This is a genomic window from Streptomyces sp. NPDC001980, assembly GCF_040296885.1.
In the GTDB taxonomy this organism is placed as follows: Bacteria; Actinomycetota; Actinomycetes; order Streptomycetales; family Streptomycetaceae; genus Streptomyces.
In genome coordinates, this window is the sequence record NZ_JBEOYD010000002.1 from 113149 (window position 1) to 170531 (window position 57383).

The 57383-nt window shown below is 70.3% G+C and carries 51 protein-coding genes (2 of these 51 only partly in view); 37 read left to right on the top strand and 14 right to left on the bottom strand.

Translation table 11 applies throughout. From position 1 onward, the window contains the following. From ABT137_RS02915 to ABT137_RS02925, 3 genes are all read left to right on the top strand, one after another. A protein-coding gene (locus ABT137_RS02915) for an alpha-ketoacid dehydrogenase subunit alpha/beta (protein WP_351701418.1) crosses the window boundary here: on the top strand, window positions 1-985 show its 3' portion. 1013 nt of this gene lie to the left of the window's left edge; only the last 985 of its 1998 coding nucleotides appear in the window; the start codon falls outside the window, past its left edge; its stop codon occupies window positions 983-985. Between the two features lie 85 nt (window positions 986-1070). Further along, window positions 1071-1769 (top strand): TetR/AcrR family transcriptional regulator, encoded by a 699-nt coding sequence (locus ABT137_RS02920; protein ID WP_351701421.1) that lies wholly within the window; start codon window positions 1071-1073, stop codon window positions 1767-1769. A 147-nt stretch (window positions 1770-1916) separates the two neighbouring features. Further along, window positions 1917-2945 carry an NAD(P)/FAD-dependent oxidoreductase gene (locus ABT137_RS02925; protein WP_351701424.1) on the top strand — a complete coding sequence of 343 codons (1029 nt, stop codon included), beginning with the start codon at window positions 1917-1919 and terminating at the stop codon, window positions 2943-2945. 162 nt (window positions 2946-3107) lie between these two features. On the opposite strand, the gene ABT137_RS02930 is transcribed toward ABT137_RS02925, so the two are convergent. Then, on the bottom strand, window positions 3108-4769 hold the full coding sequence (locus ABT137_RS02930) for a flavin-containing monooxygenase (RefSeq protein ID WP_351701427.1): 1662 nt from the start codon (window positions 4767-4769) through the stop codon (window positions 3108-3110). A gap of 289 nt (window positions 4770-5058) precedes the next feature. Between ABT137_RS02930 and ABT137_RS02935 the strand changes: the two genes are divergently transcribed. The 5 genes from ABT137_RS02935 to ABT137_RS02955 all read left to right on the top strand — a co-directional run bounded on the left by ABT137_RS02935 (window position 5059) and on the right by ABT137_RS02955 (window position 8865). Next, the gene (locus tag ABT137_RS02935; protein WP_351701429.1) at window positions 5059-5451 is read left to right on the top strand and encodes a carboxymuconolactone decarboxylase family protein; all 393 of its coding nucleotides are present in this window, start codon (window positions 5059-5061) and stop codon (window positions 5449-5451) included. Between the two features lie 115 nt (window positions 5452-5566). Then, complete coding sequence (locus ABT137_RS02940) at window positions 5567-6307, top strand: SDR family NAD(P)-dependent oxidoreductase (protein ID WP_351701432.1); 741 nt, start codon at window positions 5567-5569, stop codon at window positions 6305-6307. 117 nt (window positions 6308-6424) lie between these two features. Further along, window positions 6425-7612 carry an NAD(P)/FAD-dependent oxidoreductase gene (locus tag ABT137_RS02945; RefSeq protein WP_351701435.1) on the top strand — a complete coding sequence of 396 codons (1188 nt, stop codon included), beginning with the start codon at window positions 6425-6427 and terminating at the stop codon, window positions 7610-7612. 19 nt (window positions 7613-7631) lie between these two features. Further along, entirely contained in the window at window positions 7632-7826 is a 195-nt protein-coding gene (locus ABT137_RS02950) for a ferredoxin (RefSeq protein WP_089103724.1), read from the top strand. 97 nt (window positions 7827-7923) lie between these two features. Beyond that, the gene (locus ABT137_RS02955) at window positions 7924-8865 is read left to right on the top strand and encodes an SDR family NAD(P)-dependent oxidoreductase (protein ID WP_351701438.1); all 942 of its coding nucleotides are present in this window, start codon (window positions 7924-7926) and stop codon (window positions 8863-8865) included. A gap of 43 nt (window positions 8866-8908) precedes the next feature. On the opposite strand, the gene ABT137_RS02960 is transcribed toward ABT137_RS02955, so the two are convergent. Next, complete coding sequence (locus ABT137_RS02960) at window positions 8909-10078, bottom strand: acyl-CoA dehydrogenase family protein (protein WP_502984470.1); 1170 nt, start codon at window positions 10076-10078, stop codon at window positions 8909-8911. A 75-nt stretch (window positions 10079-10153) separates the two neighbouring features. Here ABT137_RS02960 and ABT137_RS02965 point away from each other — a divergent pair, with 75 nt between their 5' ends. The 4 genes from ABT137_RS02965 (at window position 10154) to ABT137_RS02980 (ending at window position 15349) form a co-directional block, all read left to right on the top strand. After that, window positions 10154-11263: a CaiB/BaiF CoA transferase family protein gene (locus ABT137_RS02965; protein WP_351701444.1), complete on the top strand. Its 1110-nt coding sequence runs from the start codon at window positions 10154-10156 to the stop codon at window positions 11261-11263. Window positions 11264-11323: 60 nt separating this feature from the next. Then, window positions 11324-12472: a thiolase family protein gene (locus ABT137_RS02970; RefSeq protein ID WP_351701446.1), complete on the top strand. Its 1149-nt coding sequence runs from the start codon at window positions 11324-11326 to the stop codon at window positions 12470-12472. Window positions 12473-12506: 34 nt separating this feature from the next. Continuing rightward, window positions 12507-14174, top strand: coding sequence for an AMP-binding protein (locus ABT137_RS02975; protein WP_351701449.1), 1668 nt, complete (start codon window positions 12507-12509; stop codon window positions 14172-14174). Between the two features lie 119 nt (window positions 14175-14293). Continuing rightward, complete coding sequence (locus ABT137_RS02980; RefSeq protein WP_351701452.1) at window positions 14294-15349, top strand: LLM class F420-dependent oxidoreductase; 1056 nt, start codon at window positions 14294-14296, stop codon at window positions 15347-15349. Here the strand turns inward: ABT137_RS02980 and ABT137_RS02985 are convergent. Then, a complete protein-coding gene (locus tag ABT137_RS02985; protein WP_351701455.1) occupies window positions 15330-16430 on the bottom strand; it encodes an acyl-CoA dehydrogenase family protein in 1101 nt (366 codons plus the stop codon). The genes ABT137_RS02980 and ABT137_RS02985 overlap by 20 nt on opposite strands. Before the next feature lie 131 nt (window positions 16431-16561). Here ABT137_RS02985 and ABT137_RS02990 point away from each other — a divergent pair, with 131 nt between their 5' ends. Continuing rightward, window positions 16562-17365, top strand: coding sequence for an enoyl-CoA hydratase/isomerase family protein (locus ABT137_RS02990; RefSeq protein WP_351701458.1), 804 nt, complete (start codon window positions 16562-16564; stop codon window positions 17363-17365). A gap of 46 nt (window positions 17366-17411) precedes the next feature. Here ABT137_RS02990 and ABT137_RS02995 read toward each other — a convergent pair whose 3' ends face one another. Both ABT137_RS02995 and ABT137_RS03000 read right to left on the bottom strand, forming a co-directional pair. Then, window positions 17412-18656, bottom strand: coding sequence for an FAS1-like dehydratase domain-containing protein (locus ABT137_RS02995; RefSeq protein WP_502984464.1), 1245 nt, complete (start codon window positions 18654-18656; stop codon window positions 17412-17414). 51 nt (window positions 18657-18707) lie between these two features. Then, complete coding sequence (locus ABT137_RS03000) at window positions 18708-20249, bottom strand: class I adenylate-forming enzyme family protein (protein ID WP_351701463.1); 1542 nt, start codon at window positions 20247-20249, stop codon at window positions 18708-18710. Between the two features lie 174 nt (window positions 20250-20423). On the opposite strand from ABT137_RS03000, the gene ABT137_RS03005 reads away from it, so the two are divergent. Next, on the top strand, window positions 20424-21191 hold the full coding sequence (locus ABT137_RS03005) for an SDR family NAD(P)-dependent oxidoreductase (RefSeq protein WP_351701466.1): 768 nt from the start codon (window positions 20424-20426) through the stop codon (window positions 21189-21191). Beyond that, entirely contained in the window at window positions 21188-21958 is a 771-nt protein-coding gene (locus ABT137_RS03010) for a crotonase/enoyl-CoA hydratase family protein (RefSeq protein WP_351701469.1), read from the top strand. Before ABT137_RS03005 ends, ABT137_RS03010 begins: the two co-directional genes overlap by 4 nt. Before the next feature lie 345 nt (window positions 21959-22303). On the opposite strand, the gene ABT137_RS03015 is transcribed toward ABT137_RS03010, so the two are convergent. The 6 genes from ABT137_RS03015 to ABT137_RS03040 form a co-directional block, all read right to left on the bottom strand. Continuing rightward, window positions 22304-23062, bottom strand: coding sequence for an enoyl-CoA hydratase/isomerase family protein (locus ABT137_RS03015; protein ID WP_351701472.1), 759 nt, complete (start codon window positions 23060-23062; stop codon window positions 22304-22306). Between the two features lie 108 nt (window positions 23063-23170). Beyond that, on the bottom strand, window positions 23171-24004 hold the full coding sequence (locus tag ABT137_RS03020) for a mycofactocin-coupled SDR family oxidoreductase (protein ID WP_351701475.1): 834 nt from the start codon (window positions 24002-24004) through the stop codon (window positions 23171-23173). Window positions 24005-24467: 463 nt separating this feature from the next. Next, window positions 24468-25397 (bottom strand): cyclase family protein, encoded by a 930-nt coding sequence (locus ABT137_RS03025; protein ID WP_502984465.1) that lies wholly within the window; start codon window positions 25395-25397, stop codon window positions 24468-24470. Window positions 25398-25460: 63 nt separating this feature from the next. Next, window positions 25461-26651, bottom strand: coding sequence for an acyl-CoA dehydrogenase family protein (locus ABT137_RS03030; protein ID WP_351701478.1), 1191 nt, complete (start codon window positions 26649-26651; stop codon window positions 25461-25463). A 28-nt stretch (window positions 26652-26679) separates the two neighbouring features. Then, window positions 26680-27867, bottom strand: coding sequence for an acyl-CoA dehydrogenase family protein (locus ABT137_RS03035; protein WP_351701480.1), 1188 nt, complete (start codon window positions 27865-27867; stop codon window positions 26680-26682). Beyond that, window positions 27864-28991 carry an acyl-CoA dehydrogenase family protein gene (locus ABT137_RS03040; protein ID WP_351701483.1) on the bottom strand — a complete coding sequence of 376 codons (1128 nt, stop codon included), beginning with the start codon at window positions 28989-28991 and terminating at the stop codon, window positions 27864-27866. The genes ABT137_RS03035 and ABT137_RS03040 overlap by 4 nt, the downstream gene beginning before the upstream one ends. 195 nt (window positions 28992-29186) lie before the next feature. Here ABT137_RS03040 and ABT137_RS03045 point away from each other — a divergent pair, with 195 nt between their 5' ends. The 7 genes from ABT137_RS03045 (at window position 29187) to trxA (ending at window position 37845) form a co-directional block, all read left to right on the top strand. After that, a complete protein-coding gene (locus tag ABT137_RS03045) occupies window positions 29187-29978 on the top strand; it encodes a FadR/GntR family transcriptional regulator (RefSeq protein WP_351701486.1) in 792 nt (263 codons plus the stop codon). A gap of 519 nt (window positions 29979-30497) precedes the next feature. Next, the gene (locus tag ABT137_RS03050; protein WP_351701489.1) at window positions 30498-31235 is read left to right on the top strand and encodes a hypothetical protein; all 738 of its coding nucleotides are present in this window, start codon (window positions 30498-30500) and stop codon (window positions 31233-31235) included. Window positions 31236-31409: 174 nt separating this feature from the next. Continuing rightward, entirely contained in the window at window positions 31410-33347 is a 1938-nt protein-coding gene (locus ABT137_RS03055) for a flavin-containing monooxygenase (RefSeq protein WP_351701492.1), read from the top strand. Window positions 33348-33367: 20 nt separating this feature from the next. Beyond that, window positions 33368-34303, top strand: a complete 936-nt coding sequence (locus tag ABT137_RS03060) for a zinc-dependent alcohol dehydrogenase (RefSeq protein WP_351701495.1) — start codon at window positions 33368-33370, stop codon at window positions 34301-34303. Between the two features lie 74 nt (window positions 34304-34377). After that, window positions 34378-35763: an MFS transporter gene (locus ABT137_RS03065; protein WP_351701498.1), complete on the top strand. Its 1386-nt coding sequence runs from the start codon at window positions 34378-34380 to the stop codon at window positions 35761-35763. Between the two features lie 17 nt (window positions 35764-35780). Beyond that, window positions 35781-37484 (top strand): UGSC family (seleno)protein, encoded by a 1704-nt coding sequence (locus tag ABT137_RS03070; RefSeq protein WP_351701501.1) that lies wholly within the window; start codon window positions 35781-35783, stop codon window positions 37482-37484. 34 nt (window positions 37485-37518) lie between these two features. Further along, complete coding sequence (gene trxA / locus ABT137_RS03075; protein WP_351701504.1) at window positions 37519-37845, top strand: thioredoxin; 327 nt, start codon at window positions 37519-37521, stop codon at window positions 37843-37845. A 99-nt stretch (window positions 37846-37944) separates the two neighbouring features. Here trxA and ABT137_RS03080 read toward each other — a convergent pair whose 3' ends face one another. Beyond that, window positions 37945-38724, bottom strand: a complete 780-nt coding sequence (locus ABT137_RS03080) for an SDR family NAD(P)-dependent oxidoreductase (protein WP_351701507.1) — start codon at window positions 38722-38724, stop codon at window positions 37945-37947. Window positions 38725-38958: 234 nt separating this feature from the next. Between ABT137_RS03080 and ABT137_RS03085 the strand changes: the two genes are divergently transcribed. The 10 genes from ABT137_RS03085 to ABT137_RS03130 all read left to right on the top strand — a co-directional run bounded on the left by ABT137_RS03085 (window position 38959) and on the right by ABT137_RS03130 (window position 48406). Then, entirely contained in the window at window positions 38959-39978 is a 1020-nt protein-coding gene (locus ABT137_RS03085; RefSeq protein ID WP_351701510.1) for a GDSL-type esterase/lipase family protein, read from the top strand. Window positions 39979-40120: 142 nt separating this feature from the next. Continuing rightward, entirely contained in the window at window positions 40121-40912 is a 792-nt protein-coding gene (locus ABT137_RS03090; RefSeq protein ID WP_351701513.1) for an SDR family NAD(P)-dependent oxidoreductase, read from the top strand. A 9-nt stretch (window positions 40913-40921) separates the two neighbouring features. Continuing rightward, a complete protein-coding gene (locus ABT137_RS03095; RefSeq protein WP_351701516.1) occupies window positions 40922-41692 on the top strand; it encodes an SDR family NAD(P)-dependent oxidoreductase in 771 nt (256 codons plus the stop codon). A 182-nt stretch (window positions 41693-41874) separates the two neighbouring features. Continuing rightward, window positions 41875-42705, top strand: coding sequence for an IclR family transcriptional regulator (locus tag ABT137_RS03100; RefSeq protein WP_351701519.1), 831 nt, complete (start codon window positions 41875-41877; stop codon window positions 42703-42705). Window positions 42706-42837: 132 nt separating this feature from the next. Then, the gene (locus ABT137_RS03105) at window positions 42838-43638 is read left to right on the top strand and encodes a 2-keto-4-pentenoate hydratase (protein WP_351702342.1); all 801 of its coding nucleotides are present in this window, start codon (window positions 42838-42840) and stop codon (window positions 43636-43638) included. After that, window positions 43638-44579, top strand: a complete 942-nt coding sequence (locus ABT137_RS03110; RefSeq protein WP_351701522.1) for an acetaldehyde dehydrogenase (acetylating) — start codon at window positions 43638-43640, stop codon at window positions 44577-44579. Before ABT137_RS03105 ends, ABT137_RS03110 begins: the two co-directional genes overlap by 1 nt. Then, window positions 44576-45586: a 4-hydroxy-2-oxovalerate aldolase gene (dmpG, locus tag ABT137_RS03115; RefSeq protein WP_351701525.1), complete on the top strand. Its 1011-nt coding sequence runs from the start codon at window positions 44576-44578 to the stop codon at window positions 45584-45586. The genes ABT137_RS03110 and dmpG overlap by 4 nt, the downstream gene beginning before the upstream one ends. Window positions 45587-45750: 164 nt before the next feature. After that, window positions 45751-46638 carry an alpha/beta fold hydrolase gene (locus tag ABT137_RS03120; RefSeq protein ID WP_351701528.1) on the top strand — a complete coding sequence of 296 codons (888 nt, stop codon included), beginning with the start codon at window positions 45751-45753 and terminating at the stop codon, window positions 46636-46638. Beyond that, complete coding sequence (locus ABT137_RS03125; RefSeq protein ID WP_351701531.1) at window positions 46628-47809, top strand: acyl-CoA dehydrogenase family protein; 1182 nt, start codon at window positions 46628-46630, stop codon at window positions 47807-47809. The genes ABT137_RS03120 and ABT137_RS03125 overlap by 11 nt, the downstream gene beginning before the upstream one ends. Window positions 47810-47842: 33 nt before the next feature. After that, window positions 47843-48406: a flavin reductase family protein gene (locus tag ABT137_RS03130; protein WP_351701534.1), complete on the top strand. Its 564-nt coding sequence runs from the start codon at window positions 47843-47845 to the stop codon at window positions 48404-48406. 83 nt (window positions 48407-48489) lie between these two features. Here ABT137_RS03130 and ABT137_RS03135 read toward each other — a convergent pair whose 3' ends face one another. Both ABT137_RS03135 and ABT137_RS03140 read right to left on the bottom strand, forming a co-directional pair. Beyond that, on the bottom strand, window positions 48490-48753 hold the full coding sequence (locus tag ABT137_RS03135) for a NifU family protein (protein WP_089103754.1): 264 nt from the start codon (window positions 48751-48753) through the stop codon (window positions 48490-48492). Window positions 48754-48808: 55 nt separating this feature from the next. Beyond that, window positions 48809-49825 carry an LLM class flavin-dependent oxidoreductase gene (locus tag ABT137_RS03140; protein WP_351701537.1) on the bottom strand — a complete coding sequence of 339 codons (1017 nt, stop codon included), beginning with the start codon at window positions 49823-49825 and terminating at the stop codon, window positions 48809-48811. Between the two features lie 157 nt (window positions 49826-49982). Between ABT137_RS03140 and ABT137_RS03145 the strand changes: the two genes are divergently transcribed. The 5 genes from ABT137_RS03145 to ABT137_RS03165 all read left to right on the top strand — a co-directional run. After that, a complete protein-coding gene (locus ABT137_RS03145; protein WP_351701540.1) occupies window positions 49983-51842 on the top strand; it encodes a flavin-containing monooxygenase in 1860 nt (619 codons plus the stop codon). Further along, window positions 51839-52684 (top strand): mycofactocin-coupled SDR family oxidoreductase, encoded by an 846-nt coding sequence (locus tag ABT137_RS03150; RefSeq protein WP_351701543.1) that lies wholly within the window; start codon window positions 51839-51841, stop codon window positions 52682-52684. The genes ABT137_RS03145 and ABT137_RS03150 overlap by 4 nt, the downstream gene beginning before the upstream one ends. A 285-nt stretch (window positions 52685-52969) precedes the next feature. Then, a complete protein-coding gene (locus tag ABT137_RS03155) occupies window positions 52970-54574 on the top strand; it encodes an FAD-dependent oxidoreductase (RefSeq protein ID WP_351701546.1) in 1605 nt (534 codons plus the stop codon). A 276-nt stretch (window positions 54575-54850) separates the two neighbouring features. Beyond that, on the top strand, window positions 54851-56092 hold the full coding sequence (locus tag ABT137_RS03160) for a cytochrome P450 (RefSeq protein WP_351701549.1): 1242 nt from the start codon (window positions 54851-54853) through the stop codon (window positions 56090-56092). A 266-nt stretch (window positions 56093-56358) separates the two neighbouring features. After that, on the top strand, window positions 56359-57383 hold the 5' portion of the coding sequence (locus ABT137_RS03165) for an MFS transporter (RefSeq protein WP_351701552.1). 472 nt of this gene lie beyond the right edge of the window; only the first 1025 of its 1497 coding nucleotides appear in the window; the start codon lies at window positions 56359-56361; its stop codon lies off the right edge, out of view.

Sequence of the window (57383 nt, forward strand, 5' to 3'; positions counted from 1 at the left end):
CCTGACCGAGGCCGAGATCTTCCGTTCGATGGACGCCGTACGGCTCGCCCTGGAGCACGAACTCGCCGCGGATCCCGCGGTGTTCGTGGCCGGGATCGACGTCGGCGCCGGCGGCAACGTCTTCGGGCTCACCCGGGGTCTGGCGCAGGCGTTCCCCGGCAGGGTGCGCGACACCCCGATCAGCGAGAGCGCGATCCTCGGTACGGCGGTGGGTGCGGCCATGGCCGGGATGAAGCCGGTCGTGGAGATCATGTACATGGACTTCATCGGCGTCTGCCTCGACATGCTGCTCAACCAGGCGGCGAAGCTGCGCTTCATGACCGGCGGCCGTGCTTCCATGCCGCTCGTCGTCCGCACCCAGTTCGGCGCCGGCCGCTCCTCGGGCAGCCAGCACTCGCAGAGCCTGGAGGCGCTGCTCGCGCACATCCCCGGACTGACCGTGGTGATGCCTTCCAACCCCGCCGACACCTACGGGATGTTGAGGGCCGCGATCCAGGACCCCAACCCGGTCGTCTTCGTCGAGAACCGGCTCCAGTACGGCCTCAAGGGACCACGGCCTCCGGCCGATCACCTGATCCCGCTGGGCCGGGCAAAGGTGGTACGCGAGGGCACCGACATCACGCTCGTCTCCTGGTCCCGGATGGTTCAGGACTGTCTCGCCGCCGCCGAGGTGCTCAGCGGCGAGGGCGTCAGCGTCGAGGTCGTCGACCTGCGCACGGTGGCCCCGCTCGACCGTCAGACCGTTCTCACCTCCCTCGCCAAGACGAACCGTCTGGTGATCGCCCACGAGGCGGTGCGGGACTTCGGGGTCGGCGCCGAACTGGCCGCGCTCGCCGTCGACGAGGGCTTCTGGCATCTGGACGCACCGGTCACACGCGTGGCGCCGCCCCCGGTGCCCGCGCCGTACGCGCCCTCCCTGGAGCGTGCGTGGCTGCCCTCACCGGACACGATCGCCGAGACCCTGCGCCGGATCGCCGCGGTCTGAACCGCAATGGACCGAGTGATCCAAAGCCCTTTCTCACCTGACCCGTCCCTCGGTTTTCTGTTCGCGGTCCCTAGAATGCTGAATCATGGCAAGACCACCAGGGCACGGAGCAGGCTACGAGACCAAGCGTCAGGAGATCATCGACAAGGCGGCCGCGCTGTTCGCCGAGAAGGGGTACGCCGCCACCGGTATCGCAGAGGTGGGCGACGTCGCGGGGCTGGCCAGGGGTGCGCTCTACTACTACATCGGCTCGAAGGAGCATCTGCTCGTCGAGATCCAGGACCGGGTGATGCGTCCCATGCTCGCCGGCGTGCACCGGATCGCCGCCCTGGACGAGGATCCGGTGCTACGGCTCCGGCTGCTGTCCCAGACGCTGCTGGAGAACATCCTGGCCCGGCTGGACCATGTCAGGGTCTACGAACACGACTACCGGAACCTGCGCGGGGACAACCGCACCCGCCTGCTGAGCCAGCGCCGCGAATTCGAGAGTGTCGTCGAGCGGTTGCTCGTCGCCGCGATGGACGACGGATCGTTCCGCAAGGTCGATTCCAGGCTGGCCACCCTGCAGTTCCTGAACATGCACAACCACACCTACCAGTGGATCAAGCCGGGTCGTGAGTGGGACGCCCGGCGCTTGTCCCGGGAGTACTGCGCGACGCTCTTTGCCGGATTCGCCGGTCCAGGGCGCCGGTTCGACGACATCGAGGACCAGGTGAGCGACTTCCTCGCCAAGCGGGAGACCGCCGCCCCCGTCCCGATTCCGCGTTCCCCCGGCAAGGCGTGACACGGGGCCCGTCACCCGTGTTCCGGGCGTTGCCTACCTCTGTCCGCGCCGATAGTGTGACAAGGATTTAATTCACCGACCGATCGGTCTAACCTCTTGTGTCCTGCTTGGCGGTGGGCGACCGCTCAGCACGAGGAGGGATGTTGAGTGGACTGGCGAACCGAGGCCGACGTGTTGATCGTGGGTGCCGGTACTACAGGCCTTTACCAGCTCTACCGTGCCAGAGCCGAGGGCTTTTCCGCGGTACTGCTCGAAGCGGGCCTCGGCGTCGGCGGGATCTGGTATTGGAACAACTCCTTCGAGGCGCGCTTCGAGGCGGAGAGCAGTGTCCGCGGACACCTCTTCTCGGCAGAGCTGGGAGCCGCGTGGCAGCGGCCCGAGGAAGGCGCCGGCCAGCCGGTCATCGAGGGCTACCTCAACCATCTGGTCGACCGTCAGGACCTGCGCCCGCACATCCGGTTGGGCGCCACGGTGGGTTCGGCCGTCTACGACGATCCGACGGGGACCTGGTCGGTGCTGACCGGTGACGCCGTCGAGTACCGGGCACGCTTCCTGGTCGCCGCCACCGGAGCCCTCCCGGCACCCGGCCGTCCCTGTACGGGCGGCCGTCAGCAGGCCGGGGCCGGACACCGCAACGGCCGGGACGCCGGGCGCGGGCACCGGGGCGCGCGTCAGGAGCTGTCCGCCTCGCACGTCCCGGAGAGCCGCTCGTCCGCGTTCAGCGACAGCGGTGTGTGCGCGGGGGGCCTCATCGTGGCCGGGGACGACGCGTTCAGCGGCGGCACGCTGAAGCGGCTCGGGGTGCGCGGCCGGGACGGCCTCAGGCTGGCCGGCTACTGGGCGGACGGCCCGCGGAGCTATCTCGGTGTCATGACCGCGGGTTTCCCGAACTTCTTCTTCCCCGGCGGCCCGCACTGCGTCCCCGACAACCCTCGTCACCCCGGCGATCAGGTGGACTTCATCACCGGTGCCCTCGTGCGGGCCCGCGATCACGGGCGGGATGTCGTCGAGGTGGGGCTCGCGGCCGAGGAGGAGTGGACGGACCTGATGGCCGGGGCGCCGTTCTCGTGGCGGCCGCACCCGTTGCCGGGATCGCCGCTGGGAGGGCCGGCCGGCGAGACCATGGGCGACGCGTACGGGGCGTTCATCTTCTCCGAAGCCGGGCGGGCCGCCTGATGCGGGACCTTCGCGTTGCCGCGCGCACGGTGGCGTGAGCGGCGGGATCCGGCCGACGGACCCGCACGCTCATACGCACGCGCACGGTCGCACGCACGCGCACGCCGGTGCCCCGGGAACCGTTTCCCGGGGCACCGGCGTGATCGTGGTGGAGAGCAGGTGTCACGCGTCTGCCGCGAGGCCCGCCTTCGACAGGTCGAAGGTGTTGAAGTCGTTCTCCCGGACCTCCTGGATCAGCTCCTGGAGCTTCCACCGCCCGGTGGGGTTCAGCAGCTGGCTGACCGCCTTGCCGGGGATGTTGGCGCCGTAGAAGTAGCTGGCCTTCTGGAAGATCGACATGTTGTCGCTGTTGTTCATGAGGTCGGTCCACTCCTGCTCCGCGGCGGCCTTGACCTCGATCACGTCGTAGCCCTGCTTGTACGCGTGCAGCAGGGCCTCGTGCGCGAACTCCACCTGGTCGCCGGCGTAGCGCGGGTTGTTGCCGAGGGCGCCGTGCGGGCCGCCGGGGAAGAAGAAGTTGGGGAACCCGGCCGCGGCGATCCCCAGGTAGGTGCGCGGGCCGTTCGCCCAGTGCTCCTCCAGTGCCAGACCCTGCCTGCCGCGCACCCCCAGGCGGTTGAGCGCGCCGGTACCGAAGTCGTAGCCCGTGCCCCAGATGACGATGTCGACCTCACGCAGGCCCGTCGAGGTCTCGATGCCCGTCTCGGTGAACCGGACGATGGGCTCCTCGGGAAGGGAGACGAGCGAGACGGTCGGCTTGTTGTACGCCTCGAAGTAGCCGGTGCCGAACGGAGGGCGCCGGGCGCCGTAGCCGCCGTCGGTCGGGATCAGCTTCTCCGCTGTCGCGGGGTCCTTCACGATGCCGCGGATCTTGCCGGCCATGAAGTCGCACCACTCGGCGTTCACGGTGGGATTGAACGTCATGTCGCGGTAGTGCTCGGTCAGCTTCGTGAAGCCGGGGCTGTTCCAGACCTTCTCGTAGAACTCCTGGCGCTCCTCGGGGCTGACGTCCGCGCCCATGACCGGGTTCATGGCGTGCAGGAACCCGCTGGGGGAGGTGTTGAGGGTGTCCCGGATCCGCTCGTAGTCCGCCTTGAGCCCGGCCTGCTCCTCGGCCGTGATCGGCCTGTTGTTGAGCGGTGTGACCCAGTCCGCCTTCATCTGGAAGATGGTCAGGGAGGCCACCTCGTCGGCGATGGCCGGCACGATCTGGACGCCGCTGGAGCCGGTCCCGATGAGCGCCACCCGCTTGCCGGTGAAGTCGATCGGCTTCTTGGGCCAGCGGCTGGTGTGGTGCTGTTCGCCCTTGAAGTCCTCCCGGCCCGCGATGCCGGGGATGAAGGGGACCGAGAGGTTCCCGGTGGCCGCGACGAGGAACCGCGTCCGGACCGTCGTGCCGTTCTCCGCCGTCACCGTCCAGGTGCCGGACGGCTCGTCGAAGACGGCCGAGGTCACCTTGGTGTTGACGGCGATGTCGCGCCGCAGGTCGAACCGGTCGACCACGTGGTTGAAGTACCGCTCGATCTCCGGCTGTCCGGCGTACTGCTCCGACCACTCCCACTCCTCCCACAACTCCTTGGAGAAGAGGTAGCCGTAGGTGTAGCTCTCGGAGTCGAACCGTGCCTCGGGATAGCGATTCCAGTACCACACACCGCCGACGCCGCTGCCGGCCTCCAGCAGCTTCGCCGAGAGGCCCGCCTCGCGAGCCCGGTACAGCTGGTAGATGCCGGTGACACCCGCGCCGATGACCACGACGTCCAGCAGGTCGGCCGGATCGGCCTGACCTCCGGGTGCCGCGGCCGTCGTCTTCGTCGTCTTGCTCATCTGCCCTCCACAGTGCACAGGGGGCTGCTCCGCCCGCGTGAGCCCGAGTTTGTTATATCGACCGATCGATCGAAGATTGAGGTGAGAGTAGAGCAGGGCCCTGGCTCGATCAATGGCCATGCCGTGGGGAGATGCCTGCGGGGCGGTGGTCGACCCTCTGAATGTCCGCCGCGAACACCTTCGCGGCCTGGCGACAGGTGATTCCTGTCCTGGTCGTTGATTATACCGACCGATTGGACTAACTTTCAGGACGCGGGGAGGACACAATGTCGTGCCAACAGGAGTGCCCATGACGGCCGAGAATGTCGAAGAGCCGACCGACCTGCGCGGTGCCGGGCTCAAGGCCATGCGAGACGCGCTGCCCGGGGTGTTCCCCGACGGGGACATCGACCTGCGGGACGGGCGCCTCGGCGAGGAACTGGTCGAGATCGGCCTGACCAGCGTGTGGGGATCCCTGTGGGCCCGTGAGGGGCTCAGTCCGCGTGACCGCAGCCTGGTCACCCTGGGAATCCTCATCGCGCTCGGCGCGGAGACCGAACTGCGGACCCACTTCCGGATCGGTGTCACCAACGGTCTGACCCGGGACGAGATCGCCGAAGTCATCTACCACGCCAGTGGTTACGCGGGTTTCCCGGCCGCGACGGCGGCCCGGAGCGCCGCGCGGGAGGTACTCCCCGACTGACAGGGGGGCGGTGCTCCATGGGGCGCCGGACGCATGCACGGAGTGCACAGCCGGCCGGGCGGCGGGGTCTGTCGGAGGCCCGTCGCGCGGTGTCACACGAGCGAGGAGCAGGGGTATGTCATTGCAGGGAAAGGTCGCCGTCGTCACCGGCGGCGCCCGGGGTATCGGCCGGGCGGTCGCGACGGTGCTGGCGGCGCAGGGTGCGAAGGTCGCGGTGTGGGATCTGGATCTCGGCGGGGCCGAGAAAACCGTCACCGCGATCCAGGAGGCGGGCGGAACCGCGATAGCCGTAGGAGGTGATGCGGCCGAGGTCGCCGCCGTGGCCGCGGCGGCCGGCCGGACCCGGACGGAGCTGGGGCCCGTCACGATCCTCGTCAACAACGCGGGGATCACGGCCTACCAGCCGTTCGTCAACATCACTGAGGACGCCTGGGACCGCATGATCGGCATCAATCTCAAGGGGCCGTTCCTGGTCACCAAGGAGCTGGTGCCCGACATGCTGGAAGCGGGATGGGGGCGCGTCATCAACATCTCGTCCTCGTCCGCGCAGACCGGTGCCCCGGCCATGGCGCACTACGCGGCGTCCAAGGGCGGGGTCATCGGCCTCACCCGGGCGCTGGCCATCGAGTACGCGGACAAGGGCATCACCGTCAACCACGTGCCCCCGGGCTTCATCGACACCCCCCTGGTGCGCCAGGGGCCGATCGACGTGGACGCGGTCGCGCAGACGATGCCGATGAAGCGGGCCGGTCGGCCCGAGGACGTCGCCTACGCGGTTGCCTATCTGGCCTCCGAGGAAGCGGGCTACGTCACGGGACAGACCCTCAGCACCAACGGCGGACGCTATCTCGCGTGACATCCCCCTCCCGCTTTCTTATGTAGACCGCTTGGTCTATTTTTAGAGAACGTATGAAGCAACATCGGAGTCAGCTATGAGGTTCGAGCACGGTGTCCAGGCTGCCGGGGTGAGTACATGACCCCGCCCGGACGGATCCTGGTGGTGGGCGCGTCGGCGTCCGGGCTCACCACGGTGGAGTCGCTGCGACGCAAGGGATACACCGGCGAGATCGCCGTGATCGGCGACGAGCCGCACGCGCCGTACGACCGGCCGCCCCTGTCCAAGCAGGTCCTCTCCGGCGCGTGGGAACCGCAGCGGGCGACGCTGCGCACGGAGGAGATCCTTTCCGGCCTCGCCGCCGACTTCGTCCTCGGCGACGAGGCGGTCGCGCTGGACCCGGCGGCCCGGACCGTGCGCACCGCGTCCGGACGGGAGCTGGCCGCGGACGCGGTCGTCCTCGCCACCGGCGTCCGGCCTCGAACGCTGCCCGGTCAGGACGGCCTGGCGGGTGTTTACGTGCTGCGCGGGCTCGACGACGCACTCGCCCTGAAGGCGGAGCTGCGCCCCGGCGCGCGGCTGGTCGTGGTCGGCGAGGGCGTGCTCGGATCGGAGATCGCGGCCACCGCGCGCACGCTGGGGCTGGAGGTCACCCTCACCGGTCCGCTGTCCGCGCCGATGGCCCTGCAAGTGGGCCCGATGGTGGCCGGTCTGCTGGCGGAACTCCATCAGGAGCACGGCGTACGACTGCGGTTGGGGGCCGGGGTCGCGGGGCTGAGCGGCCGGGACGGGCGGGTCACCGGGGTGGAACTGAGCACCGGGGAGACCCTTGCGGCGGACGTGGTCGTCGTCGCCATCGGGGCGTCGCCGGCGACCGACTGGCTGGCCGACAGCGGTCTGACCCTGGACAACGGCGTCGTGTGCGACTCCCGCTGCCGTGCGGCGGACGGGATCTACGCGGTCGGTGACGTGGCCCGGTTCCACCATGAGGGTTATGGCCGCCTGATGCGCCTGGAGAACCGTACGAACGCCACGGAGCAGGCCGCGGCCGTCGCCGGCGTCGTTCTGGGCGAGGACCGGCCGTATGCGCCCGTGCCCTACTTCTGGACCGACCAGTTCGAGGCGAAGCTCCAGGTCCACGGGCTGCTGCCCGCGGACGCCGACGTGGAGGTCGTCGAAGGCGATGTGGCGGCCCGCCGGTTCGTACTCCGGTACTCCGGCGAGGGCGCGGTGACCGGGGTGCTGGGCTGGAACATGCCCAAGCAGACGCGCCTGCACCGCCAGGAGGTCGTCGACGCCCTGCACACCCCTGTCTCCACCCCCTGACACGAATGGGAGAGGTTTCATGAAGGTCCTCATCGACGAGGAGAAGTGCGTCGCCGCCGGACAGTGCGTGAACGCTTCTCCGGACGTCTTCGACCAGCGTGAAGAGGACGGCATCGTCGTCCTGCTGAACGAGAACCCGTCGGCGGAGCTGGCGGACGACGTCCGTAACGCGGCCGCGGTGTGCCCCGCACTCGCCATCCGCATAGCGGAGTAGCCGGCCGTGGCGGCCCGGGAGACCCGGGAGACCCGGAAGATCCGGGAGACCCGGACGACAGGCACGGTGGGACAGCGCAGTACGACAGGAGTCACCCATGAGTGAGTTCAGCTTCGAAGAAAGAGTGGCCGTCGTCACCGGCGCGGGGCGGGGTATCGGGCGTGCCCATGCCCGTCTGCTGGCCGAACGCGGAGCGAAGGTCGTCGTCAACGACCTCGGTGGATCGATGGCGGGCGAGGGGGCCGACGCCGGTCCGGCGCAGCAGGTGGCCGACGCGATCGTCGCGGCGGGCGGCCAGGCCGTCGCGGACACCAACGACGTCTCCACCGAGGCGGGCGGCAAGGCGATCATCGACTCCGCGCTGGACGCCTTCGGCCGTATCGACATCGTCATCAACAACGCCGGCATCATCAGGTGGGCCGGTCTGCCCGAGGTCGACCTCGACAACCTCGAACGCCATCTCGCCGTTCACCTGCTCGGCTCGTTCAACACCATGAAGGCCGCCTGGCCGCACTTCGTCGAGCAGGGGTACGGCCGCGTCGTGCTGACGACGTCGGCCGGTCTGTTCGGCCTCGACAACAACCTGTCGTACGCGGCGGCCAAGGGCGGCGTGGTCGGTCTGGCCCGCAGCGCACGGCTGGCCGGCGAACCGCACGGCATCAAGGTGAACGTGGTCGCCCCGGCCGCCCTGACCCGTATGGGCGGCATCGAGGACGAGGCCGCGGCCGAGGCCGCCGCCCAGCAGGCGGGCATGCCCTCGGAGGCGGTGTCGCCGATCGTCGCCTATCTCGCCCACGAGGCCTGCCCGGTCAACGGCGAGATCTACGCGGCGGGGGCCAGCCGCTTCGCGCGCTTCTTCATCGGGTCCACGCCCGGCTACGTGCACGAGGACGGTCCGGCCACGATCGAGGACGTCGTGAAGAACTGGGACGTGATCAACGACGAGAAGGACTACTACGTGCCCGGGGACCTGATGGCGTGGACCGGCGCCTTCCTCGGGCACCAGTTCAGCGAGAAGCCGGGCGGCGCGTCCTCGTAGGCGCCCGCCCGACCGGCGGCGGACGCGGGCCGCGGCATCCGGCTCAGGCGTCCCCGCCGGGCTTCGGTCCGGCCAGGTCACGGCCGATGATCTCCTTCATGATCTCGGTCGTGCCGCCGACGAGTGTCTGCACCCGTGCGTCGGCGTACGCCCGTGAGATCCGGTACTCGTCCATGTAGCCGTAACCGCCGTGCAGTTGGAGGCAGGCGGCGACCACCCGGTTCTGGAGTTCCGTGGCCCACCACTTGGCCTTGGCCCCGGTCACGGCGTCGGGTGTCCCCTCGTTGAGGTCGAGGATGCGGCGCTCCAGATAGCCGCGGGTCACCTCGACCTCGGTGGTCAGCTCGGCCAGCCGGAACCGGGTGTTCTGGAAGTCGACGAGCCGCCGCCCGAACACCTGGCGCTCCCGCGTGTACGCCACCGTCCAGCGCACGGCCGCCTCCGCCGCCACCATCGCCCGCCAGGCGATCGAGAGCCGCTCCAGAGGGAGTTGGGCGGTGAGCCGGCCGAAGCCCGCTCCCTCCTCGCCCAGCAGGGCCTCCGGGGGCAGCCGCAGGTCGTCGAAGTACAGCTCGGCGGTGTCCTGGGCGTGCAGGCCCAACTTCTTCAGCTTGCGCCCCCGTTGGAATCCCTGCGCCGCGGACGGTACGAGGAACAGGGAGAGCCGGGAGCGGCCGGCCGCCTCCCCGGTGCGGGCGGCCACGATCACCAGGTCGGAGCTGGAACCGCTGGTGATGAACGTCTTGGCACCGTTGAGGATCCAGTCCGTCCCCTCGCGTCGCGCGGTGCTGCGTATCCCGCGCAGATCGCTGCCGCCGCCCGGCTCGGTCATGGCGATGGAGGCGACCGCCTCGCCCGCCGCCATGCCGGGCAGCCACCTCTCCCGCTGCTCGTCGGTCCCGAACCTGACCAGGTACGAGGCGACGATGTCCTCGTTGATCGAGAAGCCGGACGCCAGGGCGGCCGCCCCGACCTCGGCCAGCTCCTCCTGGATCACGCAGCGGAAACGGTAGTCGTCGGCACCCGCACCGCCGAACCGCTCGGGTATGCGCAGTCCCAGCACACCCGCGGCGGCCGCCGCCTTCCAGACGGAGCGGTCGATGAGGCGCGCCTCCTCCCACTCCTCCAGATGCGGCGTCACCGAGCGCTCGACCAGGCTGCGTACGGTCCGGCGGAACGCGGTGTGGTCGTCCTCGTAGAAGCTGTACGGCATCGTCCGCTCCCAGGTCATTATCTAAAATCGTTAACTGATATACCCTATGGCGCGGGAGTCATCATAGGAGGACCGATGTCAGCGGTTCCACCCCTCGGTGATCTGCGGGTCCTGGAGTTCCTGGGCCTGGGGCCCGGACCGTTCGCGGGCATGCTGCTCGCCGATCTGGGGGCCGATGTACTGGCCGTCACCAGGCCGCGCACCGCCAGGCCCGCGCTGGCGGAGAACCGGCCCGTCGTCGAACTCGACGTCAAGTCGGCCGAGGGCCGCCAGGAGGCGCTGCGGCTCGCCGAGCGGTGCGACGTCCTGATCGAGGGCTTCCGCCCCGGCGTCATGGAGCGGCTGGGACTGGGGCCGGAAGAAGTGCGAAAAGCCAACCCGCGGCTGGTCTATGCGCGCATGACCGGCTGGGGACAGCACGGCCCGCTGGCACCGACGGCGGGCCACGACATCAACTACATAGCGATCACAGGTGCGTTGCACCATGCCGCCCGGCACGGCGAGGTACCCGTCCCGACCGCCAACCTGCTGGGAGACTTCGGCGCGGGCGGCATGTATCTGGTGATGTCCGTCCTGGCGGCCCTGCACGAGCGCGGCCGTACGGGATCGGGGCAGGTGCTCGACGTGGCCATCGTCGACGGCACGACCTACCTCACGACCATGCTGCACGAGTACCGGTCCAGGGGCACATGGTCGGACGTCGCCGGTACCAACAGGCTGGACACCGGGGCGCCTTACTACGACGTCTACCCGTGCGCCGACGGCGGGCACGTCGCGATCGGTGCCCTGGAGGCGCCGTTCTTCGCGGCACTCGTGGAGCTGCTCGGCCTCGATCCCGCCTGGACCGACATTCGCGAGGACCCGGGCAACTGGCCCGAGCTGCGCCGGGAGATCGCGCGGGCCGTACGGCTGCGCACCCGGGACGAATGGGCGGCGGCGGCCGAGAAGACGGACGCCTGCCTGAGCCCCGTGCTGAATCTGGCGGAGGCCGCCGGACATCCGCACCTGCGCGCCAGACACGCGCTGGTGCCCGCGCCGGACGGCCGGACGGGATGGCGGCCGACGCTGGGCGGCCGGCGGTTCGCGGGTGCGTCGTCGTCGGCGTCGTCGGCGTCGTCGGTGGAGGACACGCTCGCACGGTGGCGGGCGGACGAGTCCGGGGGTGACCCGGCCCCGGCGCGCTGACGGGCCCGGCGCACCCGGCCGGGTCGACACGCGGAACCTGCGATGTGGGAGCGAGGAGAGATGACGGCACGTCAGGCAGTGATCGTGGACGCGGTGCGCACTCCCATCGGGAAGCGCAACGGGGCGCTCCGCGAGGTGCATCCCGTCGACCTCTCGGCGGTGGTCCTGCGCGCGCTCGTGGAGCGCAACGAGGTTCCGCCGGAGTACATCGACGACGTGATGTGGGGGTGCGTCACCCAGCTGGGCGACCAGTCCAGCAACATCGCCCGGTTCACCACCCTCGCGGCCGGCTGGCCCGAGAGCATTCCGGGCGTCACCTTCAACCGGGCCTGCGGCTCCAGCCAGCAGGCCGTCGAATCGGCGGTGCACGCCGTTGTCGCGGGCGCCTACGACTGGGTGATCGCGGGAGGCGTCGAGTCCATGTCGCGCGTCCCGCTCGGAGCCGCCCGGCAGACCGGCCTGCCCTACGGGCGGACCGTGCTGGACCGCTACCGGACGGACCGTCTGGAACAGGGCACCGGGGCCGAGATGATCGCCCGCAAGTGGGGACTCGACCGGCACCGGCTCGACGAGTACGCCTCGCGTTCGCACGCACTGGCCGCCGCCGCCATCGACGCGGAGGTCTTCGACGGGCAGCTGGTCACCGTCCCCGCGGCACCGGAGTTGCAGCAGGACGAGGGGCTGCGCCGGGGCACGTCCCCCCAAACCCTGGCGAGGCTCAAGCCGTCGTTCCAGGAGGACGGGGTCATCCACGCGGGCAACGCCTCCCAGATCTCCGACGGGGCCGCCGCGCTGCTCATCACGACGGCCGAGCTGGCCCGCCGTCACGGACTGCGCGCGCTGGCGACGATCCGCGCGGGCGCGGTCGTCGGGGACGACCCCGTGATGATGCTGACGGCGCCCATCCCCGCCACCCACAAGGTGCTGCAGCGGGCCGGCCTGTCGATCGGGGACATCGGTGCCTTCGAGGTCAACGAGGCCTTCGCGCCGGTACCGCTCGCCTGGCAGAGCGAGGTGAAAGCCGATCCCGACCGGGTCAACCCGCTCGGCGGGGCCATCGCCGTAGGACATCCGCTCGGTGCGTCCGGTGCCGTCCTCGCCACCCGGCTGCTGCACCACATGCGCCGCCACGGCATCCGGTTCGGCCTCCAGACCATGTGCGAGGGCGGCGGCACCGCCAACGCCACCGTCTTCGAACTGGCCGACTGACATGACCGCAACGCGCACACCGGAGGAGACGGCAGTGAGCGTGACACCCGAGCAGCGGCGGCAGGATGTGGCCGCGCTGCGGGAGCGCTGGTACCGGGAGGGTCATTACTCCTCGCGCACCATGGCCGATGCCCTGGAGGACGCCGGCCGCCGGGTGCCCGGGACGCGGTTCGTGTTCGCCTCGGAGACGGAGACGACCACGGTCACCCTGGCGGACGTGCTCGCGCTGGGCAGGCGCGCGGCGGCCGGGCTGCGCCGGCTCGGGGTGCGGCCCGGCGACGTGGTCGCCGTACAGGTCCCCAACCGGCTGGAGCTGGTGGTGTCGTACTTCGGCACCTGGCTGGCCGGCGCGGTCGTCCTGCCCATCACCCACATCTACGACTCCGCCGAGGTCGGTGTCATCCTGCGCGACGCCCGGGCGAAGGTGCTCGTCCTGCCCGACGCGTGGCGCTCCATCGACTTCGTCGACCGCCTGGGCCGCCTGGACGCGGGGCCCACCCTCGAACACGTCGTCATGATCGGCGACCGGGTGGCACCGGACGCGGTCTCCTGGGGCACCCTGCTCGCCGCGTCGGAGGAGGCGTCGGTGCCTGTGGATGTCGTCGCCGCCGACGTGGCCGCCGACGACGTGTGCGCGGTGATCTACACCTCGGGGACGACCGGTACGCCCAAGGGCGTGCAGCACACCCACAACACCCTGCTGCACGAGCTGCGCAAGGGCGACCTGATGAACGAGGCCGGGCCGGACGACACCCGCCTCATCCCCTGGCCCTCCGGCCATGTCGCGGGACTGCTGGCCGCGTGCAGCGGGATCGTCGGGGGCACCGACACGTTGCACATGGACCGCTGGAACGAACGCCGGGCCGTCGAACTCGTCGAGGAGTTCCGGTGCACCATCACCAGCGGCACACCCCTGCACGTGGAGGCGCTGCTGAGGGCGGCCGAGGAGCACGGCCGGGACATCTCCAGCCTGCGGTTCGTCCAGATCGGTGCCGCCAACGTCCCGCCCGCGCTGGTCGCCAGGGCCGACGACGCGGGCATCGTGGTGGCCCGCGCCTACGGCAGCACCGAGCACCCGCGGTGTGCGACCTCACCGCTGGACGCCTCGGCGCGCCATCGGTCCATGACGGACGGCCTCGTGCGCTTCGGCGACGAGGTGCGGATCGTCGACGACACACTGCGTCCGCTGCCGGTGGGGGAGGCGGGTGAGGTCGTGACCCGCGGTCCCAGCCAGTTCGTCGGCTACCGCAACCGCGCGTACGACGCAGCGGCGTTCCTGCCCGGCGGCTGGTTCCGCACCGGGGACGTGGGACGGCTCGACGAGGACGGCCACCTGACCATCACCGACCGCATCAAGGACATCATCATCCGAGGCGGGGAGAACATCGCCTCCAAGGAGGTCGAGGACATCCTCACCACCCATCCGCGGGTCCGGCACGCCGCCGTGGTCGCGGAACCCGACCCGCGGTACGGCGAGCGGGTGGCCGCCTTCGTGGTCCTCGACAGCGGCACACTCGACGTCGAGGAGGTGCGCGAGCTGTTCGCCCGGCATCGGGTGGCACCGCAGAAGGCGCCCGAGCGCATCGTGGTCGTCGCCGATCTCCCGCGGGCCCCGTCGGGGAAGGTCCGCAAGTTCGAGCTGCGCGACCGGCTGCGGGGGGCGGGGGCCACCGAGCAGTCCGCCGAGGAGGCCCGTGCCTGACCGCCCCCTGCACCCCGTGCGGACCGCCCCGACCCCGTGCCTGATCGCCCCGTAACCCGTGCCGCCGTGATCCGGCGCTGGTCCTGGCCCCGGCCCCGGCGGAACAAGAGAGGCTTCTCATGGACGTGGGACTGCTGATGAGTTACTCGGGTGGCTTCGCCGAAGCCGCCCGGCGGCTGGGCGACTTCGAGGCGGCCGGAGTCGACTCGGTGCTGCTGCCCGAGGCGTACACCTTCGACTCGGTGAGCCAGCTCGGCCACCTCGCCGCCCGCACCGAGCGGATGCGCCTCGCGACCAGCATCCTCAACGTGTACTCACGCACCCCCGCGCTGCTCGCGATGACCGCGGCCGGACTCGACTTCGTGTCGGAAGGACGGTTCGAACTGGGCATCGGCGCCTCCGGCCCCCAGGTGGTCGAGGGGTTCCACGGGCTGCCCCACACATCCCCGCTGCCCCGGATCCGCGAGGTGATCGAGATCTGCCGTACCGTCTGGCGGCGCGAGCCCCTGCGGCACGAGGGCCGAGTCTTCCAGCTGCCGCTGACCGCCGAGCGCGGGGGTACGGGCCGGGGTGGCCGCGCCCTGAAACTCATCAACCATCCCGTCCGGCCGGACATCCCGATCGTCCTGGCGGCGCTGGGACCGAAGAGCGTGGAACTGGCGGCGGAGCTGTGCGAGGGGTGGCAGCCCACGTTGTACGTTCCGGAGGCTGCCAAGGAGGTCTTCGGTCCCTCTCTGGAGGCCGGGCGCGCCCGGCGCCTGGCCGGGCTGCCGCCGCTCAGGGTCGTCGCCGACGTCAAGGTCCTCGTCAGCGACGACGCGGAGGAACTCGCGGCCGGACGGCAGCGGGTCCGCGAATACATCGCCCTGTACGTCGGCGGTATGGGAGCCCGGGGCCGGAACTTCTACAACGCCCTCGTCGCGCGGTACGGCTTCGAAGGGCCGGCGGCGGTGATCGAGGAGCTGTACCAGAGCGGCCGCAAGGACGAGGCCGCCGCCGCGGTCCCCGGCGAACTGGTCGACGCGGTGGCCCTGGTGGGACCGCGCGGGCTGGTCGCGGAGCGGGTGGCGGCCTTCCGCGACAGCGGGGTCATGGGGCTGAACGCCTCGCCGATCGCGCTCACTCACGATCGGCGGGTCGAGGACATGGAGCTGCTCAAGCGGCTTGCCGGGTGACCGTCGAGCGTTTCAGGTGGGCGAGCACCCGCTGGTGATGGTGGGCGGCGGTGCCGTGGACCAGGGAGTCGACCGTCGCCCGCCGCAGATACAGGTGCAGGTCGTGTTCCCAGGTGAAGCCGATGCCGCCGTGGGACTGCAGGGCCTCCCCGGCGACATCGGGGAGGCGTTCGCTGGCGAAGGCCTTGGCCACGGCGGCCGCCATGGTGGTGTCGTCGCGGCCCGCGTCGAAGGCCATGGCCGCGTAGTAGGTGGCGGCCCGCAGGCCCCGCAGGGTGATCAGCATGTCGGCCGCCTTGTGCTTGACGGCCTGGAAGCTGCCCAGCGGACGGCCGAACTGCTCGCGCACGGTGACGTGGCCGACCGTCATCTCCAGCAGCCGTTGTCCCACGCCCAGCGCGTCCGCGGCGGTGAGGATCGCCATCGCGTCCACCCACCGGTTCGCGTCGTCGGGGCGGTCGGACAGCACCTGTGCGTCTGCCACGGTCACGTCGTCGAACACGACGTCGTACCAGGAACGCGTCAGGTCCAGGGTGATGCGCCGCTCCGTACGGGCGGCGGACGTCTGGACGAGGAGGACGTACGGTTCGTCCCCGGTTACCGTCACCAGCAGCCAGTCGGTACAGGCGGCGGCGTGCACGGCCGCGGCCCGGCCCGACAGGACGAGGTCCTGCCCCTCCCGGCGTGCGGTGAGGGAACCGTGGTGCACGAACCCCGCCTTCAGCCGCCCTTCGCCGAGTTCCGTCGCGGCCTGCGCGGCGAGGTCGCTCGGGTCGGGACCCCAGGCGGCGGACATGGAGGCCAGGGCCGTCTCCACGAACGGTCCCGGTGCCGCGGCCCGTCCCAGTTCCTCGGCCACCAGGCAGAGCTCCACCAGCCCCTGCCCCGCGCCGCCTTGGGCTTCAGGGGTCGCGAGGCCCGTCCAGCCCATGCGTGCGCCCCTGCTCCACAGCTTCTCGTCGACGTCCAGTCCCGCATCCAGGACCGACCGGACGAGATGCGGAGGGCAGTACGAGGTGAGCAGATCCCGCGACGCCTCGCGCAACGCGGCCTGCTCCTCGGAGAGTTCGAAGTCCACCATCGACCGGCCCTTCCATGGTCGTACCGATTACGGATCGCTAGCCTCTCATTGAGTGTAATGATTGAGCTATCTGAGGTGCCAGCTTCCGGAAGATCCCGAGGCCGCGAACCCGGCGGGCGAGAGGAACGATGATGTCGGACCAGGAGTTCAGCGCCGGTGGGCGCGCGTACGAGACCGTGCTGTTCGAGGTGACCGAACACGTCGCCACGGTCACCCTCAACCGTCCGCACAAGCTCAACGCGTTCAACCAGACCATGGTCGACGAGTTCCGGGACATCTGGGAGCGCGTGCGCACCGAGGACACCGTCCACGCGGTGGTCCTGCGGGCCGCCGGCGAACGCGCCTTCTGCACGGGCACCGACGTCGACGACCGGATCCATCTCGCCGGGAACGTCTGGAGCCAGGAGGACCCGGGGCGGGGGCTGAGCCCCAAACAGAACAGGGTGTGGAAGCCGGTCGTCGCCGCCGTGCACGGCATGGTCGCCGGCGGTGCCTTCTACTGGCTCAACGACTGCGACATCGTGATCAGCGCGGACGACGCCACCTTCTTCGACCCGCATGTGAGTTACGGCATGACATCGGCCCTGGAGCCCATCGGGCTGGCCCGGCGCATCCCCTTGGGCGAGGCCCTGCGCTGGGCACTGCTCGGGCTGGACGAGCGGATGTCGGCCGCGCGGGCACGCGAGATCGGCCTGGTGTCCGAGCTGGTGCCCTACCCGGAACTGTGGGGCCGGGCCGACGAACTGGCGCGCACCATCGCGGCCAAGCCGCCCGCGGCCGTGCAGGGAACCGTCCGGGCGATCTGGGAGACGCACGGCCTGGACCGCGAGGCGGCCCAGGCACTCGGCTGGCACTACACGACGATCGGCAATCCCCTCGGCAAGCCGCAGGTCTCGCGCGAGACCTTCGTCCAGCCCAAGTGGACGCTGCGCTGACCCGCGCCCGCGCCTGCGCTCGCGCCCGCGCCTGCGCTCGCGCCTGTCAGCCGGCGAATCGCGCGATCTCCGCGTCCAGCAGGTCGCCGAGGGTGTCCGCCGGCGGATCCGGCAGGCGCACCGGGGTCTGACGGGTCGGCAGCAGAACGACGGCCCGTCCCGGTGTCGAGACCTCCCCACGCTGGTTGTGGCAGGCCACCTCGATGTGCACCTCGTTGCCGACGTCGGTCCGCATCTTGTCCACCACGACTCCGCGCACCCATGTGGTGTCCCCGACGTAGTTGAACCTGCGGTGCTCGCAGCGGAGTCTGAACAGCCAGCCGTCGTCGCCCATCCAGTCCGTGAGCGCGTGCGTCAGCCAGGTCTCGCGCATGCCGCCGTAGTCGTAGCTCATGGGGATGCCCAGCTCCCGTGCGCGTTCCGGCTCCCAGTGCAGCCGCTGCACGGTGTCCGGGATGTTCCGGGCGTTGGGCGGGTACAGGCCGGGGGCTTTGCGCCGCACCCGCCGGGCGACCGCGAAGGCCCCCGGCGGCGTCAGCTGCATGCCCCACCCCACATGCCAGACGACCACGTCGGTCACGGTGAGCGGCCCCTTGACCCGGGGCTGGAGCTCGTCGCCGACGTGGACGTCCTCGAAATAGCGGGTGTTCGCGCCGCGCCGCTCCTCGGCGTCGTAGGAGGCGTCGATCTCGGCGAGTTGCTCGGCGGTGTAGGGGGGAAACTCCAGGTCTTCCTTCCCGTCGGCCCGGTTCCTGCTGGTGTGCCGTTCGGTGTGGATCCAGGTGCCGCGCTGGAGGGCGACTATCTGGCCCGCGCCGTCGGCGAACAGGAAGTCGTTGGTGACATGGGCGGCTCTGCCCCCGAAGGAGCTCGGCTTGACCTGGACGCCGACCTGGGCCCGCAGGCAGGAACAGCGGTCGCCGAGGCGGAGCGGCCGGTAGTACTCGAACTCCATGACCGCCTGGTAGGCGCCGAGCCCGGCGAACGGGTCGCCCTTGAGGATCGCCTTGGCCCGGTCGTCCGGTTCGACGGCGTTCTCGCCCATGGTGTAGAGGAAGTTCGGCGGTGCGATCGTGCCCTTCCACCGGGTGGCCGGGCCGTGTGCGGGGTCGCACCACAGAGGATTGTCGTCGCCGTAACCGAGCGCGAAGTGACGGATTCCGTCGGTGCTCACCTCCAGGTTGTGCGGTGGCAGGCGGCGCTGGGGGACGCCGATGCGGCGGCGTGAGCGCTCCACGGCATCGTCGGTGAGGAGGCCGTAGTCCGGCCGGTCCGTCAACGTGGTCACCATCTCTCCTTGCTTCGTGGGCGGGCGGCTGCCCGGCGAGCGGATGGACCGGGCCTAGCTACCGTCGGCGGTGAAGAGTTCCTGGAGCCGGGGCCGGTCGACCTTGAGCGAGGGGGTCCGCGGCAGCTGGTCCAGAATCCGCAGATCCACCGGCATCTGATAGCGCGTCAGTCGTCTCGCCAGATGATCGAGCAGGTCCTGCCTGCTGGCCTGTCCGCACAACGTGACTGCCACGACCGGCACTTCACCCAGACGTTCGTCCGGCAGCCCGACGGCGGTGGCGTCACTCACGGCCGGATGCTGGTGCAGCGCGTCCTCGATCACACTCGGCGGAATCTTGAAGCCGCCCCGGTTGATCGCGTCGTCCGCGCGGCCGTGGATGAAGAGGAAGCCGTCCTCATCCAGCGAGGCCAGGTCGTTCGTGCGCAGCCATCTCCCGTCGGCGACGGGCAGTTGGGGACCGCGGACCTCCAGGAGTCCGATGCCGCCCGATGTCTGCACGTCCTGTGTCGTACGGTCGACCACACGCAGTTCGATGCCGCGGTGCGCGCGGCCCACGCTGCCGCGCTTCGTCCCCGCCCACCGGCGGTGGTCGGCGAGCGACCAGCCCGCGATGGCGCCGGCGAACTCGGTGGCGCCGTAGGTGGTGAGGACCGGCACGCCGTATCGCGCCTCGAACTCCTCGGCCAGTTCGGGCGGCAGGGGTGCCGTGCCGGAGCCGATCGCCCGCACACTGCTGAAGGTGTCGGCGGGGAGTTCCGCGTGCAGCACCATGCGGATCGCGGTGGGCGGCAGGCGAAGTTGGCGCGGCCGGTGCCGGCGTACCAACCGGGCCCACTCCTCGACCTGGAACCGCTCCATCAGGGCGACGGACCGGCCGTCGACGGCATGGGCGATCGCGAAGTACAGCCCGCTGATGTGGGCGAGCGAGGACCAAAGGATGACGCATCCCCGGCGCAGGCGCGGACCGGTGCTGTCGTCGAGCATGGTGCCGGCGGCCTGGAAGGCGGCGGTCAGCTGCGGATAGGTCAGGGAGACGCGCTTGGGCTTTCCGGTCGTGCCGCTGGTCATCATCACCACGGCCACGTCGTCCGCGGGAAGCCCGGGCAGCTCGGGAGGCGTGGGCGGCGCGGGTGTCCAGGAGTCCGGCCGGAGCCGCAGGCCCGTCTCCTGGCGAGCGATCAGGGGGACGGCGCCGATGTCCTCGGCGGCGTCCCGGACGGCGGCCCGGGCCCAGTCCTCCTCGTCGGCGATGACGACGTCCGGGCGCAGCGAGCGGATGTCGTCGCCGAGCCCCGTCTCGCCCACGTGGGGGCTGAGGGTGACGACCTGTCGGCCGGTGGCGATCACCGCCAGCAGTGCGGCCAGTTGGGCCGGCCTGTTGCGCAGGACGAGGCCGACCCGTCGAGCGGAGGGGTGGCTGCTCAGGAGAGTGTCCAGATCACGGGTGGCGTCGGCGAGGTACGACCACGGAAGGCTCGACTCCGCGAAGGTCAGTGCCGTCGCGTCCGGGTCGATGCCCATCACGTGACGAAGCCAGTTCGAGAGCAGGGGCGAGGTGTGCCCGGCGGGATGCGAGCGGGCCTGTTTCGTCATGGCGCCCTTCTACGGGGAGGCAGACGTTTAAGCTAAATTAGTTACTTGATTCTATCGGCACTGTCCAGGTGAGGCCAATGGGCGCCCCGCATCGGTGCGTTGAGGGCGCTCCTGAAACAGACGAATCTTTTATTTGACATGCCTGATTGTTGGACGACGCATGCAGGAGGACACATGCAGCTGGACGCCATCACCGCACTCGTCACCGGCGGTGCCTCCGGCCTCGGAGCCGCGACCGCGGCGGCGTTCGCCGAGGCGGGAGCGAAAGTGGTCATCACCGACCTGCCCGGCTCGGCCGGTGCCCGGACGGCTGCCGCGATCGGCGGCGGAGTCCGGTTCGTGCCCGCCGACATCACCGACGAGGACAGCCTGCGGGCGCCCCTCGAAGCGGCCCGGGAGAACGGCAACCTGCGAGCCGTCGTGCACTGCGCGGGCCGCGGCGGGGACCGGCTGCGCATCCTCGACAAGTCAGGCGTGCCCGCCGCGCTGGACAGTTACCGGCAGGTGCTGGAGGTCAACCTCGTCGGCAGCTACAACGTCCTGCGGCTGGCCGCGGCCGCCATGGCCGGCAACACCGTCGAGGACGGCGACCGCGGTGCCATCGTGCTGACCGCGTCGGCGGCGGCCTTCGAGGGACAGATCGGCCAGACCTCGTACGCCTCCGCCAAGGGCGGCGTGCACGCGATGACCCTGGTGGCGGCCCGCGACCTCGCGAGCTGGGCGATCCGGGTCAACACCATCGCGCCCGGGACCTTCGACACCCCGATGCTGGCAAGGCTGCGCGAGGACATCCGGCAGAGCATCGCCGAGACCATCCCCCACCCCAGGCGCCTCGGCCACGCCGCGGACTACGCCGACCTGGCACTGGCCATGGTGCGCAACCCCTACCTCAACGGCGAGACCGTCCGCCTCGACGGCGCCCTGCGCATGGGCCCGAGGTGAGCGCCGCCCCCGAGGTCCTGGTGGACGCACACGACCGGGTCCTCGTCATCACCGTCAACAGACCGGCACAGAAGAACGCGATGACCCTGGCGGCCGCCCACCTCGTCGCCGAGGCCGTCGACCGCCTGGACGACTCACCTGATCTGTCGGTCGCCGTCCTCACCGGTGCCGGCGGGACCTTCTGCGCGGGCATGGACCTGAAGCGGTTCGCGCTCGGGGAGCGTCCGGCGCTGCCGGGTCGTGGCTTCGGCGGGCTCGTCGAGGCACCCCCCGAGAAGCCGATCATCGCCGCGGTCGAAGGCTGGGCGCTCGGCGGCGGCTGCGAACTCGCCCTCGCCTGCGACCTGGTGGTGGCAGCGCAGGGGGCGCGCTTCGGGCTGCCCGAGGTCAGGCGCGGTCTGGTGGCACGGGGCGGCGGAATGATCAGGCTGCCGCAGCGGCTGCCGCGCTCCGTCGCGATGGAACTGCTGCTCACCGGCGACCCGATCGACGCCGAGCGGGCCGAGCGACTGGGACTGGTCAACCGCGTCGTGCCCGAGGGCCAGGCGCTGGAGGCGGCCCTACAGCTCGCCGGACGTGTCGCCGAGAACGCGCCCTTGGCCGTGCGGTGCGCCAAGGCCGTGGCGAGCGCCGCCCCCGGGTGGCCGCAGGACGAGGTGTGGCGCAGGCAGGCCCCGTTCTCCGACGCCGTGTTCGCCTCGCAGGACGCGCAGGAAGGAGCACGGGCCTTCGTGGAGCGCAGGGAACCCCGGTGGACGGGGCGTTAGGGCCTGTGCGACGGGTCGTGTGACCGGTTCGACGAGAACCCACAGCGCGGCGGCTGTCCGGGGATCCGGCCGACGGCGCCGAGCAACAGGACAGTCGGGTCGGCGAAATCATCGACGTGCGGCGGAGCCGCTGGTGTCATCGGCTCCGCGCTCCGGCTTGCGGGTGGCCATCGCATCCAGGACCCGCCGGGGTGCCCAACGATCACCGCCGTCCCGTAAGCCCTGCCGGCGTGGACGGGTGGACACGCCTGCGGCGAAGGGAGCGCGGCACGAGGTCGAGCGGGGCGAGGTGGGACGGGGGTGTGGCGGGTGCCCGGGTCTTCTCTTGTGGCAGCCGTCAGGTACTCAGTCCTGGTAGGGCTTGTCGGCCAGCGTCAGGCCTTCCAGTGCCAGGCCCAGCGTCGTGCCCTCTTCCAGGCGCCTGGCGAGGCGCTGGCGCAGGGCGAGCGGGGTGAGGCGCAGCAGCAATGGCGGCTTGGCTGCCAGCTCTTCGGCCAGGTGCAGGGCGCGGGGGAGGACCTCGGCGGCCGGCAGGATCTCGTTGATCATACCGAGGCGCAGCGCTTCTTCGGCATGGATGGCCCGCTGGGTCAGCGCCGCGTAGCGCGCCCGGTTGATCCCGAGTATCTCCTCCCAGACGACGTGGACCCCGTCACCGGGCACCACCTCGCCCGCGAGGTGCGGGAAGTCCTGGAAGTAGGTGCTGTCCGAGGCGATCGTGATGTCGCCCAGCAGGACCCACTCCGAGTGGATGGTGGCCGGCCCGTTGATCGCAGCGATGATCGGCATCGGGACGTCGACCAGCGTCCGCAGTACCTGGCGTCCTTCCCAGTAGATGTCGTCCCAGTTCAGGGGTTTGAAGGCCTGGCGATCGTCGTTCGCGTCCATGTCGGTCATGAAGCGGTCCCCGGTGCCCGTGAGGACCAGGACCCGATTCTGCCGGTCGTCGGAGATCTCCCTGAGCACGCGCGGGAAATCACGGTGGAGCCGTGCGCTGAGTGCGGCCGGCCCTCCGTCGCTGTGCAGCCGCAGCGTCAGCACGCCGCTCTTCGTGCGTGCGAGGGCGAAGTCCGGAAAGGCTTCGGAGTAGGCCGGGGTCGTCATGGGAAATCCTCAAGGTCGTGGAACGGGTGGTGCGGGCAGGTCCCGGTGGTCGCACGGGCCGGTCCGTGCGCGGTGGTGTGGGAAGGGGGAGCCCGGGGCGGGGAGGTATCAGCGAATGCTGAAACCGGCGTCGAGCGGCCACTGGATGCCGGTGATGAACCGTGCCTGTTCCGACACCAGGTAGGCCACGGCGTCGGCGACGTCCTCGGGCTGCAGGATGTCGATCGGCAGGGCGTTCCGCATACCCGAGATGAGGTTGTCGTCGCCGGTGGCTGCTTGTGCCATGAGCTCCGCCATGGCCTCGTTCTGGGTCATGCCACTGAGCACCCCGGTCGGGTGGATGGTGTTGACCCGGATCCACTCAGGGGCGAGCGCCCCGGCGAGGTTCTGCATCAATCCCACAAGACCGCGCTTCGCGGCCGTGTAGGCCATACCGCTGGTGTTGAGCGAGGGCGTGCCCTTCAGCCCCGCCGACGAACTGGTGATCACGATCGAACCGCCGCGGCCGCCGGCCCGCAATGCCGGCAGCGCGACCCGGACCGTGTGGAACACGCCGGTGAGGTTGACGTCGATCACATCGTTCCAGTCCGCGAGGACGTCCTCCGACTCTTCGCCGAGCCGGATGATGCCGGCGTTCGCGATGATGATGTCCACACGGCCGAACTCGGCGTACCCCTCGTCGAACGCGGACTGCAGGGCCACGAAATCGCGCACGTCGCACGTGCGCGCGAGGATCCGGCGCTTTTCCTCCTCGACCAGCCGGACCGTCTCGGCCAGGTCGTCCTGCGACGCATTCGGATACGTCATCGTCGGGATGTCTTCGCAGATGTCCACGCCGATGATGTCGCAGCCCTCACGCGCCAGCCGAACTGCGTGCGCTCTGCCCTGCCCCCGGGCGACTCCCGTGATGAAGGCGACCTTTCCCACCATGCCATCGGACATCGTCTCTCCTCGCAGTGATCGTCCAACGGACGCAGAACCCCGCGTCCAGGGGGAACTGAATTCCTGTGATGCAGGACGCCTGAGCGCTCAGCAGCCACGGGACGTCATGGGCGATGTCCTCTGGCTGCTGAGTCTGGATGGGCAGCGTCGGCTTTGTCCGGGCGATGTCGCTGCCGGCCTGGGCGCCCGCGCGCACGGTGCGGTTTTCGGGAAGCGGCCCTGACACGGACGCTGACACGCTGCGCCTGGCCGGGGACCTGACCGAGGTCCCTGACCATGTGCTCCGCCCGCACCCGCAAGCAGTCTGCTCGTCGCCGAGACATCCTGGGAGGCCGATGTCCGCTCAGCGGAACGCAACGGTCGGGGCGCTTGAGGGAGGGAACCGAGCATTTGACCCGTCGGACAGGCCCCGGCCGCATCGCCGCCCGGCGTTCGCACGTCGGGCGGGCTGCAAGGGCGGCTGTCAGCGGATGGCCACGGGGTTCACCAGACCGCCGGTGCTGCGCAGGAAACGCTCGGGCGTCGCGTTCAGCAGGAAGGTGTAGCGGCCGTCCCGGGCGCAGGCCGCCGCGAGGTCCTCGAGCACCCAGTTCTGACCCTGGATCATGCCCATCATCACCAGACACAGGACGTGCACGGGCAGCATGACGTCCTCGACGTAGGACGGCAGCAGTTCCATGGGCATGTTGTCGATCGCGGCAGCCGCCGCGCGGCGCTCGTGGAAGAAGAGGGGAGCGTCGTAGTCGAGTGCGGGCACCGGCCGGCGATAGCTCGGGACGTCCGCCAGCAGGAAGTGCGTCGCCTGCCCGGTCCGGACCAGCACGATGTCACCTTCCTCGACCGGTGCTCCCTGGGCCTCCTCGACGGCCTCCAGGACGGCGCGCGTCACCGGGAACCGGCCCGGAAGGACGTCGACGCCCTGGTGCCGCGCCACGTCCAGCAGGATGCCGCGCGACACGACGGTGCCGGCCGCCTCGATGCCGAGCCGCGTGGCGCCGGAGGCGTCGATCGCGTCCGCCGGGATGCCGTTGTACATGACACCGCGGTGACTGCAGTGCGACAGCGCGTCCCAGTGTGTCGCCGCCTGCGTGGGGGTCACCACGATGTCGTCGCTGTAGGCGACCGAGTCGGGGGAGTCGCCCATCAACGTGTTGATCGCGAGCATCGTGCGGACCGGATTGATACGACCCGGGACTCCTGTGCCGTTCTGCGGGCCGTCCAGCGACAGCGACATGGAGAGCGAGAAGCTCTCGCCCGTCACCACCGAGGCCGTCGCCTTCCTCACCACTTCGGGGGTGAGGAAGTTGAGCGTCCCCCGCTCGTCGTCCGCGCCCCACCGCTTCCAGTTGCTGACCTGCTCGGCCAAGGTGTCGAACTCGGCAACGCTCAGCACGGTTTCCGCCTCTCTTCGCTGTGACTCGCGTGCGTACGACGTGACCGTCCCGGTCGGTCCACGTCAGGAGCGCGGCTCCCGGGGAAGGCCCAGGGCCCGCTCGGCGATGGTCGTGCGCAGCACCTCGTTGGCGCCCCCGGCGATGGTGTAGGCCCGGGCGTAGAGGAGGGCGTCCTGCCAGTAACCTCCGTCCACGGCACGGTCGTCGCCCTCGGCCAGCAGGCCGTCCAGTCCCTGGAGTTGGACCCCGAGCGAGACGGCGTCGAGGTTGGTGTCGCTGAAGAAGACCTTGACCATCGCCGGATCGGTCGGTTCGTCGGTTCCCGCCGCCATCCGGGACTGCACGGCCTTGCTCATCAGGTCGGCGACGTACACACGCGTTGCCAGTCTGCCCAGCCGATCGCGTACGGCCGCGTCTCCCAGAGGCGGCAGCCCCTCCGGGCCGGGCCGGGCCGCCAGCGCCAGCAGGCCGCTGAGGTCGTCGAGCAGTTCGGCGCTCCGCGCGGCCACCGAACCCCGCTCCTGGGCCAGGCTCGCACCGGCGACCCGCCATCCGCCGTCGACCTCACCGATCACCCGGTCGGCCGGGATACGCACCCCGTCCAGGAACACCTCGTTGAAGTCGGCGGTGCCGGTGATCTCCCTGAGCGGCCGGATCTCCACTCCCGGGGCGCGCATGTCGAGGGCGAACGCGGTGATGCCCCGGGTCTTCGGCGCCCCGGGGTCGGTGCGCGCGAGCAGGTATCCGACGTCGGCGTACTGGGCGTTGGTCGTCCACACCTTCTGGCCGTCGACCACGAAGTGGTCGCCGTCCCGGCGGGCCCGGGTCCGCAGCCCCGCCAGGTCGCTGCCCGCCTCCGGTTCGCTGAAGAGCTGGCACCACAGGTCCTGGCCGGACCGCAGCCGGGGCAGGAAGCGGTCCTTCTGCCGCTCCGTCCCGTGGGCCAGCAGGGCGCCCGCGGCGAGGGCGCCGGCTCCGATCTGCCCCCAGGCCCGCGCCCGTGCCAGTTCCTCGGCGACGACGAAGGCGGGTTCGGGGCGTGGATCGGCGAGACCGCCGTACTCCGTCGGCCACGAGCGGCCGAGATAGCCGGCGTCATGGAGCCGGGCGATCCACCGGCGCAGCTCGGGGACGAGTGCGGGGACGGGCGCCCGCACCCCCGCATGGGTCTTCCTGCCGGGGGCGTGGGCGCGGATGAACGAGCGCACCTCTGCCCGGAAGGCGTCGAGTTCGGCGCTGGTGTCGAGCCTCATCGTGTCTCCTTCCTCACCGTGTCGCCTGTCAGACCGAGGGCATGCCGGGGTCGCGGGGGAGCCCGAGGACCTGTTCGGCGAGGGTGTTGCGCTGAATCTCGGCGGTGCCCGCCCCGATCGTCGAGGCCCGCGTGCGCAGGAAGCCGTAGAGCCACCTGCCGCGCTGCACCGCTTCCTCGGACCCGGGGCCCAGCAGGCCGGCCGGGCCGAGCACGTCGACGGCGAACTCGTGGATGTCCTGCTCGAACTGGGAGATGTGCAGACGTGACACCGAGGAGACGGGGCCCGGCTCCCCGTGGGTGAGGATGTCGGAGATCGTGCGCTGTCCGTTGTAGTGCATGATCCGGGCCCGGATCTCGAAGTCGGCCATCCGGTCCCGCACCTCCGCGTCGTCCAGCGCGCCCCGTTCCGCGAGGAGCTGCCGGAGTTCGCCGAGGACGCGCCGGTAGGTCGCGGCCTGGTTCATCGCGCCCGCGGCGCGCTCGTGCCCCAGACTCGTGCGGACCAGCGGCCAGCCCCCGTTCTCCTCCCCGACACGGTCGGCGACCGGTATCCGTACGTCGTCGAAGAACACCTCCGCGAACAGGTGCCCCCCGGTCAGGTCGCGCAGCGGACGGACGTCCACGCCCGGAGCGTGGGCGTCGACGACGAGGTAGGTGATCCCGCGCTGCCGCGACGCACGCGTACCCGTCCGCACGAGCGTGAAGAAGACGTCCGCCCTGGCGGCGTGGCTGGTCCACACCTTCTGTCCGTTCACCACGTAGGTGTCGCCCTCACGGTGTGCGGTGGTGCGTAGGCCCGGCAGGTCGGAACCGGCCTCCGGCTCGGAGTAGCCCTGCGCCCACACGGTGTCCCCGCGCAGCATGGACGGCAGCCAGCGCCGGCGCTGCTCGTCGGTGCCGTACTTGATGATCGTCGGAGCGGCGATGCCCAGGCCCGTCCCGACCGGGCCGGGCACCCGGGCGCGCGCCAGTTCCTCCTGGTACACCACCTGATGGGCGAACGGCAGGTCCATCCCGCCGTACTCCTCAGGCCAGCTCGGGCCGGCGAAGCCGTGGTCGAAGAGGGTGGCCTGCCAGGCGCGCGTCCAGGCGAAGCGCTCCTCGGGATCCCGTGGCCGCCGCCCGGGCCCGTGGCCGGTGAGGAAGTCCCGCAGCCGGGAACGGAAGACGTCGAGCGACTCCGGGTTGCGGGGGAGGGCCGAAGCGGTCGTCACGGGCGGGCGCCTCCTGCCATGGTGAGCCGGGCCAGTCGGGCCCGTTCCTCGCGGGGTGTGCCGAACAGCAGCTCGGACGACTTGGCCCGGCGCAGATAGAGATGTGCGCGGTGCTCCCAGGTGAAGCCGATCCCCCCGTGGATCTGGATGTTCTCCTTCGCCGCGTGGGTGAACGCCTCCGAGCAGTACGAGCGGGCCACGGCGGCCGCGATCGCCGCCTCGGTGCCGGGCGTGCCCACGACCGACCCGGCGAACCTGGCCGCCGACCGGGCGCACTCCACCTCGACCAGCAGTTGGGCGCACTTGTGCTTGATCGCCTGGAAGGAGCCGATGGGCCGCCCGAACTGCTCCCGCGTCTTTGCATGTCCGACCGCCATGTCGAGGCAGGCGGCGGCTCCGCCGACCTGCTCCGCGGCGAGCGCCGCCCGCACGAGGTCCCGCACGCCCGCGAGCGACCCGGAGGCGTCACCGGTCCCGATCCTGGTCGCGGGGGTGGCGTCGAAGCGGATCCGCGCCAGCGGCCGGGTCGGATCCAGGGCGTCCAGCACCGTGCGGGTGAGACCGGGCGCGGTGGCCGGGACGCCGAAGAGCCCGATGCCGTCGGGGCACCGGGCGGTCACGAGCAGCAGGTCGGCGGTGTGCCCGTCCACGACGTACGACTTCGTGCCGGAGAGCACCCAGCCGCCCGGCTCCCGCTCGGCCACGGTGGCGGGCGGGTCCGTTTCCCATGACCCGTCCGGTTCGCCCGTCGCCAGCGTCGCGGTGAGCGCTCCCGAGGCGACGCCCGGCAGCCACCGCTCCATCGCCGCCTCGTCACCGCAGTGCGCCAGTGCCTGACCGGCCAGTACGGCAGTGGCGAAGAAGGGGCTCGGGAACAGGGCGCGGCCCATCTCCTCCATGACGACGCCGAGTTCGGCGGGGCCGAGTCCGGCACCGCCGAACCGTTCGGGCACGGCGAGACCGGTGAGGCCGAGCTGACCGGACAGCTGCCGCCAGAGGCCCTCGTCGTACTCCTGCGGGCCGGTGCCGGGAGGCGGCGGGCTGTGGCTCGTGGCCTTGTCGTCGAGGAACGTGCGCACCAGCAGGCGCAGTTCCTCCTGTTCCTCACCGAGACTGAGGCTCATCGCGCATCCATCGACATCGTCGTGCCCTTCACGCGTCTTGACCCTAACAGTGATCGGATAAATCAGTAAACTGATTCCGGTGGTAAGAGTGGACGGCCGTCCCGCTCAGCGGACTAGCGGCCTGGGCGGGATGCGGCCGGACGTCCTTGCCCCGTTCCCGGTAATGAGGTTCTCCGAGCAAGTACACTCATTGTCATGAGTGCCACATTGGGGCCAGTCGGTCAGACGGTCCGCGCGCCCAAGACGGCGGAGCTGATCGCCGCGCAACTGCGCCGTCGTATCGTCCAGGGTGAGCTGACGCCCGGCGAGACGCTGCCGCCCGAGATCCAGCTCATGGAGCAGTTCGGCGTCTCGCGGCCCACCCTGCGCGAGGCCTTCCGCATCCTCGAAGCCGAGATGCTCATCAGCGTCCGCCGCGGCAGCCGGGGCGGCGCTCAGGTCATGGCCCCGGACTTCTCCGTGGCGGCCCGGCACGTCGGACTGCTCCTGCAGATGCAGGGGACCACCGTCGACGACGTCTACGAGGCCCGGATGATCGCCGAGCCGGCGTGCGCACGCATGCTGGCCAAGCGCCGCACGAAGCAGGACCTCACCGACCTCAGCGAGGTGGTGGCCGAACTCCAGTCGGCCGTGGAGTCGAAGGACGACGCCGTGCCCGACCCGGTGTTGTGGTCGCGGCTGACGTACCGGTTCCATGAACTGATCATGGAGCGCTGCGGCAACAAGACCCTGGCAGTCCAGGGTGCGGTCCTTCAGGAGATCGTGGCGACCCATCTGGAGATGCGGGTCGCGCGGAACTTCGACAAGACGGAGTCGCCCGAGCGTTTCCAGCGAGCCATCAAGGCCTACAAGCGCCTCGTGGTGCTGCTGGAGGCCCGGGACGCCGAGGGCGCCGAGCGGCACTGGCGCACGCACATGAAGGTCGCGGGCACCTACCTCCTCAAGGACGACCTGCACAACAAGCCCGTGGTGGATCTCTTCGCCTGATCCGCGGCGTCGCCCGCACCTGCCTCGCGGAAATCTCCTCGTGACGGTGCGGGCCGTGCCCGGGCGACCACGGGCTTCGCAAGACGTGTCCCGGGGGCTTCGAAAGACGTGTCCCGGTCAGCGGGACTCGGGGCCGACGGCTGATCGGCGCCACCTACTCTCCTCCTGTTGGATCCAGCCGACCGGGCTTCGCGCCCATCGGGACGGACTGAGACCCAGGAGAGCCGCGATGCGACGCGACCATGACCTCACCGGGACGAGGCAGCCGAACTCCCGCATCGGCGCAGGCACGCTTGCCTTAACTCGCTGACGAGCCCGCGCTCCCGCACGTCCCTTCCCCGGAATCCGAGGGATCCCCCGCAGCTTGCGGAGCCTCTTCCGGCGGCATCACCGGCTCTCCGCGTCAACGGCGTACCTCGGATCGCCGTTTCCCGGATCGCCGTCCCCTCCCCGCCTCGGTGACCCACGTCCTCGGCGCCCAGGCAGTACCCGACCATGCGACGGATCAAGGGAGATCCCATGGACGAAAAGCTGAAGTTCAGGCTCTACCACATGTCGGTCTGGTGCGGCGTGGTGGTGGTCGTGGCCAACACGCTCGCGTTCTCGGTCTTCGGGCATCTCTCGCCGCCCGTCTCGCCCTCGGACAGCCCGCAGGAGGTGGCCAATTTCCTGACGGAACACCGGACCGGCATCCTGTGGGCCGTGGTCACGATGGGCGTCTTCGCCCCGTTCTTCTACCCCTTCGCGGTCATCACGAGCCTGCAGATGCGCCGGATCGAAGGCGGCTGGGGCCTGTTGTCGATGATCCAGCTGACGACGGCGGTCGTCGCGCCGACGGGATGGGTCTACCCGCTCGCCGTGCTGGCCACCGCCGCCTACCGGCCGCACCGCAGCCCCGAGTTGATGCAGCTCCTCAGTGACCAGTTCTGGCTCACGTACGTGGGAGTCGCCGTCATCTTCGTCATCAACGTCGCCGTGATCGGTCTGTCGGCCTTCGTCGACCGGCGGCCCGAGCCGGTGTTCCCGCGGTGGTTCGGCTGGCTGAACCTCGTGCTGGCGGTCTCCTTCTTCCCCGGGGTCTTCGTGTACGTGGCGACCGACGGTCCGTTCGCCTGGGACGGCGTGTTCACGGTCGTGATCCCGTCCATCGCGTTCGTCGTCTGGAAGATCGCGATGATCATCGTGCTGCGGCGAGCGGTCAAGTCGGAGGAGCGCGAGGCGCTGGAAAAGCGGACGGCCGTGCCTGCGGTGGCCTGAGAACGCTACGGAGGACGAGCCGAACTCCCCTATAGGAAAACGGAGTTCGGCTCACCCGCGTCTTGAGGATCCCTTGTGTCTTGAAGCTCGATCCATGAGTAGATTAAGTTAACTCAATAACCTTGATATGTGGTTGCCCGTCAGGCGCGGGTACACCGGCAGGGAAGGAGCCGTATGGCCGGGAAAGGCAGGCTCGCGACGGGAGCGTCACCGCACGTGGACGAGGCGTTCATCGGCCGCGCGCTGGACGACGCCGACCTGAACGCGCTGAGGCTCGCGCTCTACCAAGCCACCGGAGACGAAGCCCTGCTCGAACTACCGCTCAAGACCACGCCCATGTACGGCGGCGCTCTCAAGCAGGCCGTCCTGGCCGAAGAGGCCGTGCCGACCCTGCGGGCCAAGGCGACGGAGTTCCTCCTCGGTATGACGGCCGGTTTCACCGAGGTGAAGCCGGGCGACGTCGAACTGCGCCGCATGTACGAGGCGTTCCGCAACGAGGAGATCACCGACCGGGACTGGTCCTACCGCCGTGACCTCGCCGCTTTCGACGACCATCCCCGGCTGGCCCGGTGGACGGGAGCCAGGCCGTCCATTCCCGACGGCTTCCAGGTGGCGGTCATCGGCGCCGGCTTCGGCGGCATCGCCGTGGCCGTCCAGCTGGAACACCTCGGCATCCCCTACACGGTCTACGAGCGGCGCCCGGAGCTGGGCGGCACCTGGAGCATCAACGCCTACCCGGACGTACGGGTGGACACCACCAACTTCCTCTACCAGTTCTTCTTCGAGAAGAACTACCCGTGGACCGAGTACTTCGCGCGGGCCGGCGAAGTGCGCGACTACTTGCAGCACGTGGCCAAGAAGTACGGCGTCTTCGAACACATCAGCTTCGGCAGCGACGTGCAGGAAGCCGCCTTCGACGCGGCGACGGGCCGGTGGACGATCGACGCCGTCATCGACGGCCGACCGCAACGGCTCGGCGCCAACGCCGTGGTGAGCGCGAGCGGGCTGTTCGCCACGCCCAAGCGCCTCGACACGCCCGGCATCGAGGACTTCCGCGGCGAGGTCGTGCACACCGCCGAGTGCACGGGCCAGGAGCTGCTGGACGGTCGTGACGTCGCCATCATCGGCAACGGCTCGACCGGTGTGCAGATGATGTCCGAGGTGCGCAGCCGGGCCCGGAGCGTGGGCGTCTTCCAGCGCACCCCGCAGTGGATCAGCCCGCGCGAGCGCTACGGCGAGGCCATCTCCCCGGAGACCCGCTGGCTGTTGGACACGATGCCCTACTACTGGAACTGGTACTGCTACTCGATCGCGACCCTGCGACTGGGCGGCCAGGTCCTCCAGGAACCGGACCCTCAGTGGCAGGCCGCGGGCGGCCTCGTCAACGAGGGCAACGACGGCTACCGCGCGAGCCTCACCCAGTACGTGAAGTCGAAGCTGGGGGACCGCCCCGACCTGTGGGAGAAGCTCATCCCGAGTCATGCCCCCATGGCCCGCCGGCTCATCGTCGACAACAACTGGTACTCCTCGCTGCTGGAGGACAACGTCGAGCTGGTCACGGAGAAGATCGATCGGTTCACCCCGACGGGCATCCGCACGGCCGACGGCAAGGAGCGCCCCTACGACCTCGTCTTCACGGCCACCGGGTTCGCCACCCAGAAGTACCTGTGGCCGACCCGCTACCGCGGCCTGGCCGAGGAGACACTGGAGGAGCGGTGGAGCGACCCCGCGGGCGGCGGCCCGCGTGCCTATCTCAGCCTGACGGTCCCCGACTTCCCGAACCTGTTCATCATGTACGGCCCCAACTCGCAGAACCGGGCCGGGTCGCTGATCGTGTGGATGGAGACCTGGGCGCGCTACACGGCTGAGGGGCTGGTCGCCCTCATCGAGGGGGGCCACCGCTACCTGACCGTCCGCAAGGAGGTCTTCGAGGACTACAACCGTCGGCTCGACGAGGCGATGCTCTCGCTCATCTGGTACGACGAGGGGTCCAGGGATCGCAACTACTACGTGAACGAGTTCGGCCGGCAGCAGGTCAACGTGCCGTGGCGGCTGGAGGAGTACCACGAGCTCCTGGCGAGGTTCCGGCCGGAGGACTACGACTTCGCCTGAGGACGGACGGACGGGATGCGATGAAGGCGGTCCGTTGTGTGCCGCCGGGCATCGAGGTCGTGGAGACCGACGAGCCCGGCGGGCCGGGAGAGCTGGTCCGGGTGGCCGCGGTGGGCATCTGCGGCTCCGACCTCAGGTACCTGCGGCGGGGCAGCACACAGATCATCGGGCACGAGATCGCAGCCACCGCCGCGGACGGCACCCCCGTGGCCGTGGAGGCCATAGCCCGGTGCGGCACCTGCGAGTGGTGCGCCGCCGGCCGGCACAACCTGTGCCGCGCGGCCGGCCGGGACGTGGTCGGCATGACCGTACCGGGAGGGATGGCGGAGTACTACCGGGCCCCGCGGTCGGCACTCGTGCCGCTGCCACCGGGACTGTCCCTGGACGAGGCCGCGCTCGTCGAACCGGGCGCGGTGTCCTGGCACGCCTGCCGCAGGGGCGAGATCGGTCCCGGCACCCGGGTCGCCGTGGTGGGGGCCGGGACCATCGGGATGCTGGCCGCTGCCGCCGCCCTGCGGATGCAGGCCGCGGAGGTGGCTCTGGTGGCCAGGCACCCCTTCCAGACCGAGGCGGGCGAACGCCTCGGCGCGACCCGGCCGTCGGGGCTGTACGACGTCGTCGTAGAGGCGAGCGGCAGCGAGAGCGGGCTGAACCGTGCGATCGAGCTGGTGCGCCCCCTCGGCACGGTGGTGACGGTCGGCGTCTTCCCGCCCGGCATCACCTGGCCCCACATGGCCGCCTTCCTCAAGGAGGCCCGCGTCGTGCCCTCGATGGGATACGCCCAGGACGCCACAGGCACCCGGGAGTTCGCCTGCGCGGCCCGGATGCTGGCCGACCGGCCCGAGATCGCCCGGACCCTGATCACCCACCGGTTCGGCATCGAGGAGGCCGCGGGCGCCTTCGAGGTCGCCGCCTCCAGGCCGCCGGGGACCTTCAAGGTCGTCGTCCACCCGTGAACCCCGGGGCCGCCCCTGCCAGGCGTGCTCCGGCCAGTCCACAGACACTCTTACACCGTCAGGCGGAGACAAGGATGTCGAAAGCCACGCCGACCCCGTCCGCGCTGCACGACTCAAGGCGCACGCGTACGAACGCCGTACGGGTGGGGACCGCGAGCATGCTCGGGACCTTCATCGAGTTCTACGACTTCACCTGTTACGGCTTCCTGGTCGTGTACACGGCGCCCCTGTTCTTCCCGGCGGACAACCCGGGCACGGGGATCCTCGCCTCCCTGGGCGTCTACGGGGTGGGGTATCTCGCCCGCCCGCTGGGCGCGCTGTTCTTCGGCCGGCTCGGCGACCGGCGCGGGCGCCGCTTCGCGCTGCTCGTCACCGTCATCGGCATGGGCGGCGCGACCACCCTCATGGGGCTGCTGCCGACCTACGGCACGGTCGGGGTCGGCGCGCCCGTCCTGCTGGTCCTCGTCCGGATGGTGCAGGGATTCTGCGCGGGCGGCGAGATCGGGGGCGCCGCCACGCTGGTGGCGGAGTCCGACGGCGGCCGCAGACGCGGACGGTTCCAGGCACTCATCCCCCTGGGGTCGAGCCTGGGGGTCGCCGTCTCCCCGGCGGTGGTCGGTCTGCTGGTGACGGTTCTCGGCGCGCACGACATGGCGCACTGGGGCTGGCGCATCCCGCTGCTGCTGTCCGCGGCGATGACGCTCGCGGTGGTGGTCTACCGGGTGCGGGTCGAGGACTCCCCGGAGTTCCGTTCCCTGGCCGAGGCGGAAGCGGTCGAACGGTCGCCCGTGCGCACCGCGTTGCGCGGTCACTGGCGCATGATCACGGTCTCGGCGGTGCTCAACCTCGTCGTCACCATGGTGCTCGGCGTGCTGGTCAACTACATGAGCGTCTACCTGCTCTCGGTCCTGGAAGTGCCGCCCATCAAGGTGTACTGGCTGTCGGCGGTCTGCCTGTTCCTCGGGGCCGGCGGGTTCCTCGTGGGCGGCTGGTGGACCGACCGCTTCGGACGCCGGTCGGCGATGCTGCTGGGCCTCGGCGGTTCGGCCGCCCTGGTCTTCCCCGTGCTGTACGGCATGCGGAGTGTGCGCTCCGGTGGCGCCTGGGCGCTCGTCGCGGCCGGTGCCCTGTACGTCCTGGCGCTCGCGTTCAGCTACGCGGCGGCGCCGTCGATGTACGTCACGTTGACCCAGGCGTTCCCGACCCGGGTGCGCTACACGGCGGTGGCGTTCGCCTACAACGCCGGCGCCGTCGCCGGCGGTGGTCTCACGCCCTATCTGGCCGCCCAGCTGACCCGGACGGCGGGGCCGCGGGCGGCCGGCTGGCTGGTCGTCGCCGCCGCGGTGACCGGGGTCACGGTGATGTGGCTGCTGACGGCGAGGTCCCGGCGGCCGTCAATCTCCGATCGGAGTATTGACGAACCTAATGAGTTCAATCGTATAACTGATACAGATAACTAAATCTGTGAGGAGAGGCCGTGACGACCGAAGCCGGCGTAGACCAGGCCACCTTTGAGGTGGTCAATCCGACCGCGGACAAGCTGGACTCCGCGGAGACCTCCCTGGCCCCGCGACTGGACACACTGAACGGCAAGGTGCTGGGCCTGCTGTCCAACAGCAAGCCCAACGCCGAGATTGCGCTCCAGGCTGTGGCGGAGAAGATCAAGGAGACCTACCCGGATCTCAAGATCCGTCTCTACCCCGGCTCCATCCGCTTTGAACCCGGGCTGCTGCGGCGGGCCATCGAGGAGAGCGACGCCCTCGTCGGCGCCACGGCCGACTGCGGCGCCTGCACGTCCTGGCTGATCCATGACGGCGCGCAGGCCGAGAAGGCGGGCGTCCCCCAGGTCACGATCGTGGCCCGGGGCTTCGAGCGCGACACGGACACCAGCGCCAAGGTGTTCGGTGTCCCCGGGCTCCAGTACGTGGTCGTGCCCCGCGTCTTCACCGCGCTCACGCCGGAACAGGCGACCGAGCAGACGCTGCCGGTGGCGGACGACATCATCAAGGCCCTCACCCAGACTCCCGCTGCCATCCCGGCCGACACCGCCGGGCAGGAAGACGCCGAGGAGCGGCAGGAGACGTACACCTTCCGCGGCCAGGACCCGGTGGAGGCCGTCGAAGCCTTCAACGAGTTCTACTTGCAGAAGGACTTCGGCGACGGCCTGCCGCTGCACCCGCCGACCCGGGCGAAGGTGGAGGCCATCATCGAGGCCCAGGGGCGGCCCCGGGACGAACTGATCCTCACCATCCCGCCGCTGCACGGCCACGGAACCCTGGAGCGGATCGCGGTCAACGCCGCCATGGCCGGGTGCCGTCCGGAGGAGCTGCCCGTCGTGATCGCCGCGCTCAAGGCGATCCACGCGTGCCCCCCTCCGATGAACCTCTCGGTCCTGATGTCGACCGGGGCCTTCGCGCCCGTGATCCTCGTCAACGGACCGCTGGTGAAGAAGCTCGGCATCAACAGCGGGCGCAGCCCGCTCGGGCCGGGCCTCAACAACCGGGTCAACATCCGCATCGGTCGGGCGGTCGCCCTGACGCTGCGCAACCTCGGCGCCTGGATACCCGGACGCATGGACCTCGACACCATCGGCACCGTGCGCAAGAACATCCAGGTGTTCGGCGAGAACGAGGACGAGAGTCCCTGGGAGCCCTACCAGGTCAGCAAGGGCCTGCGGCCCGACGACAGCACCGTGACCGTGGTGCACACCGTGGGGGAGTGGGACCTCGGCTCCAACCACGGACCGGCGGACCGCCGTATCCGGTCCATCGCGGCGCGCACCCCCACGCTCACCCAGGTCGGCTTCATGACGAGCACCCTGGCCGGCCTCGAAGGCAACGAGGACGGGCTGTTCTACCTGCTGCCCCCGGAGACGGCGAGGAAGTTCGCCGACGCGGGGCTGGGCAAGGACGCGGTGAAGAGGTTCCTGCTGCACAACATCCGGCCGCGGATCTGGGACGTCGTCGCACCGTTCATCGACTTCCGGGAGCGCGGCCTGGTCCGGCCCGAGTGGGAGTGGATGTTCCAGCTCACCCCCGAGGAGCAGCGGACCCAGACGATCCAGGCGTTCAACGACCCGGCCGCGATCAACATCGCCGTCGCCGGGCACGGCACGCCCAAGGAGTTCGTCTTCGGCACGATGACCACGCCGATCACCGTGAAGATCGCCGCCCTCGCGTAGTCCCGCCCGCAGGCGGAGGAAGGAAGGCGCGCTCATGGCAGCAGTCGTCCGCGCGGTCACCGACGACGACTTCGACGAGGCCGTCCAGGGGGCCGGGCGACCGGTGCTCGTGGACTTCTGGGCTCCGTGGTGCGGCCCGTGCCGGGCGATGGGGCCGATCCTCGACGCGCTGGCCGAGGCGCACGAAGGGGCCCTCGACATCGTGAAGGTCAACCTGGACGAGAGCCCGCGGGCGGCCCAGCGGCACGGTGTCTCCTCGATCCCCGCGCTCCTGCTGTTCTCCGACGGGGAGCTCGTGACGACGCTGGTGGGAGCCAAGCCCCGCACGATGATCGAGAAGGCCATCGCCGAGTACCTGTGACACACGAGAGCGGCGGGCCGGTGCGGACCCGGGGTGCCCGGGCCTGCACCGGCCCATCCGTGGACGGCCCGGGTACACACCGGCCCGTCCGTGCACGCATCAGAGGTGGTAGGCGAACTTCCGGCCCGTGCCGCCGTCGACCACCAGGGTCTGACCCGTGATCCAGGCCGAGAGGTCCGTCAGAAAGAACAGGATGGCCGACGCGATGTCGCTCGTCCTGCCCACACGTCCCAACGGCACCTGTCCGGCGGCCCTGTCGTAGTAGTCGGGTTCGGGGTGCCGCTCGGCCACGCGAGGGGTCGCCGTCTGGCCGGGTGCCACGACGTTCACCCGGATGTCCGGTCCGAGTTCGAGGGACGCCGTACTGACCAGGTTGACGAGGCCCGCCTTCGCCGCGCCGTACACGGCGTGGTGGGGGGCGGACCGCAGACCCGAGACGGAGCCGACGAACACCATCGAGCCGCCCTCAGTCATGGCCTGCGCGCCGATCTGCAGGGCGAGGAAGACATGGCGGAGGTTCAGGTCGAGCCCGCGTTGCCAGAGTTCGTCGGTCACCTCGCCCAACGGGCCGTTGTCGGAGATGCCGACGATGTCCGCCAGTCCGTGCAGCGGACCGAAGCGTGCGACGGCCTCGGCGACCAGCCGCTCCATATCCGCGCGGTCCGTGGCGTCGCCGGTGAGGGCCAGGCCGTCGACCTCGTCGGCTACCGCGGTGGCGCGCTCGGGATCCCGGTCGACCACGGACACCCTGGCACCGACGTTCGCCGCGGCGAGACAGGTCTGCCGGCCGATGCCCAGCCCCCCGCCGAGTACGAGGACATGCCTGCCCTTGAGATCGATCAGACCGCGGTAGTCGGGCGTGAGTTCGGTGATGCCCATCGTGCCTCCCTCTCTGCCTAGGGGCCGGTCCGCAGGGCGCCGCAGAAGGTGCTGACACGTTCCTTGACGCCTGCTGGAGCCACCTCGTTAATATAGCCATATCCGCTAAAGAAGTTAGATGAATAAGCGAGAAGTGTTCAACGCCCCGGCCGAAGTCCGGACTTGGGGGAGCGGGACACCGCGACCGCGCCGCACGGATTCGCGTCCGCCGCCCGATGGAGAGGTGAACCCCGAATGATCCAGGTGCCGCCGGAACCCTTTCTCCGTGGTGTGCTGCCGGGACTGTCGTGGGCCGACGGCGGCTCACGGTTGCCGCTCGCGGGGTGCGCGAAGCTGACGGCCGACACCGTGCGGGCCGCCCGCGTGCCGGCCGGGGTCCATCTCGCCTTCACCGGCCCGGTGTCGACGATCGAGCTGACGGTGGAGGTGGGGGAGCGGACCACCGTGCCGGCCCCCACCGTCCCCGAGGGATTCGTCGTACGAGTGCCGGGGATCCCCACCCGGTTGGTTCCCCTGCCCTCCCGGGACGGAACGGAGCGCGTGCGGTTGCCGGAGCGGGACCGGGACCGCGTGGTGCGGGTGTACCTGCCCGAGTCGACGGAGGTGACGGTGGTGGGCCTGGCGGGCGACCAGCGCCCGGAACCCGCCGCGCGCGGCCCCCTCTGGGTGGTCTACGGCGACTCCATCACGCAGGGCTGGTCGGTCACGGAGCCCGGCCTGGCGTGGCCCTCACAGGTCGCCGACACCCTCGGACTCGATCTGGTCAACCTCGGTTTCGCGGGGGCGGCGCGCGGCGAACTCCCGACCGCCGACGTGCTCGCCGCCTCCGGAGCGCAGGCGGTGACCCTGGCCTGGGGAACCAACGCCTACTCGTCCCTGCCGACCAGCACCGCCCAGATCGCGGAGACCATGCGGCTCTACCTCACCGCGGTGCGCGAAGGCCTTCCCGGAGCCCCGGTCGTGGTGGTGAGCCCGATCGTCCGCCCGGACGCCGAGCACGTCCCCAACCGGTTCGGCGCGAGCCTCACCGACCTCCGTGCCGCCCTGGAGGAATCGGTGCGCCGGTTCGCCGAGGTGAGAGGGGACGACCGTGTGACCCTCGTGCCGGGACTGGACCTCGTGCCGGCCGAACACCTCGTGGACGGCATTCATCCAGGGGACGCGGGGCACCGCAGCCTCGCCGAGGGCGTCACCCCGCACATCGCCGCCGGGTTCGGACGGAACCTGGCCCCCACACGGGCCGGTGCGCCATGACGAGCCGTCCGACGCGCGCCCGCCGCCCTGCGCGAAGGGGGGCGACCAGGTGCCGTCCCGAGTCACGCCCGCCGCGTCCGCAGGCCGTTCACCACTGACCGCACCAGCGCAGCACCGCCGTACCACGGCGGGGAGGAGTGAGATGGACCCGTCGAACGTGTTCCGGCTGACCGGAAAGGTGGCCGTCGTCACCGGCGCCGGGAGCGGCATCGGGCGAGCGAGCGCGGGTGTCCTCGCCGCGGCCGGCGCCCGGGTCGTCGTCGCCGATCTGGACCTGGCGGGCGCCGAGGACACCGTGGCCGGCATCAAGGAGGAAGGCGGGGAGGCCGTGGCCCGCCGGGTCGACGTGTCGGATCCGGCCGCCTTGGGCGCGCTGGTCGACGAGACCGTCTCCGGACTCGGACGGCTGGACGTCCTCGTCAACAACGCCGGCATCATGATCCGCCGTCCGCTCGCCGAGGTCCCGCCGGAGGAGTTCGACCGCATCCTGTCGGTCAACCTCAAGAGCGTTCTCTACGGCAGTCAGGCCGCGGCGCGGGTGATGCGGCCGGGGTCGAGCATCGTCAACACCCTCTCCACGATCATCGACTTCGCCACCGCCGGCACCGGCTCCTACGCCGCCGCCAAGAAGGGCGGCGAGGCGCTGACCCGGACCTTCGCCGTCGAACTGGGACCCCGGGGCATCCGGGTCAACGGCGTCGCACCCGGCTGGACGGACACCGGCATCACGCGGCAGCGGCACGTGGACGGCGCGGGCGAGTTCCAGCAGAGCGGGTTCGACCAACTGGCCAGCAGGATGGCCGCCGCCGCTCCGCTGGGAACGGTGGCCGAAGCCATCGACTCCGCGTACGCCGTGCTCTATCTGGCGTCGGACGCGAGCCGCTGCGTCACCGGACACGTGATCCGCGTCAACGGCGGCGCGTCCATGGCCTGAGGGGCGATCATGACAGGAAGACTGCACGGCAAGGTGGCACTGATCACCGGATCCGCGCGCGGCCAAGGCGCCTGCGAGGCCGCTCTGTTCGCGCAGGAGGGCGCCGAGGTCATCGTCAGTGACGTACTGGACGATCCCGGCGAGGCGACCGCGCGTTCGGTGGCGGGCTGCTACCTCCACCTCGACGTCACGTCCGTCGCGGACTGGAGCGCCGCCGCCGATACCGTGCGCGAGCGGTTCGGGCGCCTGGACGTGCTGGTCAACAACGCGGGGATCGCGCCCGCACGGCTGGGCCGGGTGGACGAACTCGACGTCGAGGACCACCTCCGGCTCTTCGACGTCAACGTCCACGGCGCCTTCTACGGCATCCGCGCCCTGCTGCCCCTCCTGCGGAAGGGCCGCGGCGCCTCGGTCATCAACGTGTCCTCGATCGACGGGCTGACCGGCATCGGCTCGATGGCGAGCTATGTCGCGTCGAAGCACGCACTGACCGGACTCACCCGGTCGATGGCGATCGATCTCGGCCCACTCGGGATCCGGGTCAACTCCCTGCACCCGGGGGTCATCGACACACCTCTGGTCCGCTCGATCGGCGAGGCCCGCTCGGCGCGCCTGGCCCGCACGGTGGGGCGGCAGCCCCTGGCCCGGATGGGCCGGTCCGAGGAGGTCGCGGCCCTGGCCCTCTTCCTCGCCTCGGACGAGGCGTCGTACTGCACCGGGTCCCAGTTCACCGCCGACGGCGGTCATCTCGCCGGCCCCTACCGGGAGTTACCTGTCTGACCAAGACCCGGCCGACCGGCCGGGACGAGCCGCTCCGACAAAGAGCGGGCTCCGCCGGGAGTCCGCAGTGATCCGAAGTGATCTGACGATGCAGAGCCGATGAAGTCTTTCCCCATGAGGGACCCGTTGGACGACGCCCCGTGCCGACCAGGGCGCCGTCCAGGGATGCTCAGGAGGTCACCGTGTCCGAATCCCCGTCCAGTATGGTCGACAGGGTCGTCATGATCCTGGGTGTCTTCGAACGGTCCACGGGACCGCTCAACCTGGGACAGATCAGCGCACGCAGCGGTCTCCCGCGCTCCTCCGTGCACCGGATTCTCCAGCAGCTGGTCAACGCCCGCCTGCTGAGCAGGTACGACAACGAATACCGGCTCGGACTGCGCATGTTCGAGATCGGCAGCCTGGTCGTGCACCGCACCCGGATGAACGAGGCCGCCAGGCCCCTGTTGCAGGAACTGTGCACGGCCACCGGGCACGTGGTGCACCTGGCGGTACTCGACCGGCAGGACGTCGTCTACCTGGAAAAGGTGGGCGGGAACTTCGCCAGCACCCTGCCGTCCAGGATCGGGGGCCGTTTCCCGGCCCACTGCACCGCGGTGGGCAAGGCGATCCTCGCCCACTCGCCCAAGGAGGTGGTGGACGAGTACCTCTGGAGCGATCTGGGCCGCCGTACGGAGGCCAGCATCGCCACGCCCCAGGCCCTGGAAGCCGTCCTCGCGCGGATCCGCAGCACCGGATACGCCACGGAGACCGGTGAGTCCGTCTCCGGGGTGTCCTGCGTGGCCGCACCCGTTCTCGTCATGAACCAGGCGGTCGCCGGTGTCTCGGTGTGCGGCCCGCAGGAGCGCATCCGTGTCGACGAGCTGAAGTTCCACGTGAAGTGGATCGCCGCCGAGATCTCCCGCCGTCTGACGGCCACCTCCACGCCACGGCCGCGCCCGCGCCCGCTGATCACTTCTGTCCCGCTCAGCGGGCACATGGCGTCCGCAGGCGTGGCCGACGCCGGACGATGAGTGCGTGATGGACGAAGCGGTGATGACCGCGAACCCGCGACGACCGGCCCCGGCGTCGGCCCCGGCTCCGGCTGCGGTCCGCCGGCCCCGCACACCGCGGTGCCGGTGGACCGCCGCCCGCGGCGGACACTCATGACGGCCGGGACGGACGCCGTGCTCGCGGCGGCCACCCGGCTGGAGCAGGCGAGTGCCACCGGGCGGGCGTGCGGGCCGGTCACCGACCTCATCGGCGGGACCGACATCGCGACCGCCTACCGGGTGCAGCAGACCGTCACCGAACGCAGACTGGCCGCCGGTGCCCGGCTGATCGGGCGGAAGATCGGACTGACCTCCGCGGCGGTGCAGTCGCAGGTGGGCGTCGACCGGCCCGACTTCGGTGTCCTCTTCGACGACATGCGCTACGCCGACGGTGACGTCGTGCCCTACGGCAGGCTGTTGCAGCCCAAGGCCGAGGCCGAGGTCGCGTTCCTGCTGCGCCGCGACCTCACCGACGCCCAGGACCTGTCCGTGCTGCGGGAGGCGGTGGAAGCGGCCTACCCGGCCGTGGAGATCGTCGACAGCCGTATCGCCGACTGGAAGATCGGCATCACGGACACGGTGGCCGACAACGCCTCGTCCGGGGTCTTCGTACTCGGTGACGAGGGACGGTCGCTGGACGTCTTCGAGCCGGTGGACACGGTCATGACGATGCGGCGCGACGGCGAGACCGTCTCCAGCGGCACCGGGCGCGACTGTCTCGGGGACCCGCTCAACGCACTCGGCTGGCTCGCCGCGACCGCGATCGAGTTCGGTTCGCCGCTGCGCGCGGGGGACCTGGTGCTCTCCGGGGCGCTCGGGCCGATGGTCCCGGTGCTCCCCGGGGACGTCTTCGAGGTGACGATCGAGCCGCTCGGCACCATCACCGCCCGCTTCTCGGAGGACAAGGGAGAGTGATGACGGACAGGGTGGGAGTCGCGATCATCGGGTCGGGGAACATCGGAACCGACCTGCTGATCAAGATCAAACGCACCTCGAAGAACCTTGAGGCGCTCGCCATGGTGGGGATCGACCCCGAGTCGGACGGTCTGGCCCGCGCCGCCCGCCTCGGCGTGGCGACGACGGCGGAGGGGGTCGAGGGCCTGCTCCGCATGCCGGAGTTCGAGCGGGTCCGGATCGTGCTCGACGCCACCAGCGCGGCCGCCCATGTCGCCAACGCGCGGGCACTGGAGGGGTCCGGACGGCGGCTGGTGGACCTGACACCTGCGGCGCTCGGCCCCTTCGTGATCCCTCCGGTCAACCTCGGCGAACACCTCGACGCCCCGGACATCAACATGGTGACGTGCGGCGGTCAGGCCACCATCCCGATCGTGGCCGCCGTGTCCCGGGTGACCGAGGTGCCGTACGCGGAGATCGTCGCGTCTGTCGCCTCGCGTTCCGCGGGTCCGGGCACCCGGGCCAACATCGACGAGTTCACCGAGACCACCGCGCACGCCATCGAGACGGTGGGCGGCGCCCGCCGCGGCAAGGCGATCATCATCCTCAACCCGGCCGAACCGCCGCTGATCATGCGGGACACGGTGTTCTGCCTGGTCGGCCAGGCCGACCACGACGAGATCCGCCGGTCCGTCGAGGAGATGGTGGCCGAGGTCGCCACCTATGTGCCGGGCTACCGCCTGGTGCAGGACGTGCAGTTCACCCCGATCGAGCGGGCCGAGGTCGCGACCCTGCTGCCCGAGGCGGCCGGCCCGGTCGACACCAAGGTGTCGGTGTTCCTGGAGGTCGAGGGAGCCGCGCACTACCTGCCCGCCTACGCGGGCAACCTCGACATCATGACGTCCGCCGCTTTGCGCGTCGCCGAGCGGATCGTCGAGCAGGCGGAGCTGGTAGCCCGATGACCGAGATCTACGTCCAGGACGTGACCCTGCGCGACGGCATGCACGCCATCCGGCACCGCATCGAGCCCGAGCAGGTCGGCCGGATCGTCGCCGCCCTCGACCGGGCCGGAGTGGCGGCGATCGAGGTCAGCCACGGCGACGGCCTGGCCGGCGCCAGCCTCAACTACGGACCCGGCAGCCACACCGACTGGGAGTGGATCGAGGCCGCCGTCGCCCACGCCCCCCGCGCGATCATCACCACCCTGCTGCTGCCCGGCGTCGGCACCATCACCGAACTCCGCAAGGCCTTCGACCTGGGCGTGCGCTCGGTGCGGGTCGCCACCCACTGCACCGAGGCGGACGTGGCGGCACAGCACATCGCCGAGGCCCGCGAACTCGGCATGGACGTCTCCGGGTTCCTGATGATGAGCCACATGCTCCCGCCGGCCGAACTGGCCCGGCAGGCGCAGTTGATGGAGTCCTACGGCGCGCACTGCGTCTACATCACCGACTCCGCCGGCCGGCTCACCTCGGAGGACGTCCGCGACCGGGTCAGGGCCTACCGCGAGGTCCTCGACGACGACACGCAGATCGGCATCCACGCCCACGAGAACCTCTCGCTCGGCGTCGCCAACTCCCTCGCCGCGGTGGAGGAGGGCGCCTACCGCGTCGACGCCTCGCTGGCCGGACAGGGCGCGGCCGCGGGCAACAACCCCATCGAGCCGTTCGTGGCGGTCGCCAACCTCAAGGGCTGGAAGACCGGTTGCGACCTGTTCACCCTGGAGGACGCCGCCGATGATCTCGTACGACCGCTCCAGGACCGCCCCGTGCGGGTGGACCGGGAGACCCTCACCATCGGCTACGCCGGCGTGTACGGCAGCTTCCTGCGCCATGCCGAGAACGCGGCGCGGCTGTACGGCGTCGACACCCGGGAGATCCTCGTCGAGGCGGGCCGCCGCCAACTCGTCGGCGGGCAGGAGGACATGCTCATCGACATCGCACTGACACTCCAGACCCAGAAGTCCTGAGGCCCCTACGCGGGCCCTCCCGACCCGGTCGGTGTCCAGGACCCCGGGTCGGACCACCACATCGAGCTGTCCTCCGGGTCGTCTCTCCTTCGCCCCGGACTGGGAGGCATTGGAATGGAAACGTCCCGAGCCGCAGTACGAGCAGAAGTCAGGGGTGTCGGACGATGACCGCACTCACCTTCGAGTCGACCAGGGTCACCCACGACGTGGACGGACTCACCATCGCCTGCCACGAGGCGGGTGAGGGCGAGCCGCTGTTCCTGCTGCACGGGTCGGGCCCCGGCGTCAGCGCCTGGTCGAACTTCCGCCACAACCTGCCCGTCTTCGCCGAGCACTTCCGCACGATCGCACCCGACCTCCCGGGGTTCGGCGGCAGCGACCTGCCGGAACTCACCGAGGTCTATCCGGTGGCCGCCGCACGCCGGATCGCCGGCCTCATGGACGAACTGGGCATCGAGTCCGCGGTGTTCGTCGGCAATTCCATGGGCGGCGCGGTCGCGGCGGAGCTCGCCGCCCTGTATCCGGAACGGGTCCGCCGGCTGGCTCTCATGGGATCGGGCGGGCTCTCCGTGGGGCTGTTCGCCGCCGAGCCGAGCGAGGGTTTCGTACGGCTCTTCGAGTTCCTGGACGATCCCACCCGGGAGCGCATGATCGCCTGGGTCAGGACCATGGTCAGCGACCACGGCAGGATCACCGACGAACTCATCGACGAGCGTATGCACAACGCCCTTGAGGAGGGCGTGATCGACAAGACCCGGAAGATCATCGGGTCGATGTTCCATCCCGCACTGCGGCAGAAGTACACGCCCCTGTGGACCAAGGCGGCGTCCTTCACCACCCCGACCCTGCTGCTGTGGGGGCGCGACGACCGCATGCTCCCCTACGACCAGGCGCACTTCGCCACCCGGTGGCTGCCGGAGGTCGAGCTGCACACCTTCGCCCGCTGCGGGCACTGGGTGCAGGTGGAGCGCAAGACCGAGTTCGAACGAGTGGTGCTGGAGTTCCTCACCCGGAAGACAGCGGAAGCGGAAGGTGCGGGGCATGGCGCATGAAGTCGTCGAGAGAGTAGAGCAGTACGGTCCCAAGCTGGCCGAACTGGCCGTCGAGAACGAGAAGCTGGGCAGGCTGAGCGACGAGACGGTCGGTCTCCTGCGCTCCGCCGGTGTGCTGCGCCTGCTCCAGCCGGCCAAGTTCGGCGGCTACGCGGCCCACCCCCGCGACTTCGCCGAAGCCGTGATGGCCGTGGCCCGGCACGACGGTGCCGCCGGCTGGGTGTGCGGGGTCGTGGGAGTCCACCCCTGGGAAGTCGCCCAGATGGACCCGCGGGTCGCCCAGGAGATCTGGGGCGAGAACCAGGACACCTGGATCGCTTCCCCCTACATGCCGAACGGGATCGCCGAGCCGGTGGACGGCGGCTACGTCCTCTCCGGGCGCTGGCCCTTCTCGTCGGGGACCGACCACTGCGACTGGGTGTTCCTCGGCGCGCTCGTCGGGGACGGCAAGGGCAGGCCGGCCTCACCGCCGAGCGTCCTGCACGTGATCCTGCCCAGGTCGTCGTACGAGATCGTCGACGACACCTGGGACGTCATCGGACTGTCCGGCACCGGCAGCAAGGACGTCGTCGTCGACGGCGCGTTCATCCCCGCCTACCGCACCGTCAACCAGGACGAGGTGTCGGCCGGGGAGGCGGCGGTGGGCAACGGCGTCACCGAAGCCCTCTACCGGCTGCCGTTCACCTCCATGTTCCCGCTCGGGATCACCTCGGCCGTCATCGGCATCTGCGAGGGAGCCCTGGACGTCCACCTGGCCCAGCAGCGCGACCGGGTCGCGGTGACCGGTGTGCAGGTGCGCGACGACCCGTACGTGCTCTACTCGGCGGGCGAGGCCGCCGCGGAGATCGCCGCCTCCCGTGTGCAGCTGATCGACGGGATCAGCCGGGTGTACGAGCAGGTCGCGGCCGGAGAGCCGGTGTCCGTCGAGGAGCGCTCCAGGGTCCGGCGCAACCAGGTGCGGTGCGCCTGGCGGGCGGTGTCGGCCCTCGACGAGATCTTCGCGCGGTCCGGGGGCAACGTCATCCGGCGTGACAACCCGTTGCAGCGCTACTGGCGGGACGCGCATGTCGGCCTGGCCCACATGATCCATGTCCCGGGCGCGGCCTACCACGCCAACTCCCTGGCCCAGATGGGTCTCGAACTGCCTCCGCAGCTGCGGGTGCTGATCTGAACTCCGGTGCCGTGGGCGAGGAGGAGAGAACACATGCAGAGTGAGAGCGGAACCAGCGCCTCTTCCCCCGGTCTGCCGGACTCCCCGCACGACAAGGCCCACTTCCGCCACGTGCTGGGAAACTTCCCCACGAGCGTGGTGGCCATCACGGCGGGAACGCCCGGCGGACGGCCCGAGGGGATGATCGTCGGATCCTTCACGTCGGTCTCCCTCGATCCGCCGCTGGTGGCCTTCCTGGCGGACCGCTCCTCCGGGACGTTCCCCAAGATCCGGGCGGCCGGCCGCTACTGCGTCAACGCACTGGCGGCCGACCAGGAGGTCCTGTGCCGGTCGATGGCGACCAGGAGTGCCGACCGCTTCGACGGCGTTCCCTGGCGGCTCTCGCCGTTGGGAAACCCCGTGCTCGACGGCGTGGTCGCCTGGATCGACTGCGAGCTCGCGGAGGTCGTCGAGATCGGCGACCACTGTCTGGCCGTGGGGCGGGTCCACGCCCTGCGCGCCGAGTCGGCCAAGACACCGCTGCTGTTCTTCCGCGGCGGCTACGGCGACTACTTCTCCACCACTTCGCTGGTACTGGACCGGCTCGTCGGCTGGTAGCGGCGGTCGAGTGAACGCGGAGCGGGCGGCGAGTCCCAGGACCCGCCGCCCGCTCCGTTGTGTGGCCGGCTGAGGGAGCGGCCTCAGCCGGCCGGGTCCGGTTCGCGCACGGTGACCTCGGCCAGTTCGATGCCGCGGGTCTGGAGTCCCTCCTCGATGAACGCCTTGAGCGACTCGCCGTCGAGCACGCACGTGGCGCAGGCGTCGTTGTGGCCCCGGGAGTAGTCGACCGTCAGACGGGACTGCTCGGGAGCGAACTCCGCGAGCCGGATGGAACCGCCGTCGGGAGCGACCATCGGTTCCAGCAGTTCGAGCACTTCGTTGACGACGTCCTGGGCTTGCGGCATGACCGGTCTCCTCTGTCATGGGGTGAGCGTGCCGGGTGTTTGTGGGGCATCCCTCTCAGGGCACTTCGGCGGCGTCGAGGGTTTCCATCAGCGCCAGACTCGACCGTGCGTAGGCCTGCCGGCGGCGCTCGCCGACCATGAACGACGGTGGCGCGAAGTAGGCGACGTCCCGGGCGATCGATGCCCGGCGCCGGCGGAGGGCGGCCGCCGCGTCCGCGGTGCTTCCGCACAGCGCGATGGCGTCGACCATGTCGTCCGTCACGGCCCGCGCCATGTCGTCGAACCGTCCGTCGGCGAACGCCTCCCTGATCTTCTCGACCTGGGAGGTCCAGCCGTGGTGTGCGGCGAACGCGTCGTAGGTGCGTACGGTCAGGTAGAAGGCGATCATCCGGCGCATGTCGGTGACGGCACGCTCGGGATCGTCGTCGTCGATCGCGGTCAGCAGCCAGCCGTGCTCCAGCGGGCGCCGGTCGCCTCCGCTCTCTCGCGCGCCGGTCTCGACGGCCGGACGGACGACGCCGTCCCACCAGTCGTCCGTGAAGAGCCCGTGGCCGATGATCCCGTCGGCCGTGCGGCCGGCGGCGGTCGCCATCCCGCGCTGGAACCCGGCCAGCAGGATCGGTACGTCGATCCGGCCCAGTACCGGGGCCTTCACCCGCGCGTCGATCCGGTAGAAGTCGCCTTCGAAGCCGATGCGTTGACCGTTCTCGGCGTGCAGCCACGCTCGTACGGCCGTCACCAGCTCGGTCATCCGCGCCACGGGGCGGTCCGCGGCCACACCGCACCAGTCGCGGTTGATGGCGAACGCCCCCGAGCCCAGGCCCGCGAAGACGCGTCCGGGTGCCTGCTTCCACAGGTCACGGATCGCCGTCGCGTGGGCGAACGGCGTACGCGAGAACCCGTACGCGATCGCCGGGCCGACGAGAGCCCTGCGGGTCGATGCGACCATCCCGGCGACCGTGACATAGGCGTCATGGTCCGCGAACTCGCCGGTGCAGAAGGCCGCGACGCCCGCGGCCTCGGCCTCCGGGCCGACCTCCGCACCGAGCCAGGGCATGCCGAACTCAGTCATGTGCGCCGATCCTCCCGCAAGCGTCGTGCGCTGCTCAGCTGAGCCTATGAATTGTAGCATTGAGTTAGCTGATTCAAGTGTCAGATACCTTCACATCATTTAACTGTTCTTCTAAAATCGCCCCATTGGTCGGAGGCCCCAGGACGGAGAAACAGGGATGACGCACACCTCGGCCGCGCCCACGGATCTCGATCGGGCGCGCGCCAAGTACCGAGCCGAGCGGGACAAGCGCCTGGACCCCTCGCGCCGGGAGATCCTGGACCTCTCAGGGCGCGAGAAGCTGGTGGTGGACCCCTTCACCGATGTCGTGCCGCGCGAGCCGCGGCACGACACGGTCGACGCCATGGTGGTGGGAGGAGGATTCGGCGGTCTGCTCGCGGCGGCACATCTGCGCAAGGCCGGAGTCGAGCGCATCCGCATCGTCGAGAAGGGCGGAGACGTCGGCGGCGTCTGGTACTGGAACCGGTATCCGGGCGCGATGTGCGACGTCGAGTCGTACGTCTATCTGCCGATGCTGGAGGAACTGGCCTACATACCCCGGCGCCGCTACTCGTACGGCCCCGAGATCCTCGCCCACGCCCAGCGGCTGGCCAGGCACTTCAAGCTGTTCGACCACGCGCTCTTCCACACCTCGGTGACGGGGCTGAAGTGGCAGGAGCGGAGCGCCAGATGGAGTGTGCGCACCGATCGCGGCGACGAGTTCCAGGCGCGGTATGTGGTGGTGGCCCACGGCTCGTTCACCTCGCTCAAGCTGCCGGCCATCGAAGGCATCGACGGCTTCGAGGGCAAGCTGTTCCACACCTCGCGATGGGACTACGACTACACCGGCGGCGACAGCTCCAGCCCTCTCACCGGACTCGGTGACAAGAAGGTCGGCGTCATCGGCACCGGCGCCACCGCGGTCCAGATCGTGGCCCCGCTCGCCGAATCGGCCCAGAAGCTCTACGTGTTCCAGCGGACCCCCTCCACGGTCGCCGTCCGGGACAACAGGGAGACGGACTACGCGTGGGCGCGCTCCCTGGAGCCGGGCTGGCAGAAGCGGCGGCGGGCGAACTTCACCGCGGTCACCAACGGCGAGCGCATCACCGAGGACCTGGTGGGGGACGGCTGGACCGTCTTCTACCACGCGATGCTCAGCGGCGACGAGTACGGCGCCCTGAGTCCCCAGGAGCTCGCGGAGCAGCGTGAGTTGACCGACCTGGAGCACATGGAGCACATCCGGGCCAGGATCGACGAGGTGGTGCGGGATCCGGCGACCGCGGAGGCGCTCAAGCCCTACTACCGCTACCAGTGCAAACGTCCCTGCTTCCACGACGAGTACCTGCCGGCCTTCAACCGGCCGAACGTCGAACTGGTCGACACCCAGGGCGAGGGCGTCCGGCGGATCACCCCGCGGGGAGTCGTGGTCGGCGAGGTCGAGTACCCGCTCGACTGCATCATCCTGGCGACCGGCTTCGACCAGGACTCCGCCTACGTCGACCGGGTGGGATTCGACGTCACCGGTCGCGACGGCCTCACCCTCTCCCGGAAGTGGGAGAACGGTCCGGAGACCCTGCACGGCGTGATGTCGAGCGGCTTCCCCAACTTCTTCCTCCTGCCGCCGAACTACACGCAGGGCACCGCCGCGGTGAACTTCTGCCACACCCTGGACGAGACCGCGCAGCATGTCGCCTTCCTCGTCGCCGAGTTCGAGCGGCGGGGAGTGATCGCGGACGTCACCGGGCAGGGCGAGGAGGCGTACGTCCGGCAGGTGACGGAGGGCTCCGGGCTAGCGCTCCTCGGCGCGGGCGGCTTCCTGAAGGACTGCACGCCCGGCCGCTGGAACAACGAGGGGGATCCCGACGGCCGCCCCCGGAAGAACGTCAACTACCCGGGCACCTCCACGGCGTACTTCACCATGCTGGAGGAATGGCGGCACCGGGGTGAGTTCGACGAGCTGAGCCTCACGCCCGCGCCGAAGCCGAGCCCCGAGGACACCGTCGCGCAGCCCGCCATGGACGAGAGGAGCACACGATGACCGGCACCGTTCCCGAGGCACCCGTGCCGAGCGCGCCGAACGCGCACCGCTTCCAGGGCAAGGTCGTCTTCATCACCGGGGCGGCCCGCGGGCAGGGACGGGCCGAGGCGGTGCGGTTCGCCGCGGAGGGCGCGGACATCATCGCGCTGGACATCTGCGAGGACCTGCCCACCACGACGTATCCGGGGGCGACCCCCGAGGACCTCGCCGAAACCGCCCGGCTCGTCGAGAAGCTCGGCCGGCGCATCCTGACCCACAAGGCCGACGTGCGCGACTTCCCCGCCGTACGGGCAGCTCTGGAGGAGAGCGTCCGCGAACTCGGGCGCCTGGACGTCGTGGTGGCCAACGCCGGTATGACGACGTTCGCCCGCACCTGGGAGATCGAGCTGGACCACTGGAACGCGACGCTCGACATCAACCTCACCGGAGCCTTCCACACCGTGAAGGCCGCCGTCCCGCTGATGATCGAGCAGGGGACCGGCGGCGCGATCGTCTTCACCAGCTCGGTCGCCGGACTGCGCGGGCTGCCGCTGCTCGCCGACTACGTGGCGGCCAAGCACGGGGTCACCGGACTGGCCAAGACCCTGGCGAACGAACTGGGGGACCACCGGATCCGGGTGAACTCCGTGCATCCGCACGGGGTCGACACCAAACTCGTCCCCGGGATCCGACCGATCCTGGAGAAGGACCCGCAACTGAGCGCCTTCTTCCAGGGCGTCCTCCCCGACGGCGTCAGCCAGGCCGAGGACATCGCAGCCGCCGTTGCCTGGATCGCCTCGGACGAGGCACGTCACGTCAGCGGCATCCAACTGCCGGTGGACCTCGGCCGGACCAACCGCTGACGCCACCGCGTCCCGCACATTCCGTACCGGTCACCGGAATCGCGCCACCTACGTGCCTGAGGCCGACAACACACTGATGACGCGGTCGCCCGGCCGGAGGTGGGCTGTCTCGTCGGCTCCGGCTGATCGGGAGCCACTGCGCGCGGCATGCGAGCCGCAGAACGGCGCGTGCAGAGCCGGGCGGGCGTTTGGGGGCGCTCGGCCAGGGACGGGCGCCGAATCTCCAGGACGTCGTCCTCGGCGCAAGTGTGCCGGGCGCGAGCGCCTGAGACGAGGAGGACAGTGATGGCCAGTGGGGACAGCTACGACGTCGTCGTCGTGGGATCGGGAGGAGGTGGTCTGGTCGGGGCCTATCTCGCGGCGTCGCGAGGCCTGCGCACGCTCGTGATCGAGAAGACGGACCGCGTCGGCGGAACGACCGCCTACTCCGGTGCGGGGCTCTGGTACCCGGGTTCGGCGCCGCTGCTGCGGGCCGGCGTCGACGAGGGAAGCGAGGACGCCAGGACCTATCTGCGCGGTGTGGTGGCGGACGACACCAGGGAGCATCTGCAGGACGCCTATCTGGACGCCGGCCGGAAGCTGATCGACGAGCTGGAGCAGAACTCCTGGTTCCAGTCGTTCGTCTACGGACCCGTGCCCGACTACTTCGCGGGGGTACCGGGCTCCTCACCCGCCGGGCGGACCATCTTCCCGCCGGACATAGCCGCAGCCGATCTGGGCGAACGAGCCGAGCTGGTCAGGGACTCGATACCCACCGAACGCTGGGGGGCAGAGCGCCCCGCGGTGTTCACCGGCGGCCGGGCACTCATCGGCCGGGCCCTGACGGCCTTCCTGGAGACCGGCAACGGGGAGCTGCGGGTCAACACCCGTCTGGAGAGCCTGCTGTTGGAGGACGAAAGGGTCGTCGGTGTCACGGCGACGAGCGGGGGTGAGCGGACCACCTTCCGCGCCGAGCGCGGAGTGCTGCTCGCCGCCGGAGGCTTCGAACGCAACGGGGAACTCCGCAAGAAGTACCACGCGGTGCCGCTGGACGGTACGTGGTCGAACGGCTGCCCCGGCAACACCGGCGACGCCCTCCAGGCCGGCATCGCGGTGGGCGCTGCCACCGACCTCCTCGACGAGGCATGGTTCGTACCGGGTCTCGTCCAGCCGGACGGACTGCCGGTGTTCCACACGGGAACCCGCGGCGGTATCTGGGTCAACGGCGCGGGCGAGCGCTTCGTGAACGAGACCCGCCCCTACGACCAGGCCGGCCACGAACTGGTCCGTCTGCACTCGACCACCGGCGTCTCCCACATCCCCTGCCACTGGGTGTTCGACCAGCGTCAGCTCGACCGCGACAGCATCGGCGGGGACCCCGGCCGGTCGCCGGACCCGGCGTGGCTGGAGTCGGGCGCGCTGAAGAAGGCGGACACCCTGGAGGAACTGGCGGAGCTGATCGGGGTGCCGTACGAGGCTCTGAGGAAAACCGTCGAGGAGTACAACGCCTCCTCCGCTGCCGGTGTGGACGAGCGGTTCCACCGGGGCGAGACCCCATGGGACCAGATGTACCAGCACATCGTGGGCTTCCCGGCCGGGCCCGTGATGAACTATCCGGCGCCGGCGTCACCGGACTTCGCCCATCCGTTGCTCCCGCCCCTCGACACGGCGCCGTTCTACGCCGCGACCATCGTCCTCTCCGACATCGGGACCAAGGGCGGTCTCAAGACGGACGAGAACGCGCGCGTCCTGCGCCCCGACGGCGGCGCGATCGCCGGTCTCTACGCTGCGGGGAACACGGCGGCGGCCATGTCGGGACGGGTGTACCCGGGCGCCGGGACCCCGATCGGCAGCAGCCTCGCTTTCGCCTATCAGGCCGTCCTCGATCTCGCTGGTGCCGGGATGGGCTGACGCCGGCTTCGGAGCTCCGGAATGCAGAGGCCGCTGCCCCGCACGGGGCCGCGGCCTCTGCATTCCGGACACCGCCGACCTCTCGGTGTACGGCAACGGCTTTCGCTCGCGCGGATCGCATTGATTGTACCGACCGGTCGAAGTATGATTCCCTGCGTGCACACCGGAGTGCCGTCGACCGGGCACAGGGTGCGAGGCGGGCAGCTCCGTCGATGCCATGACGAACGCGCGGTTCCGCGCCGTCTGGCGACGAGGTCAAGGAAGAGGAGTGCGGACATGGCCGAGAAGGTGACCGGTGCCGGCGTGACGGAGGAGACCCCCAAGTTCCCTTCGCCCCGGGCGGCGGAGTGCCCGTTCGCACCGCCGCCGGGCCTGCGGGCGTTGCACGGCACGGGCAGGTCGGTGCACAGGGTCGAGACCTGGGACGGCACCACCCCGTGGCTGGCCACGACGCACTCCGCGACCCGGCAGCTGCTGGCCGATCCGCGGCTCAGTGCCGACATCGGTGCCCCCGGGTATCCGCACACCACCGCGGGGATGAAGGCGCACGCGGGCCAGATGCAACCCTCGATCAACAACACCGACGGCCCCGAGCACCAGCGCTGGCGCCGGATGCTGACGAGTTCCTTCACCCGGCACCGGATGGAGAAGCTGCGCCCGGAGATCCAGCGGATCACCGACGACCTCATCGACAAGATGCTCGCGGGCCCGAACCCGACGGAGCTGAACGAGGCGCTGTCGCTGCCCCTGCCCTCCCTCATGATCTGCGCGCTGCTCGGTGTGCCTTACGAGGACCACGACTTCTTCCAGCACCACGCCGGGGTCACCAACGCACGGTTCCAGACGCCCGAGGAGGGCGCCGAGACCGCCAGGGTGCTGCGCGCGTACATCTCCGGGCTCATCGAGGCCAAGATGGACGACCCCGGTGAGGACGTCCTCTCCGACCTCGCCGAGCGCGTGAAGGCGGGCGACCTGTCCATGACGGAGGCCGCCCCGCTCGGGCACATCCTGCTCGTCGCCGGCCACGACACCAGCGCGAACATGATCACCCTGGGTACGGCCCTGCTCCTGGAGAACCCCGATCAGCTCGCCGCCCTGCGGGACCACAGCGACGATCCGAAGTTCGTGGCCAACGCCGTCGAGGAGTTGCTGCGGTATCTGACGATCCCGCACCTGCTCGCCCGGCGTGCGGTCGCCGAGGACATCGAGATCGACGGCGAGGTCATCCGCGCGGGAGAGGGCGTCATCGCGTCCCTGGCGGCGGCCAACTGGGACCCGGAGGCGTTCCCGGAGCCCGAGAAGCTCGATCTCGTACGCAAGGTCGCCCATCACATGGCGTTCAGCTGGGGTCCGCACCAGTGCATCGGCCAGCAGCTGGCCCGCATTGAACTCCACGTGGTCTTCAGCACGCTGTTCCGCCGGATCCCGACGCTGCGGATGGCGGCCGACCTGTCGGAACTGAAGTTCAAGGAGGACTCGCAGGCATACGGCATCTACGAGCTGCCCGTCGCCTGGTAGCCCGCGCCCGCCCGCAAACCGGGACGCGACGAGCCTTGACGCGAGCGGTGCTCCGTGAAGGGACCGGTCCGCTGCGGCGACCGACTCCACCACGTGAGCGCTGCTCGCGTTCGGCGTTTCCCGCTTCCGGACCCGCCGCAGGCTGTCCCAACCGCCCCAGAGCATGACAGCCGCCCCTTGTCGCCCGGCCACCGGGAGGACCGATTGTTGGGGTGGGATCACGACCATAGCGTCGCGTCAAAGAGCCGATCCCACGGGGAGCGACGATGACGCTACGCCAATCCCGCACGGCGAACACGCCGAGCCAGGACGGACAGGGCTGGACACCGCGGCTCGTCGTGTCGACGATCGCCATGGTGATGGTGGTGGAACTGGTCGCGCTGAGCTACACGATGACGTCGACGGCGCTCCCCTCGGTCACCCGGCACTTCCGTACCGACCAAGGCGGTTGGCTCCTCACCTGCTACATGCTCACCGGCGCGGTCGTCAGCCCACTCCTGGGCAAACTGGCCGACCTGCACGGCAAACGCCGGGTGCTGCTCGCCGGCCTGACCGTGGCCACAGCCGGTGCGGCCGTCTCCGCGGTCGCGCCGAGCTTCGGAGTCCTCCTGGTCGGCCGGTGCCTGGAGGGGTTCGCCATCTCCGGTATGTTCCTCACCTACTCGCTGATCCGCGACGTGTATCCGTCACGCACGCTTCCCCTCGCCGCCAGTATCTCGGTGACGGGTATCGGGGCCTTCGGCGTCGGAGTGCCGTTCCTGGTCGGATGGTTGCTCGACACGTTCGGCTTCCGGGGCATGTACACCTTCAATGTGATCGTGATGGTCGTTCTGGCCGCGCTGATCCGGCTGACCACGCAGGAGACGCCGTTGCGGCACCCGGCGCGTGCCGACTACGCGGGAGCCGTGCTGCTCGGGGCCGGCGTCGCCCTGGTGCTGGTGGCGGTCAGTCAGGGACAGCGATGGGGCTGGACCTCGGCCTCCGTCCTCGGCCTGTTCGCCGTCGGCTTCGCGGCACTCGCCGGCTTCGTACTCAGGGCCCGCAGAACGGCGGAACCCATCCTCGACATCGCGCTGTTCACCCGGCGCCCGATCCTCCTGGCCGCCGTCACGGGTGCGACTGCCTACGGCGCGACGGTGGTGCCCGCCACGATCCTCCCCATCCTCTCCCTCACCCCCGCCTCCGTCGGCGGGACGTACGGCCTGGGCATGACCGCGTTCGCCTTCGCCGCCATCGCCTCACCCCAGGCCTTCGCCCAGGTGATCGGGGGAGTGACCGTCAGCCGTGCCGT

Coding starts and splice junctions, on each gene's coding strand:
- ABT137_RS02920 (WP_351701421.1), top strand. CDS start 1,071: ATGGCAAGACCACCAGGGCACGGAGCAGGCTACGAGACCAAGCGTCAG.
- ABT137_RS02930 (WP_351701427.1), bottom strand. CDS start 4,769: ATGAGCAAGACGACGAAGACGACGGCCGCGGCACCCGGAGGTCAGGCC.
- ABT137_RS02935 (WP_351701429.1), top strand. CDS start 5,059: ATGACGGCCGAGAATGTCGAAGAGCCGACCGACCTGCGCGGTGCCGGG.
- ABT137_RS02940 (WP_351701432.1), top strand. CDS start 5,567: ATGTCATTGCAGGGAAAGGTCGCCGTCGTCACCGGCGGCGCCCGGGGT.
- ABT137_RS02945 (WP_351701435.1), top strand. CDS start 6,425: ATGACCCCGCCCGGACGGATCCTGGTGGTGGGCGCGTCGGCGTCCGGG.
- ABT137_RS02950 (WP_089103724.1), top strand. CDS start 7,632: ATGAAGGTCCTCATCGACGAGGAGAAGTGCGTCGCCGCCGGACAGTGC.
- ABT137_RS02955 (WP_351701438.1), top strand. CDS start 7,924: ATGAGTGAGTTCAGCTTCGAAGAAAGAGTGGCCGTCGTCACCGGCGCG.
- ABT137_RS02960 (WP_502984470.1), bottom strand. CDS start 10,078: ATGCCGTACAGCTTCTACGAGGACGACCACACCGCGTTCCGCCGGACC.
- ABT137_RS02965 (WP_351701444.1), top strand. CDS start 10,154: ATGTCAGCGGTTCCACCCCTCGGTGATCTGCGGGTCCTGGAGTTCCTG.
- ABT137_RS02970 (WP_351701446.1), top strand. CDS start 11,324: ATGACGGCACGTCAGGCAGTGATCGTGGACGCGGTGCGCACTCCCATC.
- ABT137_RS02980 (WP_351701452.1), top strand. CDS start 14,294: ATGGACGTGGGACTGCTGATGAGTTACTCGGGTGGCTTCGCCGAAGCC.
- ABT137_RS02985 (WP_351701455.1), bottom strand. CDS start 16,430: ATGGTGGACTTCGAACTCTCCGAGGAGCAGGCCGCGTTGCGCGAGGCG.
- ABT137_RS02990 (WP_351701458.1), top strand. CDS start 16,562: ATGTCGGACCAGGAGTTCAGCGCCGGTGGGCGCGCGTACGAGACCGTG.
- ABT137_RS02995 (WP_502984464.1), bottom strand. CDS start 18,656: ATGGTGACCACGTTGACGGACCGGCCGGACTACGGCCTCCTCACCGAC.
- ABT137_RS03000 (WP_351701463.1), bottom strand. CDS start 20,249: ATGACGAAACAGGCCCGCTCGCATCCCGCCGGGCACACCTCGCCCCTG.
- ABT137_RS03005 (WP_351701466.1), top strand. CDS start 20,424: ATGCAGCTGGACGCCATCACCGCACTCGTCACCGGCGGTGCCTCCGGC.
- ABT137_RS03015 (WP_351701472.1), bottom strand. CDS start 23,062: ATGACGACCCCGGCCTACTCCGAAGCCTTTCCGGACTTCGCCCTCGCA.
- ABT137_RS03020 (WP_351701475.1), bottom strand. CDS start 24,004: ATGTCCGATGGCATGGTGGGAAAGGTCGCCTTCATCACGGGAGTCGCC.
- ABT137_RS03030 (WP_351701478.1), bottom strand. CDS start 26,651: ATGAGGCTCGACACCAGCGCCGAACTCGACGCCTTCCGGGCAGAGGTG.
- ABT137_RS03040 (WP_351701483.1), bottom strand. CDS start 28,991: ATGAGCCTCAGTCTCGGTGAGGAACAGGAGGAACTGCGCCTGCTGGTG.
- ABT137_RS03045 (WP_351701486.1), top strand. CDS start 29,187: ATGAGTGCCACATTGGGGCCAGTCGGTCAGACGGTCCGCGCGCCCAAG.
- ABT137_RS03050 (WP_351701489.1), top strand. CDS start 30,498: ATGGACGAAAAGCTGAAGTTCAGGCTCTACCACATGTCGGTCTGGTGC.
- ABT137_RS03055 (WP_351701492.1), top strand. CDS start 31,410: ATGGCCGGGAAAGGCAGGCTCGCGACGGGAGCGTCACCGCACGTGGAC.
- ABT137_RS03060 (WP_351701495.1), top strand. CDS start 33,368: ATGAAGGCGGTCCGTTGTGTGCCGCCGGGCATCGAGGTCGTGGAGACC.
- ABT137_RS03065 (WP_351701498.1), top strand. CDS start 34,378: ATGTCGAAAGCCACGCCGACCCCGTCCGCGCTGCACGACTCAAGGCGC.
- trxA (WP_351701504.1), top strand. CDS start 37,519: ATGGCAGCAGTCGTCCGCGCGGTCACCGACGACGACTTCGACGAGGCC.
- ABT137_RS03080 (WP_351701507.1), bottom strand. CDS start 38,724: ATGGGCATCACCGAACTCACGCCCGACTACCGCGGTCTGATCGATCTC.
- ABT137_RS03085 (WP_351701510.1), top strand. CDS start 38,959: ATGATCCAGGTGCCGCCGGAACCCTTTCTCCGTGGTGTGCTGCCGGGA.
- ABT137_RS03090 (WP_351701513.1), top strand. CDS start 40,121: ATGGACCCGTCGAACGTGTTCCGGCTGACCGGAAAGGTGGCCGTCGTC.
- ABT137_RS03095 (WP_351701516.1), top strand. CDS start 40,922: ATGACAGGAAGACTGCACGGCAAGGTGGCACTGATCACCGGATCCGCG.
- ABT137_RS03105 (WP_351702342.1), top strand. CDS start 42,838: ATGACGGCCGGGACGGACGCCGTGCTCGCGGCGGCCACCCGGCTGGAG.
- ABT137_RS03110 (WP_351701522.1), top strand. CDS start 43,638: ATGACGGACAGGGTGGGAGTCGCGATCATCGGGTCGGGGAACATCGGA.
- dmpG (WP_351701525.1), top strand. CDS start 44,576: ATGACCGAGATCTACGTCCAGGACGTGACCCTGCGCGACGGCATGCAC.
- ABT137_RS03120 (WP_351701528.1), top strand. CDS start 45,751: ATGACCGCACTCACCTTCGAGTCGACCAGGGTCACCCACGACGTGGAC.
- ABT137_RS03125 (WP_351701531.1), top strand. CDS start 46,628: ATGGCGCATGAAGTCGTCGAGAGAGTAGAGCAGTACGGTCCCAAGCTG.
- ABT137_RS03130 (WP_351701534.1), top strand. CDS start 47,843: ATGCAGAGTGAGAGCGGAACCAGCGCCTCTTCCCCCGGTCTGCCGGAC.
- ABT137_RS03135 (WP_089103754.1), bottom strand. CDS start 48,753: ATGCCGCAAGCCCAGGACGTCGTCAACGAAGTGCTCGAACTGCTGGAA.
- ABT137_RS03140 (WP_351701537.1), bottom strand. CDS start 49,825: ATGACTGAGTTCGGCATGCCCTGGCTCGGTGCGGAGGTCGGCCCGGAG.
- ABT137_RS03145 (WP_351701540.1), top strand. CDS start 49,983: ATGACGCACACCTCGGCCGCGCCCACGGATCTCGATCGGGCGCGCGCC.
- ABT137_RS03150 (WP_351701543.1), top strand. CDS start 51,839: ATGACCGGCACCGTTCCCGAGGCACCCGTGCCGAGCGCGCCGAACGCG.
- ABT137_RS03155 (WP_351701546.1), top strand. CDS start 52,970: ATGGCCAGTGGGGACAGCTACGACGTCGTCGTCGTGGGATCGGGAGGA.
- ABT137_RS03160 (WP_351701549.1), top strand. CDS start 54,851: ATGGCCGAGAAGGTGACCGGTGCCGGCGTGACGGAGGAGACCCCCAAG.